The sequence below is a fragment of the Nocardia pneumoniae NBRC 100136 genome (assembly GCF_000308755.1).
In the GTDB taxonomy this organism is placed as follows: domain Bacteria; phylum Actinomycetota; class Actinomycetes; order Mycobacteriales; family Mycobacteriaceae; genus Nocardia; species Nocardia pneumoniae.
Window position 1 is genome coordinate 57,672 of record NZ_BAGF01000044.1, and the last position, 41,652, is coordinate 99,323.

Consider the following 41,652-nt stretch of genomic DNA (forward strand, 5'->3'; position numbering starts at 1 on the left):
GTTCAACGAGAGCCCGCTGGATCTGCTGCGGCGGGCGACCGAAGCGGGCGCCACCGAGATCACGCTGCCGCGCGAATGGAAGGACTGGTTCACCCGGACCGCCATGCCGCCCTTGCGGATTCCGGACTTCCACATGTCCTCGGTCAGCCAGGCGACCTGACACCGTCGCGTGGCGTCGACCGCCCGCGGCAGGTCAGGCGGCCGGGGTGATCTCGATGCCGATGGTGCCGGACTTGCCGCGGCGCAGATTGCTGCCGAGGATGATCAGCGGGCCGGTGAGCCAGTACTTGCGCCGCAAGAGTTTGCGCACCCGTTCGGTGCCTTCGGCGTCGAGGATCCGGGCGGTCCCTTCGATTACCTCACCGTGCGGTTTGCCCGTCGCGCTACAGGGTTGCAGGGTGACCGTGGGATTGCGGCGCAGCCGCTTGACCTTCCAGCTGTCGGTCACCGTCCAGACGTACAGTTTGCCGTTCTCGGACACCGCCCACACCGCGGTGCCGACAGGCGTGCCGTCCTTGCGGAAGGTGGTCAGCAGCACGTAGTCGGCCGCGGCGACGGCTCCCAGCGCATTCGTCATGCCAGGCAGCGTATCCGGCGATCGCGTCCTGCTGCGCGCCGCCGAGCAGCCGCTGTCTTCCGTCGCGCCCGTCAGCTCAGCTCGGATCGGCTTGTCGCGTGTCCGACATCCGGTACTCTCCCGCCTCCAGCCGCGCGAGCACCCCTTCGGTCCACCCCGACAGGTTCTCGAAGACGCCGCTCCACAGCTCCAGCAGATCCGTCGCGTGCGGCGCCTCGTACCGTCCGGGGAAGGCCGGGATCATGGCGAGCAGGCTGCTGCGCACTTCCTCACTGCGGCGGCGCTGCTCGCGCAATTTCTCGATCACGTGCGCCCTCGGCAGCGCGTCCATGAACGCGATGGCCGCGCCGAGTTCCTCCATGTCGACGCTGACCAGCGCCTCGTCCATGAGCCTGCGGAACTCGGCCTCGCCCGCCTCGGTCATCTGGAACAGCGTGCGGCCGGGACCTTGCTCGCTGTCCTCGGTGCCGAACGCGCTCAGCTTGCCCTCCTGGGTGAGCTGTTTGAGCGCGTGATAGATCGACCCGGGTTTGACGTTCGTCCAGGTCTCGGCGCGCCACGACAGCAACTCCCGCCGCACGGCATAGCCGTGGGTGGGCTGACGCAGGCGCATCACGCCCAGCACCAACAGGCGCACGGCCGACATGGCGAACTCCTTCCGGTCGGACCTCGCCATAGTAGTCAAGTTTGACTTCCCGTCCGGCGCACCCCTACGCTCGACTAGTCAAAATTGACTACCAAGGGTATTCGGGAGGGTTCATGTCCGACACGGCGGTACCGCAGCTCTGGACCGGCGACCTGGCGGGCACGCTGGATTTCTACGAAACGCTCGGCTACACGGTGACCCACGAGCAGACCCGCCCCTATGTCTACGGCGCCGTCGAAGATCACGGCTGCTCTCTGCATTTCGTCCCCGCGCCCAAGGGCGACGACCTACCCGCCGAGCGCGCCGCATGCCTGGTGATGGTCGACGACGTCGCCAGCAGGCACCAAACGTTCACCACGGCACTGCGTGCCCGGTACGGCAAGATTCCCGCGAAAGGTCTCCCGCGGATCACCCGGTTCCGGCCGGGGCAGAGCCGGTTCACAGTGGTCGACCCCGCGGGCAACCAGGTGATCTACATCCAGCGCGACGAACCCGCGAAGCTCGAGTACGGCGGGTCGAAAGCGTTGAACGGCTTGGCCAAGGTGCTCGACAACGCCCGCATCCTGCGCGATTTCAAGACCGATGACAAGGCGGCCTTCCGCGTGCTCGAGGTCGGTCTCGGCCGCTTCCGGCTCGAGGCGCCCCGGCTGGATGTGGCCCGGGCGCTGGCGGCGCTCACCGAACTGGCCGTCGCCACCGACGAACCCGACCGCGCCGCACAGTTCCGCGCCGAGCTACGCGCGATGGAATTGTCCGACGATGAACGCGCCACCGTCGCCGACGAGCTCCGCGCGTCCGACGACCTCGCCGCCTGGCTGTCCGGAACCTAGTCGGCGACAGCACGGCTTGCCGCGACGACTATGCGGTCACGCCGCGGCCGTCAGCACCTCAGGCCCCTCGGCCGTGATCGCGACAGTGTGCTCGGAGTGCGCGGTGCGCGAACCGTCCGCCGAGCGAATGGTCCAGCCGTCGGGATCGGTGACGATACGGTCGGTCGTGCGCGCGAACCAGGGTTCGATCGCGATGGTGAGTCCGGGCCGCAACCGGTAGCCACGTCCCGGGCGGCCCTGGTTGGGCACATGCGGGTCCTCGTGCATGGTGCGGCCCAGGCCGTGGCCGCCGAACTCGGTGTTCACCGGGTAGCCGTAGTCCCGCGCCACGGCGGCGACAGCGGCGGAGATGTCACCGATGCGGTTGCCCGGCACGGCGACCGCGATCGCCGCCGCGAGCGCCTCCTCGGTGGCGCGGACCAGCCGCACGTCCTCGGCAGCGGCGGTGCCGACCACGACGGTCGTCGCCGAATCGGCGACCCAGCCGTCGATCCCGACCGCGAGGTCCATGCTCAGCACGTCACCGTCACGCAGGACGTAGTCGAACGGAAGCCCGTGCAGCACGGCATCGTTCACCGACAGGCAGACGGTATTGCGGAACGGCCCGCGCCCGAACGACGGCGCGTAGTCCCAGTAGCAGGACTGCGCTCCCCGCTGGCGGATACGCTCCCGGACATAGGCTTCCAGCTCGAGCAGATTCACCCCGACCCGCGCGCGTTCGCGCAGTTCGGCCAGCACATCGGCGACGAAGCGCCCCGCCACTCGCATCCGCGCGATCTCCGCGGGACTCTTCAACTCGACCATCGATCCTCCAGTACTCCGGTATTTTAATACCACAGTAGCCGCATCGGTATTTAAATACCAGCGGTCGCTTGCGGTATTTAAATACCGTCCGTAACCTGGGCGCATGGTTCGTCTTCCGCTGACCCCCGCGCAGATCGACGCGGGCCGCCGCCTCGGCGCCGCTCTGCGCAACGCCCGGGCCGACCGTGATCTCGGCGAAGTGGCTCGGGCGGCAGGCATTTCACCGGAGACACTGCGCAAGATCGAAACCGGCCGGCTCCCCTCCCCCGCCTTCGGCACCGTCGTGTCGCTCAGCCAGGTGCTGGCGCTCCCGCTCGACGACCTGGCGGATATCTGGCGCTCGGCGGGACTGGCCGAGTCGGCCTAAGTCGAGGCTTTCCGGTCGATCGCGATGCCGACGGACGCGTCCGCGCCGCGCAGCAGCTTGTGTCCGCGAATGGCGAGCTTGCCGATGACTCCGTACTTGTCCGCGACCACATCGCGCACCCGCTGTGTGCCGTCCGGATCGAGAATCCGGGCGCTGCCCGCCAGGACCTCCTGCGACTTCGGGCGGCCGCGCCCATCGCAGACCTGGAGCGTGACGTCCGGATTGCGGCGGATCCGCTTGACCTTCCACGTCTTCGGATTGGTCCAGACGACGATCCGGTCGCCGTCCGGCGCCACCCAGACAGGCGTGCCGACCGGCGTTCCGTCCTTCTTGAACGTCGTCAGCAGGACGTATTTGCTCTGACTCATCTCGTTCCACGTCATATCGGCAACGGTAGGCGCGTCCGCCCGCAGGGACATCCGACCGCGGAACGGTTCGCCATTACGCGTCCCGACGTAGAACACTGCGCCATGCTCGTACGCCGCGGCGGCGGCGCTGCCGGGCCGTACCCCGCCCCGATTCGACCGACGAGCCCCGAACTGCCGAGCAGATGTGGATGAGCGGCACATTGTGTTGATGCGCATTTCTACATGTCCTCATGTCAGGCGTTTTCCACGACGGCCCAGTCGCGCATCCTCACGACAGACGACGCCGTGAGCGAATGTCCGGAATATCCGTCCGGTACTACGATCGCGGTGGCCCCCAACCCTTCCTACCCAGGCGAACCAGACGAACCCGTGTCGAACACCGCCCTCTGTCCGCCGATCGGCGGTGACCCGCGATGACCGCTGCGATCCCCCGGTGGCTCGGCGGCGTCGTGTTCACTCCCGGTCTGATGGCCTTCACCGGCGACATCGGTGACACTGCGGCGCATTCCCACGCCGCGGTACAGGTACTGCTGGTCACCCGCGGCGAACTCACCCTCACCGACGGCAGCGGAACTGTCAGCCGCGCCGACCTCGCGATCATCCCGCCGGGGGTCCGCCACGAAGTCCGTGCCACACCGGAGACCGCCGGATTCCTCGCCTACCTCGATCCTGCCAGTGCGGTTGGACGCGCTGCCGTCGCCCGCCTGGCCGACCGACCCGCCGATCAGGTGCGCAGCTGGATCGCCGCTGCCGTCCCGGCATCGCCCGGCCACCCGCCACGGCCCCCGGCGCTTCCGCTGCCTCGGCGGGCCACGCATCCGGTGGTGCTCGCAGCGATGGAACTGGCCGATGCCAGCCCGGTCGGACCACCCAGCCTGGGTGAGGTGGCTCGCCGGGTCGCGATGTCACCCAGTCGCCTGTCGCACTTGTTCGCCGCCGAGGTCGGGCTTCCGTATGCGGCGTGGCGGCGCTGGACGCGGCTGCACCGCGCCATCGATCAGGTCCGGGCGGGACGTTCGCTGACCGAGGCCGCCCACGCCGCCGGATTCGCCGACAGCGCCCACCTCACCCGCACCTGCCGTGACCTGTTCGGCATCACCCCCACCGACGCCCTGCTGGCCACCGGCTGGCGCGGCACACCGCCACGCGCCACGACGTGAACGTGGGGGCGATGGGGGACGAACGCTGGTAGAACCTGAGCATGGCTGATCAGACACGGTTTGCTCGGCTGGCGCTCGACCAAGTGGCGGCCGAGCTGGACCAGATCGCCCTTCGAGGTGGCTACCTCACTCCTGAGCGGATGCGTTTTCTCGCGACCAAAGTCCGCGACGCGGGCGTGGTGTACGAGAAAGCCGTGGGATCGGGATAACTGCGAGACCCCGCACCGAGCGATCGTCGGCGGACATGGCGTCGCGACGAGCACTGCCCACGTCCGCCCGAATACCGGCCTGCTCAGAGGAGGACGCCATCAGGCGGCGGGCGCCCCGCCCAGGATGGATCGGACGGCGGCGCGGGCTGCCGTGGGATCGGCGGCTTCGAGTGCCGCGGCCGCGGCGCGCTCGCAGCTTTCCCGGCTGACCTCCGCCAAACCCGCGCCCACCGCGGCGACGGCGCTGGCGGCAGCGGACAAGGAGGTGATGCCGAACCCGACCAGCACGCAAGCCAAGGCCGGATCGGCCGCCGCTTCACCGCACACTCCGACGGGCTTCCCGAGGCGCAGGCCCGCGGCCGCGGTGCGGGCCACGAGGGACAGCACTGCCGGTTGCCACGGGTCGGTGAGCGCGGCCAGTTCGGGGGACATGCGGTCGGCCGCCATCGTGTACTGCGCGAGGTCGTTGGTGCCGACGGAGAGGAAATCGACGTGCCGGAGAATCGCTTCCGCGGTCAGCGCGGCGGCGGGCACTTCGATCATCGCCCCGGGGATGAGCCCCCGCGCGCGGACCTTCGAGGCGAAGGATTCCGCTTCGGCCGCGGTGGAAATCATCGGCGCCATCACCCACGGCACGGGCTGGCGGCCCTCCGCGGCGCGCGCGATGGCGTCCAGTTGCCGGTCCAGGATGCCCTCGTCGCGCGCGGCGACGCGGATACCACGCACGCCGAGCGCGGGATTCGCCTCGTCGGGGTGGTCGGCGAACCGCAGCGGCTTGTCCGATCCAGCGTCCAGGGTCCGGATCACCACCTTCGCCCCCGCGTACGCGTCGAACACCTCCCGGTAGATGCGCTCCTGCTCGGCCACGCTCGGCTCGGATTCGCGGTCCAGGAAACACAATTCGGTGCGGAACAAACCCACCCCCTCGGCCGGTGTCCGACGCGCCGCCAGCGCACCGGCGCCGTCTTGGACGTTGACCAGCACTTCCACCCGGTGACCGTCCGCCGTGGCGCCCGGCCCCGTCCACGCCGCGTCGCGGGCGACCCGGGAGCGGAACTCCTCGATCGCCCGGGCCGCGACCGAGGGGTCGGGATCGACGACGATTCGCCCGGATGACCCATCCAGCAGGACGTCCGTCCCCGCCGCGACTCCGTCGAGCTCGGCCACCGCGACAACGCAGGGGATGCCGAGTTGGCGCGCGATGATCGCGGTATGGCTGGTCGGACCGCCGAATGACGTCGCCAAGCCGACGATGAGTGCCGGGTCGAGCCCGGCCGCGTCCGCGGGCGCCAAGTCGTCGGCGAGCAGGATCGAGGGCTGCGCAGGTACCGGGATACCCGGCTCGGGCGCACCCGCCAGTTCGGCGACGACTCGATCACAGATGTCCCGCAAATCCGTCACCCGCTCGGCCATCAGTCCGCCGAGTCTGGTGAACATCGAGGCGAACTGATCGGTGGCCGCGACCGCCGCCGCCCGAGCGGGTGTGCCCGCCGCGATCAGCTTCTCGGCGGCGCCGAGCCAGCCGCGGTCGGTGGCCATCGCGGCGTTGGCGGCGAGCACCTCCGCCGCGGCACCGCTGGCGCGCGCCGCCCGTTCCCGCAAACGGTCCGAGACGGTGGTCGCGGCCGTCAGTAGCGCCGCCTGCTCTGATGCCCGATCGGACTCGGATACCAGCTCCGTCGATTCCTCGACGCGCAGCCGGGCAACCGGCCGGACCGCAGGCGCGAACGCGACTCCGGACACCGCCGGTGTGCCGTTCAGCACCATAGTTCCCGCCTTTACCTGCAGCGACCTCGTCATCCGTCGTCTACCTCCGCGCCTGTGCCGAGCGAATGGGTGCCATGCCCATCCGGTTGCCAATGTGATCCAGACTACGCCAACCCATTGACAAAGCAACACATCCAGATATAAAACAACATAAACCAACATCAAGCCGGGAGGATCGGATGTACGCCGAGGAACGCCAGCAGGCCATCGCCACGCTGGTCGGGCAGCGGGGGCGCGTGTCGGTCACCGAGCTGTCCGATCAGTACGGCGTCACGACCGAAACGGTCCGCCGCGACCTGGCGGTGCTCGATCGGATGGGGCTGATCCGACGCGTACACGGCGGCGCGGTACCCGCCGCGGCGCTGACCGCGATCGAACTCGGCACCGGCGAACGCGAGCACAGCCGCGCGGCGGAAAAGGACCGCATCGCCAAGGCCGCCCTGGATTTCCTGCCGCCGACCGGCGGCAGCGTGCTGTTCGACGCGGGCACCACCACGGCGCGGATCGCCGCCCTCCTGCCGACGGATCGCGAACTGGTCGCGGTGACCAATTCAGTGCCGATCGCGGCCCGGCTCAGCGGACATGCCGCGGTGCGGTTGCATCTGCTCGGCGGGCGCGTCCGCGGCGTCACCCAGGCGGCCGTCGGGGCGGAGACCCAGCGCATGCTCGGTGAACTGCGTGTCGACGTCGTCTTCCTCGGAACCAACGCGCTGACTCCCGCGCACGGGCTGTCCACACCGGACTTCGACGAAGCCGCGGTCAAGCGGGCCATGGTCGCCAGCGCGCACCGCGTCGTCGTGGTGGCCGACTCCACCAAGGTGGGGCGCGAGGATCTCGTGCGATTCGCCGCCATCGATGAGATCGACGCGCTGGTCACCGACACCGACCTGCTGGCTTCGGTGCGCGCCGAGCTCACCGCGTCCGGACTGGAAGTGGTCACCGCATGATCGTCACGCTGACCGCCAATCCCAGCATCGATCGCACCGTCTCCCTGACCGAACCGCTGCACCGCGGGGCTGTGCACCGAGCCGCCACCGTGAGCTCGCATCCCGGCGGCAAGGGCGTCAACGTCTCGCGGGTAGTCGCCGCGGCAGGTCGCGCCACGATCGCCGTGCTGCCCGGCAACGCCGGGGACCCGCTGCTGCGGGAACTCGGCGACGCGGGCATCAGCTACCGCGCCGTCTCGACGCCGGGGATCGCGCGGACCAATCTCACGGTCGCGGAAGTCGACGGAACCACGACGAAGATCAACGAGCCCGGCCCCGCATTGCCTACCGCGTGTGCGGACTCCCTCGCCGGGGTGCTCGACGGTCTCGCCGACGCCGCGTCCTGGGTGGTGTTGTCGGGCTCCCTGCCGCCCGGAGTGCCCGCCGACTGGTATGTCACGTTGCTGCGCAGGCTGCGCGGAATCCCGGTCGCGGTCGACGCCTCCGATGCCCCACTTCGGGCGCTGGCCGCCGAATTCGACTCGGTCCCGCCGCGACTGCTGAAACCGAACATCGAGGAACTGGGACAGCTCACCGGCGACGACCCCGCCGACCTGGAAGATCCGCTGGCCGCGGCGCACGCCGCGGCGACCCTGGTCGGGTACGGGGTCGGCACGGTACTGGCGACGCTCGGCAAGGCCGGCGCGGTCCTGGTCACCTCGGAGGGCGCCTGGTACGCGGCCGCGCCGCCCGTCACACCGCGCAGCACCGTGGGCGCCGGTGACTCGGCCCTGGCCGGTTATCTGCTCGCCGACCTGGACGGCGCCGGGCCCGCGGAACGGTTGCGCCGCGCCGTCGCCTACGGCAGCGCCGCCGCCGCACTCCCCGGCACCGGCGTGCCCGGGCCGAACGACATCGATCTCGACGCCGTCTCCGTCACGGCGCTCAACGCTCTGCACAACCGCTGAAGGAGGCCGAGATGGCCGACTCGATCATCACCGAGTACCTCATCACCCTCGACACCGATCTGGGCGCCGCCAAGGAGTCCGTGATCGCCGCCCTCGCCGAACGCCTGGCCGGAACCGGCCGCGCGCAGGACGCGACAGCACTGACCAACGCCGCGCTGGCCCGGGAAGCCCAGTCCGCGACGGGGCTTCCCGGCGGCATCGCGATACCGCACTGCCGCGCCGCGACCGTCACCGAAGCCTCACTCGCGTTCGCCCGGCTCGCCCCGCCGGTCGATTTCGGCGCCCCGGACGGTCCCGCCGACCTCGTCTTCCTGATCGCGGCGCCGGAAGGCGCGGGCGCCGAGCACATGAAGCTGCTGTCGAGCCTGGCGCGTGCGCTGGTGAAACCCGAATTCGTCGCCGACCTGCGCGGCGCGGCGACGGCCTCGGAGGTCGTGGCCCTCGTCGAGGGCGTGCTCGACGCGCCGAGCCCGGCGAAGGAGGCTCAGGCCAGCACGGCCGACGCGACCACGGCAACCGCGAGCACCGCGGCCCCGGCGCCGAGCGCGACCGCACCATCCACGACGAGCACGACCACGCCACCCAGGCAGGAGGCACCGGTCGCCGAACGCACGATCGTCGCGGTCACCGCTTGCCCGACCGGAATAGCGCACACCTATATGGCCGCCGACTCCTTGGTCGCCGCGGGCAAACGCGCCGGTGTCACGGTGCACGTGGAAACGCAGGGGTCCAGCGGCAGCACTCCGCTCGGCGGCGAGACCATCGCGGCCGCGTCCGCGGTCATCTTCGCCACCGACGTCGGTGTGCGCGGACGCGACCGGTTCGCGGGCAAGCCCGTCGTGACCTCCGGGGTCAAGCGCGCGATCAACGAACCTGACGCGATGATCGCCGACGCGCTGCGCGCCGCGAACGATCCCGTCGCCACCACCGTCACCGGCCGCGCATCCGGCGAAGAACCCGCTCCCGCACCGGCAACCCTTGGCTGGGGCACGCGATTGCGCCAGATCTTGCTGACCGGCGTCAGTTACATGATCCCGTTCGTCGCGGCGGGTGGCCTGCTCATCGCGCTCGGCTTCCTGCTGGGCGGTTACGAGATCGCCGACAAGGCCAAGTCCATCGTGCTGGACAACTCGCTCAGCGCGCTGCCCGACGGCGGACTGGCCACCTACCTCGGCGCGGTGATGTTCCAGCTCGGCTCGCTCGCCTTCGGATTCCTGGTGCCTGCGCTGGCCGGCTACATCGCCTTCGCCATCGCCGACCGCCCCGGCCTCGCACCGGGTTTCACCGCGGGAGCCGTCGCGGTGTTCGTCGGCGCCGGATTCCTCGGCGGCCTGGCGGGCGGGCTGATCGCCGGGTTCGCGGCGCTGTGGATCGCGAAACTCGCCGTGCCCCAGTGGGCTCGAGGCCTGATGCCGGTGGTGGTGATCCCGCTGTTCGCCTCGCTGATCGTCGGCGCGGCCATGTTCATCGTGCTCGGCAAGCCACTTGCCGCGCTGACCAGCGGGCTCACCAACTGGCTCAACGGGCTGTCCGGCACGTCCGCGATCGCCCTCGGGGTCATCCTCGGCCTGATGATGTGCTTCGACCTCGGTGGGCCGGTGAACAAGGCCGCCTACTCGTTCGCCGTGGCCGGGCTCAGCGTCACCGACACCGCCTCACTGCGCATCATGGCCGCGGTCATGGCCGCGGGGATGGTGCCGCCCCTGGCCATGGCGGTCGCCACCACCATCAGGCCCCGCCTGTTCACCACCGCCGAACGCGAGAACGGCAAGGCGGCGTGGCTGCTCGGGGCCTCGTTCATCTCCGAGGGCGCCATTCCCTTCGCCGCCGCCGACCCGCTGCGAGTCATCCCGTCCATGATGGCCGGCGGCGCGGTCACCGGTGCGCTGATCATGACCACCGGAACCACACTCAGCGCACCGCATGGCGGCATCTTCGTCTTCTTCGCGGTCGGCCATATTCTCTGGTTCCTCGGCGCACTCGCCGCTGGCACACTCGTCGGCGCACTATGCGTCACGGTCGCCAAAGAACTCGTCCGCCCGCGCACCGCGGCGCACTCCCCCGCAACCGTCACCGTCGGATAACCCCCTTCCTGGAAAAGGAGTTCCCACCATGCCACAGACAGTCGTCGAAGTCGGCTCGTCCATCGGCCTGCACTCACGCCCGGCCAACATCATCGCCGAAGCCGTTCAGGCAGCGGGCGTTCCGGTCACCCTCTCGGTGGCCGGCGGCGATCCGGTCGACGCGGGCTCGGCACTGATGATCATGACTCTCGGAGCCACCCAGGGCACCGCGGTCGTGGTCGACAGCGCCGATCAGGCAGTTTTGGACAAGGTGGTCGCCCTGGTCGCCGCCGACCTGGACGCCTGAGCGGTCCGCACCCGTTCCTGTCACCGCCAGCCGGTGACGAATTGCAGTGCCAGACCGGACGAGCCGAGTGCGATGGCGAGGATGCCGCCGAACACCAGAAGGCGGTATCCGGAGCTGCGTAATCGTTGCCGTGCCAGCGTGGTTCCGATGGCGGCCAGGACCGCGGCGATCAGCCACGCCGCGAACTCGCCACCACGCCGTTGCTGTGGCGCGAGCCGGGCTCGGGAACCCGCGACACGGTGTGGGAGATCCTGGGTGCGGAATGCCAGCCTGCCCGGTTCGCCGCCCAGCTGGGCTCGGCCGCCGCGATCGTCGCCTCGGCCCGCGCAGGGGCCGCACCCGCGGTGCTGAGCCGGTTGATCGCGGCGCCGGAGCTGGCCAGCGGAGCCCTCGCGGAAGTGCGGATGGCGGACTCCGTCGTGCTGACGAGGCAATTCCGGGCGATTTGGCGCCGCCAGGCGCCGCCGTCGGGACCGGCGGAAATCCTGGCTCGTTCGCCGCCGGTGGCACGGGCAACCGGTGATGCTCCGGTGGGCACGACGTCGGGAACGGCCCAGAATGGGTGTCATGACGGCGTGGTACACAGGCATCGCCACCAGCTCCGCGGCACCAGGGGCGCACGCCGACCGGCGCGACCGGGACCCGGATCTGGTCTGGTACGCGGCCTACGGCTCCAACATGAGCCTGGCCAGGCTGCGCACCTACCTGTGTGGCGGCAGGCCCGATGGTGGAACGCTCACCCTGCCCGGCTGCCGCGACCCTGCCGATCCGCTTCGCTCGGTTCCCCTGCTGCTGCCCGGCCTGCTGTACTTCGCCACCGAATCGCTGACCTGGACCGGCGGCCGCGCTTTCTACGATCCGGGCTGCCCGGGTGAGATCGCCGTGCACGCCCACCTGCTCACCGCCACCCAGTTCTCCGACATCGTGGCCCAGGAGATGTACCGCGCTCCCGGCGCGGACCTCGATTTCAGCGAGGTGATCACCCGGGGCACGATCACTCTCGGTCCCGGCCGATACGAGACGCTGGTCTGCGCGGGCACCTACGACGGTCACCCCGTGCTGAGTTTTACCGCGCCCTGGCGCTACCGCGATGTTCCTGGGAACGCGCCCGCCGCCGCATACCTGCGGTACCTGGCCGCTGGCCTGCGCGCCGCCCATGGCTGGTCCATATGGACGACCGCGGGTTACCTCGCCACTCGCCCGGGCGCCGATCGCCGATGGACCCCGGACTCCGTCTACGCGCTGCTCCGGGCGGGCGCTCGGTAACGACGCCGCGCCGTAGGTCTACGAGGAGACGTCCGTCTCTCCAGGCCGGACGGGAGACTGGGCCTCGGAGTCCCGATAGCTGCGCGCGACGAGCGCCGCGCGCAGATACCACACCCCGGAGGCTTGGGCGGGGTCGAACCCGGTGAGCTGGCCGATGCGTTTGAGCCGGTAGTCGACGGTGTTGGTGTGGATGTGCAACGAGCGTGCGGTGCGCTGGCGGTTGAGGTTGGTGCCGATATGGCGCTTCAGGGTTTCCAGGAGTTCGGGGTGCTCGTCGAGGGGATCCAGGAGTGTCCGCAGCGTTTCCAGTCCGGGGCCGGGCCGGGTGAGCTGGTACTCCAGCGCCAGGTCGTCGAAGCGGAACAGTCCGCGCGTCCAGCGCAGCCGCTGCACCATGTCGAGCAGCTCGTGCGCGCGATCGGCGGCCGTGGGCACCTCGACCGGCGTCGCGGCGATCACCGTGGCGACGACCGGGACCTGTGCGGCGGCGCCGAGGCACTCCACCAGCTCGTCGAGGGCTTTGTCCTCCGGTGACGCGGACGGCAGCAGGATCGTGCCACCGTCGACGCTCAGCAGCGACAGCACCGTGTCGCCGCAGCGGGTCGCGAGCTCGGATTGCACGCGGCGCAGCTTTCGCCGCGCCACCACCGCGCCGTCGAGTCGCGGATTCCTCTCCTCGGGGTGTGCCGGGATGGCAACAGCGAGAACGGCATACGAGTCGGCGATCGGAATGCCGCATTCGCGCGCCATGGTGAACGTGGGGTGCCCGCCGAGCAGAGCGGAGGCGAGGGTGTGGGCGGCGGTGTGGTGTTCGCCGACCACGGCACGCAACTCGGTAACGTAGGCCCGCGAGACGGTCGAGGTGATGGTGTCCAGGATTTCCAGCAGACGGCGGCTGATGTCCTTGAGGCTGTCGAAATCCGCGGCGGTCGCGTTGGCGACGATCAGGTCGAAACCGAGTTTGAATCCCTCGTGCACGGCGTGATGGATGGTGTCGATCGGGATGCCCTCGCGCGCCCAGCCGGCCGCCGCGGTACGCAGCAGCATCGTCTTCTCCGGGATGTCGGTGCCGTCGAGCATGCTGACGGCCAGTTCCAGACACAGGCGGGTGATATTGGTGATGTCGCCGTTGAGCGCCTCGCCGGGTAGCGTCCGGCAGTGCGCGACGGTCTCGATGAAGTGGCCGACCATTTTGCGCGACAGATTCCGCACATCGCGCAGCGAAGAACTGGCCGGGCGGCCCGAGAGCGTCAAATCCGGACCTGCCGAATCGGTGATGGACATCATGACTCCTTCCCTCCCCGATCGCGGAAAGTACCCAACGGTAACTTGACCGGTTCGGCCTTCCGAGTGCCGCGCCCCTGGTTGGGGATACCGCCCGAAAACCACCCCCTCGCCCCTGTGAGGGCTCACAACACGCATTCGCGCGGTCGAATTCTCTCGGGCCCCACCGTAACGTCGGTGCCAGCAGGGTCGTCGCGCGGAGGGAGGGCCATGACCATCGGCCCGCACGAAGAAGATCGGCACACCGCCGAGGCGCCTGCGCGCTTCGATCCTGGGCAACCCCGGCGTGCCGGTGCCGACGCGCTGATCAAGATGGGGCTGGAACTGGCCCTCGTCCTGGTGGACGCGGCCGAGGCCGCGGGCAGCCTCGCCCTCGGCAGGTTCGAGCACGCCGCCAGCCGATGCGCCCAAGCCGGTATCCCGATCGAAGCGGTGCACGCCGTCCTGCGCGACGGGGTCGACGCGGGCCTCGCCCTGCCCGCGACCGAGTCGCCGGAACGCCGCACGCGGCGTGACCGGGTGGAGCCGGGCGCGATCAGCGAATTCCTGGAGGCGCTGAACTCGGTGGTGGCGCGCAGCTACGCCAACTGAACCGGACGGCGCTCAGAGCCCCGCCACGAGGGCGGCGGTTTCCAGCGCGCAGCCGTATCCGATGGTGATGCCGGAACCGCCGTGGCCGTAGTTGTGGACGACGGGAATGCCCGGCAAGGCGGCTGTGTCGAGTTCGAGGCGAACTTCGGCGCGGCCAGGGCGAAGTCCGACCAGGGTTTCCAACACCCGGCTCTCGGCGAGCGCGGGAGCCAGATCGCGGCAGCGCCGCAGGATCGACCGGGCAAGCTCAGGGTCCGGCGCGGTGTCCCACTCGCCCGGCTCCAGCGAACCGCCCAGAACGCAGTCGCCGGCCCGGGGGTGGACGTAGGCGCGGCCGAGTGGATGGGCCTCGTCCCGGATCGACACCGAAAGGCCCGGATTCGTCACCCGCACGATCTGACCGCGGATCGGATACACGTCCGGGTCGCCGACGAGTTCGGCGGCGCGCAGACCGGCACAGTTGACCACGACGTCGGGGGAGAGGTCGGTGAGGTCGTCGAGCCGATGGACGGTGCGCAGTACGCGTCGCGCGCCTGCCGCGTCCACCTGAGCGCTGAGAAACGGCAGGTAGGTCGGCATCTCCACCAGGGGGACCGCGAAACGGAAACCGAAGCCGTAGCCGGGGGGCAGTTCGCCGGGATCGGCGGACCGGAACGAGCGCACCGACCGTGACCAGGACGGAACCGCGGGCTCGTCCCGATACAGCGCCATCGATTCGCACATCCGCACGCCCGGCGCGCCCGCGGTGGCCAGCGCGGCCAAGTGCTCGAAGGTGGTGTCGCTCCACGCCCGCACCCGGTCGGCCGGGCCCGCCGCGGTGGGAAACCACACGGCGGCGGCGAGAAAGGACGTGGTCGCCGTGATCGGCGTGGCGCTGACGACGGTGACCTCGTGCCGGTCCCGGAGCAGTTCCGCCGCAGTGGAAAGACCCGCGATGCCCGAGCCGAGGACGACGATCCGCATGCGAGCGAGATTATCGAGCCCCGCCGCCGTGGGAGGTTTCTCCAGCACCGGCCGTGGGAGGCGGGCAGATGCGTGCCGGTGCGGTCAGTCCTCGTCGTCGAGTGAGGTGACTCCGGTGGTCAGGGCGACCATCGGCCACTGTGGTCCGACGCAGGCGGCGGTGACGGTGCTGCCCGCCGCGAATCCGCCGCGGCTCTCGCCGTTGCGCGCGACGTCCGCCCGCACACCGGCCTGTTCGGCGGAGCCCAGCAGCGCACAGGTCCAGCTCTCCGACGCCGGTTGGCTGTTCACCGCGATGGTGCCTTCTTCCTGGGTGTCGGCCGATAGCGTCGGCCCCGCGGCGGCGAGCCCGGCACCGGCCCCGGCGACCACCGCGGCGGAGCCGGTTGTCACGACGAGACGCAGAGCGATCCGAAACATGCGATATCTCCCTGATATTGATGCAGCCCCCTCTTCAGCAGTTTCCGCCTCGACGCCGTCCAAACCGCGCGCCGAGCCGCGCGTGACGAGCGACCGCGCGGCAACTTCTCGGCCGATCCACCGACTAGGCATCCTGCCCCGGGGTATGCCGATGACATGGACGATGGCCGCGCGACCGTCGGTGTGGAAGAAGAATTCTTGCTGGTCGATCCGCAGACCGGCGCGCCGCTGGCACGCAATGTCGAGGTGGCGCGTACGGCCGAGGACATCGGCATCGACCTGCAACTCGAGCTGACTCGCTGCCAGGTGGAGGCCAGCACCGCGGTCCACACCGATATCGCCGCGCTGCACCGGCAACTGCGGGAGTTGCGGCGCGGTGTCTCCTCCTGCGCCGAGCAGAACGACGCGCGTTTGCTGGCGGTGGGCATCCCGCCGACCGTGCCGCACGAGTTCCCGGTCACGCAGACGCCGCGCTACCAGCGCATCGAGGAGAATTTCGGGCTGCTCGCGCACGAGCAGGGACTGTCGGGATGCCACGTGCACGTCGGCATCCCCGATTGCGAGACCGCGATCCAGGTGGGCAACTATCTGCGGCCGTGGCTGCCGACACTGCTGGCGATGACGGCGAACTCGGCGATCTACCGCGGCACCGAGACCGGATTCGCCAGTTGGCGCAGCATCCTGTGGCGACGCTGGCCCAGCGCCGGACCGCCGCCGTACTTCGAGTCCGCGCGTGACTACGAGGCGATGGTCGCGATGATGCTCAACAGCGGCAGCATCCTGGACAAGCAGATGGTCTACTGGGACGTCCGCCCGTCGGTCTCCTTCCCCACCGTCGAGATCCGGGTGAGCGATATACCCGCCACCGTCGAGGAGACCGCGCTGTTGGCCGCGCTGGTGCGCGCGATCGTCGTCATGGCGCGAAAGTCCTTGGCCGACGGTCATGTCGCGCCGCCGGTGCCCGCCGAGGTCCTGCGAGCGGCGTACTGGAAGGCGGCGCGTTCGGGACTGGTCGGAGACGGTGTCGACCCGCACGACGGCCAGGTGGCGCCCATCCGCACGCTGCTGCGCCGCTTGATCGACTACGCCGCCCCGGCGCTCGAGGAGGCGGGCGACCGGGAGTTCGTCGAGGAGGCGTTCGCCCGCCTGCTCGCCCGCGGCAACGGTGCCTTCCGGCAACTGAGGGCCTTGCGGGCGCGTGGCGAGGTGGATGACGTCGTCGAAGAGGTGGCGCGCGCGACCCTCGAAGGGTGCGACCGACCATGAACTCACCGCGCGGGTCGTGCGGGGAGACCGAGGTGCCGCTCAGCCGAGGGCGACCTCCGCCAAGTGCGGTGACGTCGGGCGCGGCGAACCATTCGCGGGTTCGATCGTGACGACGAGGACGTCCGCCGGATCGAACCGGGTCGCCACCCCAGCCGCCGGCACCGTTGTCAGCACCCCCGCCGAGCGCACTGCGCCCGAGGGGGACACCACCCACAGCTGATAGGCCCGTCCGGCCGGCGGTGCGGGCACCGCGTCGAACGTCAGCGCGACGGCATGGAGCCGGTCCGATGTGCTCACCGTGACGGCGCCCCCGACCGTCAGCCCGACCACCCGGGACCGCGAATCCGATTGCTGGAGAACCTGTTCCGCGGTGACCGGCACGGTGGCATGCCCGGCTATCCGCTCGGCGACCACCACGGCGCCCGCACCGGCGCCGATGATCACGGCGACGGCGACGGCCAGACGTGCCGCCCGCGGCAGGCGACCGGGCACCGACCGCGCGCCGTGCCGCCCGGATCGCGCGCCCTGGCGCGAGTCGTCGATCGCTCGGAGGATCTTCGACTCGAGCGTCGGCGGCGGATTCACCGCGTCGACCGCGCTCAGTGCCGCCAATGTCTCCCGCACCCGGCGCACTGTGGCGGCGAATGCCGCGGCGGTACCGGAATCGGCCTTCGCCACCCGGTTTTCGATGTGCCTGCGCTCGATCTCGGCCACCGCGTCCATCGCGTAGGGGTAGGCCAGGTCGAGCAGGCCGGTGCGAGACTGCTCGGTGTCTGTCATGACCCGCCACCTTCGGACGAGGCGACCCGGGGCCGTTCGACCGCGGACCGGATACGCACCCGGACATGTGCCGCCACGACGACCGCGTCGACCACGACATCCGCGCCCGCCGGGCGAACCAGCGGCGGACGCGAACCCGATTCGGCGGTTCGGTGGCTGCTCCTCCGCACGGACCGGGCGGTCGCACCGTAGTCCTGCGCGGCGACCGTACCCGCCGGTCGCGCCTTCGCGGCTACCTCGCGAACCCGGTACACCGATGGCGAGGAACCGCGGGCATGGGGTCTCCCGCCATGGCGTCGGCTCTCGTGCTCAATGCCAACCCGCATGCCTTCACTTCGCGGCGCACCCTCGCATGGATTGGATTCCTCGCGATATTCGCCGCGATTGGGGTAGGCTCCTGCGCCGACCATGCGCCACTGTCGATGCGCCGACGTGCAGATGAGCGTCGCGGGGCTGCGCGGCCCGTACGTCCGATCACGAGATCGCCGCAAGACCAGGTCGCCATTGCAGAGGGGAACACGGATGTCCATGAGGCTGCGCGACGAGCGCGACACCCCGCTCGACCACGTCACGATTGCGCTCGGCTGGGACCCGGCAACGCCCTCGCGCTGGTTCAACCGCCGGAAGGACATCGATCTCAACGCGGCCGCGCTGCTGTTCGCCGCGGAACAGCTCGTGGACGTCGTCTATCACGAGCGACTCACCTCGACCGACGGCTCGGTGCGCCTGCACGGCGACAGCATCACCGGCGAGGGGGAAGGCGACGACGAGGTCATCACCGTCGACCTCACCCGGATTCCCTCCGAGGTCACGACGGTGCTGTTCCTCGTCACCTGCTACACCGGGCAGACCTTCGAGCAGATCGCCAACGCCTACTGCCGGGTGATCGACAGCGCGGCGGGGACGCAGATCGCCCGCTACGACCTGACCGGCGGCGGCGACCACACCGGCATGGTGCTGGGCAGAGTTCGGCGCACCGACGGTGTCTGGCATTTCGACTCCCTCGGCAAGGGTCTGCGAGCGCGGCATCCGGTCGAGGCGGTGCCGCTGCTCGCCGACTACGTCGGCTAGCGCGAACACGATTTCGCCTGCGGTCCAAGGCTTTTCGCCGCATGGCACTGCGTCGACCCAGCGCCGCCGGATGATCCGGCGGCGAGTCCGGTGTCCGGGGAGCCTTCGGGCGCGGCGTCGAAAACGCAGGCGCGGATGGCGTCCGATTGGAATGCCTGCGCGCGGGTAGTCGCCATGCAGGAGGTGTGACATGCCCAAAGAATGGACGGAGAAGGAAGAGCGGCAGTACGAGCACGTCAAGGACTCGGCGAAGAGCCGGGGCGCGAGCACGAAGCGTGCGAAGGAGATGGCCGCACGCACGGTGAACAAGAACCGTGCGCAGGAGGGGAAGACCAAGACCGCGAGCCGCACTTCGACCCGCGACAAGTCGCCGCAGCAGCGCGGCGGCCAGCGTTCCGGAAGCAGCGGGCCCAAGGGCCCGACCAGGGACCAGCTGTACAACGAAGCGAAGAAACGCAATATCAAAGGCCGCTCCACGATGACCAAGGGTCAGCTGGAGAAGGCGCTCGGCCGCGGTTGAGGCCGCCCGTGCGGCAGAGGAGGTCTCATGACGGAGACGGCACGGACCGGTCCGCCCGCGAATACGAGGTCGGTCACCGAGCTCATCGATGACGCCACCGCACAGATATCCACGCTGATCCGCTCCGAACTCGAGCTCGCGCGACTGGAGATGCGGCAGAAGGGCAAGCAATTCGGCCGCGGCGCGGGTTTGGCCGGTGTCGCCGCGCTCTTGGCGTTCTACGGCGGCGCTGCGGTGGTCGCCGCAGCCGTCCTCGGGCTTGCCGAGCTGTTGCCAGGGTGGGCCGCCGCGCTGATCGTGGCCGGCGCTCTCTTGACGGTCGCGGCGGTGCTCGGCGGGTTCGGCAAGAAGGAGGTGGAGCACGCCGCTCCGCCGATACCGCGGGAGGCGGTCGAGGGCGTCCAGCAGGACATCGAGGTGATCAAGGACAGGAGATGAGGATGAACGACAGCCAGTCGCCCGCCGATGCCGCCGCGGCGCTGCGACGCGCCCGCGACACCGCCAGGGCGGAACTCGGCAGGGCGATCGACGAACTGGGCCACAAGCTCGACGTGCCCGAGCGGAGCAAGGAGAAGGCGCACGACGCCGTCGCGACGACGAAGCACGCGGCGTCCGAAGCGGCGCACGCGGTCTCGGACAAAGCGGAGCAGGCGAAGACGAGCGCCGCGGATCTGGCCCACCGGGTCGCGGCGGCGACGCCCGCGCCGGTGCTGGCGCGCGGCAAGTACGCCGCCGGAACGTTGCGCACGCATCCGCTCCCGGCCGCCCTCACCGCGGCGGCAGCGGCAGTGCTCGTGTGGCGGATCATGCGGAGGCGGCGATGAAGACGCTGTACAAACCACTCGGCCTGCTGATCAGCGTCCTCGGCGGGCTCGTGGCGAACGCGGTGTTCACCCGGGTGTGGACTCGGGTCAGCGGCGAGGAGCAGGCCCCCTCCGCGACCGCACGGAATTACTCCTGGCGCGAAGTGCTGTTCGCCGCCGCACTGCAAGGCGCTGTCTTCGGGTTGGTGAAGGCGGCGATCGATCGCGCGGGCGCGGCGGGTTTCCGCTCGCTCACGGGTACTTGGCCCGAATAGCCCTGCCATACAGGGCTTTCTGGTGACGTACGTCCGAGCGCGAACTCCGGGTGTTGCGCCACCGCGAATCCATCCGCCACGCGTATCCCGCCGCGCCTGTCCCCCGCTGTGCCAGTGGCCGGTCGCCGAAAGCGCCGCGCACGAAGCGGGTCACACCGTCACCGAGTTACCGCCCTGGCGTCCTGAGGACGCACTCCAAGCGGTGTGACCGTCGCCCGCAGGATGTCCGCCAAGGGCACGGGCGGCCTGCCGAGCAGCCGCGCGAGGGTGCTGTCGGTCGACGCGAAATGACCCAGTCGGCTCGCGGCGAACAAACCGAGGAGCAGGTCGGCCGCCGACTCCGGCAGGCCGCGGGCGAGCAAGCTCGCGCGATACTCGGCCTCGGTCACGACGACCCGGCGAATGGGACGACCCGTGAGCCGCGCGGCGATCGCCGCGACGCCCGTCAGATCTATCGCCTCCGAACCGGTGAGCGCGGGAGTCATGCCGTCGAGCTCGTCCTCGGTGAGCGCAAGTGCCGCGGCTTCGGCGAGGTCGGCGTGCGCGGTCCACGCGACCGGCCCGTCCTCCGGCGCGGTCAGCTCCCCGGTGTGCAGGGCCGCGCCCAGCAACATCGCCGCCGACGCGGCGTAGAAGCCGTTGCGCAGCGCGGTGAAGGCAACGCCGCACTCCCGCAGCGCCGCCTCGGTGGCGGCATGATCCGGCATCGGCGCGAACGGCGAAGACGGGTTCGCGCCCATGTGGCTGGTGTAGACGACGCGTGCGGCTCCGGCGGCCACCGCTGCCTCGATGGCCACGCGGTGGTGGCGCACCGCCGTTTCACCTGTGCTGTCGGTCGACACCACGAGAACCTTCGACGCGCCCTCGAAGGCGTGCGCGAGACCGGCAGGGTCGGCGAAATCGCCACGGCGGACCCGCACACCCCGGTCTTCCAGATCGCGCGCCCCATCCGGGACGCGCACGCTGACGCCGATCCGCGCCGCGGGGACGCGCTCGAGCAGGCGCTCGGTGACTGCTCTGCCGAGCTTGCCGTTGGCTCCGGTGACGATGATCATGGGCGATCTCCTGACGTTTCCAGTGATAACAAATAGAGCGTATCATCGTAAACAACAGCGATAACAGTTCTCCGTTATCATCGAAATCATGGAGGGCGGCGAGAGTGCATCCGAAGGACACCGGGAACGCATCGTCGAGGCAGCGACCCGGCTGCTGAAGGAAGGCGGACCGGACGCGGTTTCGACGCGTGCCGTGAGCGCCGCGGCCGGTGTCCAGCCGCCCACCATCTATCGGCTCTTCGGCGACAAACAGGGCCTGCTCGACGCCGTCGTCACACACGGCTTCACCACCTACCTGACCAGCAAGTCCACCCTCGAACCCGCCGAGGATCCGGTCGATGATCTCCGCGCCGGGTGGGATCAGCACGTCGGACTCGGCCTGGCCAACCCGGCGCTGTACGCGCTGATGTACAGCGGGCCCCGCCCGGAAGGAGCCGCACCGGCCGCCCGTGCCGCGTACCAGGTACTCGCCGAGCGCATCCGGCGGATCGCCGCCGCAGGCCGGTTACGCGTTCCGGAGGATCGTGCCGTGGCCCTGGTCCACGCGGCCGGTTCCGGCACGACGCTCACGTTGATCGCCACCCCCGAGCAGGACCGTGACCCGGAACTGTCCCGCACCGCCCGCGAGGCGATCATCGCCGCGATCACCACGGACACTCCCGCCGCCACGGCTCCCGGCCCCGTCGCCGCCGCCGTCACGCTCCGCGCGGTGCTGCCGCAGACCGACGCCTTGACCGAGCCCGAGCGCGGCCTCATGCGGGAATGGCTGGACCGAATCGCCAACCCGGGCAGCTGATCGGTGTGATCCGCCAGACCGCGCAACAGGACTACCTGACGACGCGATGCGGTAAGTTGACCGGCGGAATGCTCGCTCTGCGCCGTGCCCTTGTGCTGGAGGCACGAACCGCGGCGGAGGCCGACTGGCGTACTGCCGAGCACACCGCAGGCACGGGAGGTGGATGGTGAGTTCCGAAAGCGCACCCCGGGCGCTGGAGGTCCAGGTGCGATCCGCGGACGACGCGGTGATCGTCACCGTGCACGGCGAAATCGACATGGCGTCCGCTCCGCGCCTGCAATCGGCGCTCGACGAGGCGTTGCGCAACGCGCCTCCCGCCGTCGTGGTGGATATGTCGAACGTCGGGTTCCTCGGCTCCGCGGGCCTGAGCGTCCTGGTGGCGGCCTCGGAAGCCGCCGGTTCCGGCGCGTTGCGCGTGGTCCCCAGCGACGCGGCGCGCAGGCCGATCGAGCTGACCGCGCTGGACCGGCTGCTGACGGTGTTCGACACCGTCGAGGACGCGCTGGCGGTCGACGAGACCGAGCCCCCGAACTGAGCTTCGCGACGCCGTGCCGGTGCCGCATACACGCCCCCGCGGTTTCAGCCACGCATTCTCGGGTACCTGACCGGAGGTCGGCACCGTGTCGACTCGAGCATGCCGGGAGGAGGCCGGATGGCAGACAACCGCGAACACCGACTGGTGGGGGTGCCCGCGGTAGCGGCATTGGCGGATCTCGGATTCGCCTCGGTGGCATCCGGAGTGATTGCTCGACGACGACCCGTGCTGGGCTTGCTGGAACGCACCGGCGCCGATGCGCGGGCGATCGAGCGCGTGCGGCAGCTGCGTCGCGAATTCGGCTCCGGCCCTGCCGAACTGGTGGTACCGGGACGGCGGATCGTGGTGATTCTCGACCCGGCCGACGTCGGCCGGGTACTCGCCGACGCACCGACCCCCTTTCACCCCGCCAATCGGGAGAAGCGCGCGGCACTGCGGCAGTTCCAGCCGCACGGCGTTCTGCTGTCCGACGGTCCGATCCGGGCGCAGCGCCGAGCGTTGAACGAGGCCGCGCTCGACAGCGCCGAGCCGCTGCATCGCCTCGCCGGGCCCTTCGCGGCGGCGATCGCGGACGAGGCGCAGCAGATGATCGTGTCGGCGCTGCATCGCGGGCACATGGACGCGCGGCACTTCACCATTCAGTGGTGGCGCCTGGTCCGGCGGATCGTGCTCGGCGAACGGGGACGCGACGACACCGTGCTCACCGACGAACTGGCCCGACTGCGCTCGGCGGGCAACTGGTCGTTCCTGGCCCCGGCCCATCGCAGGCAGCGTGACCAGTTCACCAATCGCCTCTACCGGCATGTGGAGTCCGCCCCGCCCGACAGTCTCGCCGGCGCGCTGGCCGCGGTCCCCGCGGGCGGCGCGGTCGATCCGGTCGGGCAAATTCCGCACTGGTTGTTCGCCTTCGACGCCGCGGGTATCGCGCTCAGCCGCGCGCTGGCGGTGCTCAGCACCCATCCGGAGCACCATGCCCGCGCGCTCGCCGACGCCGTCGATCCCGAACGCGTCGACGTGCGCGCCTACTTGCGTGCCTGCGTGCTCGAGTCGGTGCGGTTGTGGCCGACGACCCCCATGTTGCTGCGGGACATCACCGCCGACACGCAGTGGCGGGACGGCGACGAACGTTTCACCATCGCGGCGGGCGCCGCGCTGATGATCGCGGTCCCGGCCTTCCACCGGGACTCCGAGCTGCTGCCCTTCGCCGACACCTTCGTCCCGGACATCTGGCTCGACGGCCGTGCCGAGCAGTACCCGCAGCTGGTGCCGTTCAGCGCTGGCCCGGCCGACTGCCCGGGCCGCAACCTGGTCCTGTTCGTCACGAGCACGCTGCTCGCGCACCTGCTGACCGCGGCGGACTTCCGGCTGCGCTCTACTCCGCGGCCGAGCCCGGACGCGCCGCTGCCGGTGACCTTGAACAACTTCGGGCTCGACTTCTCCGTCGAGCCGTGCATGACGCAGACCAGCTAGCTCCCGGCACCACCGCGGAAGCATCGATCCGCTGCGCCGACCGGAATTCGGATGGCCGCGCCCGGCAACCAGACGCCGAGCGCGGCCGATGCGTCAGCTCGGCTACCGGCTCGCGCCCGCGGCCGCGCCGATGAGACCGCCGACCACGCAGCCGGGGAAGACTCCGACGATGAAGAAGATGAGACCGACCGCCGCCCCGATGGCACAGCCGATCGCCAAGCCCCCCAGCGTGGTCTGCGGGTCACCGATGAACCGCGGCGCGCCAGGCGCCGGGATGGCGGCTCCGACCGGCGTCAGCGTCAAGGTCGTGGCGGCCGCGTCGATTTCCGGTGACACCTGGACGTGCTGACCCAGCGCGGTCGGCACGGTCGTCGGCACCGAGGCGACCACCTCGCCGTCCGGCGCCAGCACCGTAATCGCGTCCGGCGTCAGGGCGAACGTGCCGGAAGCGAGCGTGACCGTCGCAGTGGACCGGTCCGGCGCGACCGTCGCGGTGTAGGCGACACCGTGGTCGACGCCGCTGATCGCGGGGTCGGAGAACTCGCCCTGGCCGTACGCGGTCGCCGCCGTGACGCCGGTGGCGGCAATGGTCAGCAGCGTGGTCGCAACCACTTTTCTGAGCTTCATGAGCCATCCCATCCTCAGCAGATTCGATCTGTCGTTACCTGGGTACAGCCGTGAAATGCTATCAATTATAGACATTACGCATGACAATTTCCGAAACACGTTCGATGCCCGAAATGTCTTGCTGGGTAGGGTATTTCGCGGCGCACCCGACCGATCGGAAGATGGAAATGCCCGCTACTCCAGTTCTCCTTCTGTCTCCAGGTAAACCTGGCGCAACCGCTCCAGCGTGTCCTGTTCGGGATGTTCCCACAGTTTCCGTTCGGCCGCCTCCAGCAGCCGCTCGGCAATGCCGTGCAGGGCCCACGGGTTGGACTGCTCCATGAACTTGCGGTTCACGTCGTCGAAGACATAGCTCTCCGTAAGCTTCTCGTACATCCAGTCGGCCACGACATTGGTCGTGGCGTCGTAGCCGAACAAGTAGTCGACGGTCGCCGCCATCTCGAACGCGCCCTTGTACCCGTGCCTGCGCATGGCCTCCAACCACCGCGGATTCACCACGCGGGCCCGGAACACCCGCGCGGTCTCCTCCGACAGCGTCCTGGTGCGCACCGCGTCGGGCCGGGTGCTGTCGCCGATGTAAGCCTCCGGGTTCGTGCCGGTCAGCGCGCGGACGGTGGCGACCATGCCGCCGTGGAACTGGAAATAGTCGTCGGAGTCGGCGATATCGTGCTCGCGGGTGTCGGTGTTCTTCGCGGCCACCGCGATTCGACGGTACGCGCCGCGCATGTCCGCCGCGGCGGGCACGCCGTCCAGATCGCGGCCGTAGGCGTAGCCGCCCCAGGTGGTGTACACCTCGGCGAGGTCGTCGTCGGTGCGCCAGCTCTTCGAGTCGATCAGCTGCAGCAGACCGGCGCCGTAGGTGCCCGGCTTGGAGCCGAAGATGCGGGTGGTGGCGCGCCGCTGGTCGCCGTGCTCGGCCAGATCCGCTTCGGCATGCGCGCGCACGTAGTTCGCTTCGCCCGGTTCGTCCAGGCCCGCGACCAGGCGGACCGCGTCGTCCAGCAAGGCCAGTACGTGCGGGAAGGCGTCGCGGAAGAAGCCGCTGATGCGCACGGTCACATCGATGCGGGGGCGGCCGAGTTCCTCGGGCGAGATCACCTCGAGCGTGCTGACCCGCCGGCTCGCCTCATCCCAGACCGGCCGGACACCCAGCAGCGCAAGAACTTCGGCGATGTCGTCGCCCGAGGTGCGCATGGCGGAGGTGCCCCAGACCGAGAGGCCGACCGACCGCGGGTAGGCGCCGTGGTCGGCCCGGTACCGCTCCAGCAGCGATTCCGCCATGGCCTGACCGGTCTCCCAGGCCAGCCGCGACGGTACGGCCTTGGGGTCGACCGAGTAGAAGTTGCGTCCGGTCGGCAAGACGTTGATCAGGCCGCGCAACGGCGAGCCGCTCGGGCCCGCCGGGATGAATCCGCCGTCGAGCGCGTGCAGCACCCGGTCGAGCTCGACGCCGGTCTGCCGCAGGCGCGGCACCACCCCGGTGGCCGCGAACCGCAGCACCCGGCGGACGTCGGGATTATCGGTGATGCCGTCGACCGCGTCCGGCGACCAGTCCGCCGCCTGCAACGCCGCGACGAGCGCGCGGGCCCTGCCCTCCACGGCGTCGACGCGCTCGCGTGCCTCGCCGCCCGACTCGTCGAGACCGAGCGCTTCGCGCAGGCCGGGCACGGTGCGCTCACCGCCCCACAGCTGGCGCGCGCGAAGCATGGCCAGCACCAGGTCGAGTTCTCCCTCCCCCGCGGGCGCCTGGCCGAGAATGTGCAGGCCGTCGCGGATCTGGACGTCCTTGATCTCGCACAGCCAGCCGTCGACGTGCAGCAGCATGTCGTCGAAGGAGTCCTCGTCCGGGCGCTCGGTGAGGCCGAGATCGTGGTCCATCTTGGCGGCGCGCATCAGCGTCCAGATCTGCTGGCGGATGGCGGGCAGCTTGGCCGGGTCGAGCGCGGAGATGTTGGCGTGCTCATCGAGCAGCTGCTCCAGCCGCGAGATGTCGCCGTAGCTTTCCGCGCGGGCCATCGGGGGGATCAGGTGATCGACCAGGGTGGCGTGCGCGCGCCGCTTGGCCTGGGTGCCCTCGCCCGGGTCGTTCACCAGGAACGGATAGATCAGCGGGAGGTCGCCGAGCGCCGCGTCGGTGCCGCAGGAGGCCGACATGCCGAGCGTCTTGCCCGGCAGCCATTCCAGGTTTCCGTGCTTGCCCAGGTGCACCATCGCGTCGGCGCCGAACCCCTCGGCGGTGCAGAGCCACCGGTACGCGGCCAGGTAGTGATGGCTGGGTGGCAGGTCGGGATCGTGGTAGATCGCGACGGGGTTCTCGCCGAAACCGCGCGGCGGCTGCACCATGAGCACCACATTCCCGAAACGCAATGCGGCGATGACGATCTCGCCGTCCGGATCGGACGAGCGGTCGACGTAGAGTTCGCCCGGCGGCGGCCCCCACGCCTCCACGACGGCGCCACGCAGGTCGGCGGGCAGGGTGTCGAACCAGGCGGCGTAGGTCGCGGCGCTGATGCGGATCGGGTTCCCCTCCAGCTGCTCGGCGGTCAGCCAGTCCGGATCCTGGCCGCCCGCCGCGATCAGTGCGTGGATGAGGGCGTCGCCATCGCGCTCGTCCAGGCCGGGGACCTCGCCGGGTGCGCCGAGATCGTATCCGGCGGCACGCATTTCGGTGAGCAGGCGGATCGCGCTGGCCGGGGTGTCCAGACCGACGGCATTTCCGATGCGGGCATGCTTGGTCGGGTAGGCCGACAGCATGATCGCGACGCGTTTGCGCGCGGCGGGGATGTGGCGCAGCCGGGCGTAACGGGTCGCGATGCCCGCGACGCGGGCCGCGCGCTCGGCGTCGGGGACGTAGGTGGACAGCCCGTCGGCGTCGAATTCCTTGAACGAGAACGGGACCGTGATGATCCGTCCGTCGAACTCCGGCACCGCGACCTGGGTCGCGACGTCCAGCGGCGACAGGCCGTCGTCGTTGGCCTCCCACTGGGCGCGGCCGGTGGTCAGGCACAGGCCCTGCAGGATGGGTACGTCCAGGTCGGCGAGCGCGCCGACGTCCCACGCCTCGTCCTCGCCGCCCGCGGAAGCGGTGGCCGGTTTGGTGCCGCCCGCGGCCAGCACCGTCACCACCAGCGCGTCGGCCCGGCGCAGAGTCGCGAGCAGCTCGGGTTCGGCGGTGCGCAGCGACGCGCAGAACAGCGGCAGCGGACGCGCGCCCGCCTGCTCGATCGCGGTGCACAGGGCGTCGACGTAGGCGGTGTTGCCCGCGAGATGCTGGGCACGGTAGTAGATCACCGCGACGGTCGGGCCGTCGACCGGCGCCGCCGCGACCCGCTCCAGCTCGCCCCAGCTGGGCAGCTGGATCGGCGGCTCGAAGCCGTGCCCGGTGAGCAGCACGGTGTCGGACAGGAAATTGTGCAGCTGGCGCAGGTTCTCCGGGCCACCGGCGGCGAGGTAGTTGTGCGCGTCGGCCGCGACGCCGCCCGGCACGGTGGAGCATTCCATCAGCTCGGCATCCGGTGCGAGCTCGCCACCGAGCGCGACCAGCGGAACGCCGCTCGCTTGCAGCGCCTCCAGCCCGTCCTCCCACGCCCGCTTGCCGCCGAGGATGCGCACGACCACCAGATCGGCGCCGTCGAGCAGACCGGGTAGGTCGTCGACCAGCAGGCGGGCCGGATTGCCCCACCGGTAGTCGGCGCCGCTGGCGCGGGCACTCAGCAGATCGGTGTCGGACGTGGACAACAGCACAATCACGGTGGCAGCCTTCCTCGGGTGACGCGCCCATCGGGGGTTCGCTGCTCGCCGGAGAGGGTCTGGCTTTCTACAGTGGCGCGACCGCACCGGATTTCCACCGGTTTCCTCGTCGTCCGCCGAGCATGCCGATGCTACCTGCTCACCGGGGCCGTGCCCGTCGGCGTGTCCGGCCAGGTCGCACCACCCGGTGGGGCGACCGCCGCTCGATGGCCGGGAAGTGCGCCTAGGTCAGGTCGGCGTTTCCGTCGATCACCTTCAGGTGGTAGTGGAACCGGTTGATCCGCCATCCTTCCGCCGTGCGCTCGGCGCCGATCGAGTAGCTGCCGACGAACGTGCGCGTCTTGCCGTTGACCGCGGTGTTCTTCACGTGCACGGCGATCGCGTCGGCGTGCACGGTGGCCGTGTCCCCGTGCAGGTCGATCAGATGGTTGCCGGACTGGTGGTGGACGCCGTCCAGGTCGGCGAGTCCGGTGCGCCAATCCTCGATGATGTCGGCCGCGGCCCGCTCGCCGACCGGCCCGCCGAATCCTCCGTCGAAATCGACCTTCGGCGTGAACACCTCCGCCGACAGGGCTTCCCACCGTCCCTGATCGGTGTAGACGAACATCTTGGTGACCACATCGACGATGGCGAGCCGGTCGGCGAGAGAGGAGATTTCGGACATACGGCGACCTTAGCCGTCGGACGCACGTCACGCTGTGCGGGCCACCCCGCCCAGCAGTACCAGTCGGGTGGCGGGCAGGTCGTCGCCGAGCCACTGCTGCAAGGGAACCACGCCGGGATCGAGCAGGTCGAAGCCGCCGAAGAACGAGGCGACCCGCTCCGCGGACCGATACTTCACCTGGGCCGAGGACTTGGCGGTGTCCGCCGAGGACTGACTGATGAAATCGGGATCGCTGCTGTCGGAGCCGTGCGTGAACGCGAGATAGCTTCCGGGGGCCATCGCGTCGCGGAGCCGGGCGACGATCTCGGCGGGGTGCTCGTCGTCCATCACGAAGTGCAGAACGCCGACCAGCGTGATCGCGACCGGCTCGTCGAAGTCGATCAGCTTTCCGGATGCCAGCCGGTCGAGGATGTCGTCCGGACGGCGGACATCACCCAGCAGCGCCGCCACACCGTCCGAAGCGGCCAGCAGAGCGTTGCAGTGCGCGTACACGACCGGGTCGAAGTCGACGTACACCACCCGCGCCGACGGCTCGGTCTTGCGCGCGATCTCGTGGACATTGGGCGAGGTCGGAATACCCGCGCCGAGATCGATGAACTGCCGAACGCCCGCCTCGGCCGCCAATTGGACCGCGTGCACCAGGAATTGGCGACTGAACCAGGCCAAGGTCTTGGTGTCGGGCGCGATCGAGAGCATGCGACGGGCGACCGCCCGGTCCACCTCGTAGTTGTCCTTGCCGCCGAGCAGATAGTCGTACACCCGAGCGGAGTTCGGCGTGGTCGGATCGACGCCACGCGGTGCTCGCTCCATGCTCGACACCGTACCTCCCCGATATCCTCGACAAAATCGTAACAAGTGTCACCCGCAGGTGACGCGCTCTGTTCGGGGAAGTCGATACCAGCAAGAGCGGGCTCAGTCCTTCGGTGCTCGCGCCAGCGCGTCGGCTCGCGCCGTGAGCACATCGGCGACGGGGCGGGGACGGCGGCCGAGTCCGCATGCGCTGGCGACCCCGTCGACGGGACGCCCGAGCGCCTCCTCGATAGCCGCCAAGGTCTCCAATTGTTCTGCCTCGCTGGGTATGTCGTGCACCAACCCGGCATAGAAATCAGTGCCTTCGCGCAGGGACAGCTCGGCGAGGGGCGCATAGAAGTCGGCCTTCGCCGAGGGCGGTCTGTCTCCCGCCGCGAAGGGTCCGTGCACGTATTCCAGGACGCGCCCCTGCGGCCAATGCCGGACGACGGAATTGGCCAGATCCACGAACGGCCGCGCGTCACGCAGCCTCCCGCGAGCTTTGTTGCGCAGACTGCCCAGGCACAGGTGTACCCCGAATCGAGTCCCCGCAGGGGCTGCCGCGGCCAGCGCGGCGATACCACGGCCCAGTCCCAGCATCCGGTCCACCAGACGGTGGAACGGCTGCGCCTTGGCCAGCAGCACCAATTCCGCTGTGGCCTCGAGTTGCAGGACGACGTCGTCACCGGCCAACTCGCGAATAGCGGTGATGTCGCGCACGGTGGCGTCGATGAACGCTTGCCGGTAGCGCCGTATCCCGGACGCCCCCATGGCGATGAACGTCAGCGTGAAATCGGTCGGCATGCCGATCTGCAAGGCGAGATCGGGCAACCGGCGCTCCTCGCGGAACTTTCGGAAGATCGGCCACGCCTCCTGGGCCTCTCGGAAGTACCCGAGATCCATGACGTCACCGCTCAATTCGGTTTCCCGCGCGACGCGATGGATCGTGCGGTCCCTGCTCGACTGCCACGCGCCGGGCTTCTTCACCTCCAAGACGCCTTGGGACACCAAATCCTCGATGATCGGCTGGATGTAGAACTCGTACCGCCGAGTCTCACCCGTCGGCAGGGAACGCAACCGCGGACCCGCGCCATCGAGCATCGCCCGCATCGCGATCTCCGTGCTCTCGGCGGGAAAACTTCCGACGAAGTGCACCGCCCGCGTGCCCGTCCCATGCACTATCGAACCCACGTTCCCGCGCTCCTCAGTTCACCGGGTCGTCCCGGGCATCCAGCCGACGCGGTGACGCAGGCGGCCGGGTGGCACTCATACGGCCCTACTCCGTGATAGCCACGGATCATTATGTGCGGTAGCGGCGTTCGCCGGGTACCTCGACACACGACTGGCAGCTCATTCGACGGCCGCGATGAATCCAGCCGGACCGCGCTCTGCGGGCGGCGGCTGACGTGCCGGTTGCGGCGTCGTCACGCGGCGAGTTGAAAGCCATTGGCGCAGTGAGTGTTAGGCGCAAGCGCGACAGATGCCCAACCGGAGCGTTCGGTATTGCGCGTGACATACTTCGCGCATAGCCTGCGTCGCGTGCGAACCTCGGTACGGTCGATCCTCGCGTCCGCTGCGGCAATAGTCCTCTGCCTCACGCCAGGCGTTGCCCACGCGCAGGAGACGCCGCCGGATCGCTGCGAATCGGTGTCCATCCCGGTGCCGCTCGGGACGATGGCGGGCACCTTATGCGTTCCCGCGGCGCAGCCGACCGACACCGTCATGGTGCTGATCGCGGGTTCGAACTACAACCACACATACTGGGATTTCCCTTACGCCCCGGAGACTTACAACTTCCGGCGCGCGATGAACGCCGCGGGTTACGCGACACTCGTCGTCGATCGTCTCGGTAACGGCGCGAGCACCAGGCCGCCGAGCACACAGGTGACGGCGTCGGTCTCCGCGCGCGCCTTGCACGACATCGTCCAGTCGCTGCGCCGGGGACTGGCGGGCGCGCCCCCCTTCGCCAAGGTCGTCACCGGGGGCCATTCGCTCAGTTCCGGTATCGACGTCCTGGAGGCGAGTACCTACCAGGATGTCGACGGCGTCTTGCTCACCGGGTTCTCCCACGCCCTCAACGTCTCCGAAGTCCTCGGCGTGATCGCGACCTACCATCAAGCCGCCGAGGATCCCCGGTTCGCCGGGCGCGGATACGATCCCGGCTACCTCGCCACGCGGCCCGGAACCCGCGCAGGCAACTTCTTCGCGCCCGAGACCGCGGATCCCGAGGTTCTCGCCGTGGACGAAGCGACCAAGGAAGTCTTCTCCCCGGCCGAATATCCCGACGGGCTGACCTCCACCCTCCCGCCGATGACGAACTTCATCAGCGCCCCGGTCCTGATCGTCAACGGCAGCCTGGACCGGTTGTCCTGCGGGCCTGGCTACGCGGTCTGCGCGAACGCCGAGACGCTGCATGCCACCGAAGCGCCGTTCTTCGGTCCGGACGCCCGATTGCGGACCTTCGTGCTGCCCGGTAGCGGCCACTCGGTCAATCTCGCACGCAACACCGCGGAGTACCGGTCCGCCGTGATCGACTGGCTGGATTCCATCGTCGCGTGACCGGTCTCCCCGGCCCGCCGGGTACCCCGGCGCTGCTCATGCGAACGCGCGATGGGTGCCGTGTGGGCGGGTCCGTAGGCTGGACTCGCTATGACACGAGGTGTTCCCGATTCCTGTCCAGGCGTGCTGCGGCTGCACGAGGCGGCCGATGGGCCGTTGGCGCGCATCCGGGTGCCCGGAGGGCGGCTGGACCCCGCTCAGCTGCAGGCACTGGCGGAATCCGCCCGTGACCTGGCGGACGGAGACATCGAACTCACCTCTCGCGGCAACGTCCAATTGCGGCAGGTACGCGACGCGCAGGCGTTGACAGACCGGCTCGCCGCCGTGGGGCTTCTGCCGAGCCACACGCACGAGCGGGTGCGCAATATCATCGCCTCGCCGCTGTCCGGACGGGTCGGCGGCCTGGCGGACGTGCGCGCACTGGTTCCCGCCCTGGACGCCGGTCTGCTCGCCGCGCCACGGCTGGCCGACCTGCCCGGCCGGGTGCTGTTCACCCTCGATGACGGTCGCGGCGACGTCAGCGGGCTCGGCGCCGACATCGGTGTGCACGCGATCGGCGCGCAGGAGTTCGCGTTGCTGCTGGCGGGCCGCGACAGCGGCGTCCGTCTCGACGCCGCCGACGCGGTCGATGTCATGCTCGCCGCGGCGCACGGATTCCTGGAGCTGCGCGGCGCGGACGCGGGCCGGTGGCGGTTGCACGAGATCGAACAGGGCGCTGATCGGGTGGTCGATCTCCTCGGGCTCTCGCCCGTCGCCGATCGGCTCGAACTACCTGTGGCGCAGCATCTTCCGATCGGCTGGCTGGAGCAGGACGACGCGTTGGTCAGCCTGGGCGCCGGTGTGCGCCTCGGCTGCCTGCCCGCCCGCACCGCCGAATTCCTTGCCGCGGTGGAGCGGACGATCGTCGTCACGCCGTGGCGCGGCCTGGTGGTCACCGACCTGGAGGCGTGGGCCGCCGAACAGGTCGTGCGCGTGCTGGCCCCGATGGGTTTGATCTTCGATGCCGACTCGCCGTGGCTTCTGGTCAGCGCCTGCGCCGGGCAGCCCGGGTGCGCGAAGTCGCATACCGACGTCCGGGCCGATGTGTCCGACGCGGTCAACACGGGTCGTGTACTGCCCGCGGCAAATCCCCTCGGGCATGGGTCAGAGCCTGCGCGCCAGCAGGTTTCAGAGCGGCCGACGATCGCCGCCACGGACGTTTCCGTGGCCGGGCGTCAGCATTGGTCCGGCTGCGACCGCCGCTGCGGCCGCCCCCGCGGCGAGGTCACCGATATCGTCGCGACCGACAAGGGTTACCGCATCGACTGATCGTCACCTTCCGTGGATCTCCAGCGTGCAGCACTTGACGGCTCCGCCCGCCTTGAGCAGTTCGGACATCTCGATCCCGACCGGGTGATAGCCGCGGTCGCGCAGGGCTTCGCTCAGATCGGTGGCGCGGCTGCTGAGAAAGACGTTGACGCCGTCGCAGACGCCGTTCAATCCGAGCACCGCCGCGTCCGCGTCGGTGGCCACGAGAGCGTCGGGGTAGAGCTCGGCGAGAACCGCGCGGGCCGCCGGGCTGAAGGCGGGCGGGTAGTAGGCGACGGTGCGGGCGTCCAGCGGAAGCAGCACCGTATCCAGGTGATAGAAGCGCGGATCGACCAATTCCAGGGACACCACGGGCAGACCGAAGTGGCGCGATACCTCCTCGTGCGCAGCACGCGAGCTGCGGAAACCCATACCCGCCAAGAGCCGTTCACCCACCAGGAGGAAATCGCCTTCCCCTTCGTTCAATTCCTCGGCGGCCACCAGGTTCGGCAGCCCGGCCCGGGCGAACCAGTGGTGGTAGGCGGGGCCTTCGGCAGCGCGTTCCGGATGGGTGAAGCGGGCCGACATCGCCCGGTCGCCGACGATCAGACCGCCGTTGGCGGCGAACACCATGTCGGGCAGGCCCGGGATGCCGGGCACCACCTCGACCGTGTGCCCATATTCCTCGTAGGTGGCGCGCAGCGTCTCCCACTGTTCGATGGCGAGCGCGCGGTCGACGGGTTCGGCGGGATTCATCCAGGGGTTGATCGAATAGGTGACGTCGAAGTAGTCGGGTCGGCACATGACGAACCGGCGTGGCGACCAACGGCGTGCGGCGGTCTCGACTTGGAGGGTGGCTACAGACGTCAACGGGACTCCCGGAGGTCAGCGGGGACTTTCGGCTGAGACGAAGGTAAGTCGACTAGCATTGCGCCAGAAACAACGATTTGTTGCTTATCTCGACCGGAAATCGACAGATCATTGCGTGAAGCGCGAGGAGTGTGACGTGGACGACCTCGATCGGCGGATTCTGGAACATCTGCTGAAGCACGCGCGCGCCTCGTTCCAGGAGATCGGCAGCGCGGTCGGGCTGTCCGCCCCCGCGGTGAAACGGCGGGTCGACCGATTGGTCGCGAACAAGCAGATCACCGGATTCACCGCCCTGGTCAACCCGGCCGCGCTGGGCTGGAAGACGGAGGCATACGTCGAGGTCTACTACCGCGACAACATCTCCCCCGCCGAATTGAAACGCAGCTTGGAACCGATTCCACAGGTGGTCGGCGTGTGGACCATCGCGGGCGAGGCCGACGCGCTGGTGCATGTCATGGCCACCGACATGGCCGAGATCGAGGTGACCGTGGAGCGGATCCGGGAGAACGCGCGCGTCGGACGCACCCGGAGTTCGATCGTCATGTCCCGGATCCTCGAGCGTCCCCGAACCTGAGCGGGCACCGCCCTCCTGGCGTGACATCGTGCCGCTGTGCGCCCCACAACCCGGACCGCGCGGTCCGGACCCGCCCCCATAGGGTGGACCGCATGTCCGACGTACGTGCCAGCTACCTGACCGACGGGGCCGAGATCTACCGTCGCTCGTTCGCGACGATCCGCGCCGAGGCCGATCTGAGCGGATTCCCGCCGGACGTGGCACACGTGGTGGTGCGGATGATCCACGGCTGTGGACAGGTCGATCTCGCCGAGGACATCGCCTTCTCGCCCGGCGTCGTTGCGGCGGCGCGGGCGGCGCTGCGTGCGGGCGCGCCGATTCTGTGCGACGCGACCATGGTCGCCTCCGGCGTGACCAGGAAACGACTGCCCGCCGACAACGAGGTGGTGTGCACCCTCGCCGATCCGCGCGTACCGGAATTGGCCTCGGCTCTGGGTACTACCCGTTCCGCCGCCGCGCTGGAACTGTGGCGCGACCGCCTCGAGGGCGCTGTCGTCGCGATCGGCAACGCGCCTACGGCGCTGTTTCATCTGCTCGATCTGCTGGATGAGGGCGCACCCCGGCCCGCCGCCGTCCTCGGCATTCCCGTCGGATTCATCGGCGCCGCCGAATCCAAGGACGCGCTGATCGCGACCGGAGGCATCGAGTACCTCACGGTTCGCGGCAGGCGTGGCGGCAGCGCGATCGCCGCGTCCGCGCTGAATGCGATCGCGAGCGAACAGGAATGAGCGCGCCGGGCAAACTGTGGGGTGTCGGCCTCGGCCCCGGCGATCCCGAGCTGGTGACGGTCAAGGCGGCCAAGGTGATCGGGACGGCCGACGTCATCGCTTTCCACAGTGCGCGCCACGGTCGCAGCATCTCCCGCCGCATCGCCGCGCCGTACATGCGCCAGGGCCAGCTCGAGGAGCACCTCGTCTACCCGGTGACCACCGAGACCACCGACCATCCCGGCGGCTACCAGGGCGCCATCGACGAGTTCTACGAACAGGCCGCCGAGCGGCTGGCCACACACCTGGCCGCGGGCCGCTCGGTCGCGTTGCTCGCCGCGGGCGACCCGCTGTTCTACAGCTCCTACATGCACATGCACCGCCGCCTGGCCGATCGATTCGAGACCGAGATCATCCCCGGCATCACCTCGGTGAGCGCGGCGTCGGCCGCGTTGGGCACGCCGCTGGTCGAGGGCGAGCAGGTGCTCACGGTGCTGCCCGGCACCATGCCGGTGGACGAACTCACCCGGCGACTGCGCGCGACCGACGCAGCCGCGATCATGAAACTCGGCCGCACCTATCCCGGTGTGCGCCAGGCTCTTTCGGATTCGGGACGGCTCTCCGGCGCGTACTACGTCGAGCGCGCGAGCACCAGCGAGCAGCGCGTCCTGCACGCCGACGCGGTGGACCACGCGGAAGTCCCCTACTTCTCCATCACCCTCGTTCCCGGCCCGGAGCCGACCACGCCGCTGCCCCCCGCCGAGACGAATCCGGCTGCGGTTCAGCGGATAGCCGACGCGGGAACGACCGGGCGGGTCGGCGAGGTCGTCGTCGTGGGACTGGGGCCCGGCGCGCCGGAATGGACCACCGACGAGGTGCGCGCGGCGCTGGCGGACGCCACCGATCTGGTCGGCTACACCACCTACCTGAACCGGGTGCCGCACCGACCTGGCCAGCGCCGCCATGCCAGCGACAACCGGGTGGAGTCCGAGCGCGCGGCCATGGCTTTGGATCTGGCCAAGCGGGGCGCACGCGTGGCGGTGGTCTCCTCGGGTGATCCGGGGGTCTTCGCGATGGCGGCGGCCGTGCTGGAGGAAGCGGCGGACCCGCAGTGGCATGAGGTGCCGGTCCGCGTGCTTCCCGGACTCACCGCGGCCAACGCGGTGGCGAGCCGGGTCGGCGCGCCGCTCGGGCACGACTACGCGATGATCTCGCTCTCCGATCGGCTCAAGCCATGGGAGGTCGTGGCACAACGCCTTTCGGCCGTCGCGGCGGCCGACATGGCCATCGCCGTCTACAACCCGGCGTCCTCGCAGCGCACCTGGCAGGTGGGCGCGATGCGGGACCTGCTGCTGGAGCACCGCAAGCCCGATACGCCCGTCGTCGTCGGACGTGACGTCGGCGGGCCGACCGAATCGGTCCGGGTGGTGGCGCTCGGCGATCTCGACCCCGCCGAGGTGGACATGCGCACGCTGCTGATCATCGGCGCGTCGACCACGACCGCGTTCGCGAGCGGCCACGGGACCCGCGTCTACACCTCCCGGCGCTATGAGACGGTACGCGACGCGGCGGGCGACAGCGCGTAGGATCGCCTGACGCACCGGAGATTGGGAGGGAACTTGGCCGCGACACTGGCGGAGTTGACGCTGCGCACCCGAGCCTTGGAGGCGCGGGCGACCGCGACCGAGCAAGCGCTCGACGAGCAGGGCGTGGTCTTGGGCGAGGTCGCGGGACTCACCAGGAAAGCTCTCGACGGCATCGATCGGCTCGATCAGCGAGTCGAGAAGCTCGGGAACGCTGTCACGGAGCTTCGTGAGGACGTCGGCGAGCTCCGCGAAAACGTCGGCGGACTGCACGAGAGCGTCGGCGAACTCCGCGAGAATGTCGGCGGACTACACCAGAGTGTCGACGAGCTCAACCGGCGAGTCACGGTCCTCGAAAAGGGGCAGATCCGGTTGGAACAAGGGCAGGCCCGGTTGGAACAGGCGCAGACGCGACTGGAACAGGGACAGGCGCGATTGGAGGAGGGCATGACCGAGGTGCTCGCCCGGCTCGAGCGGTTGGCCGGAAGCGCCTAGCCGCCCGTTCCGGTAATATTCCACTATGGAATGTTGCGGAGAAGGGAGCAGTCGTTGACCAACGCTACGACCACGCGCAAGTCGCTGAACTCCACGGCGGCGTCATTGCTCGGATTTCTGCACGAAGGTCCCATGTCGGGGTGGGATCTGGTTTCCACGGCACAAGACCGCATCGGCGACTTCTGGACGATCACGCAGAGCCAGGTGTATCGGGAGCTCGCCGCGATGGACGCCGCGGGATTGGTCGAGAAAGGCGAGACCGGCGCGCGCGAACGGACGCCCTATCACATCACCGACGCGGGGCGGGAGGCGTTCCTGGAATGGGTGGCCCGCGATCCCGGCGGCGAGACCATCCGAGTCCCGCTGCTGCTCACGCTGTCCTTCGGCGAGCACCTGGACCGCGATCGGCTCGACGGCATCGTCGCGGCCAATCGGGAGATCCATCAGGCGCGGCTGGCGCGGTATCTCGCCGAGGATCCGGAGACGATGTCGGCCTTCGCCCGCGCCACATTGGATTTCGGGATCCGCTACGAGCGGGCGGTGCTGGACTGGTTCGACCACCTGCCCGAGCTTCTCGGCCGTTGATCGTCACGACGGCGTGCTTCCGCAACCAGCACGCCAGGGATCAACCGCGCCCGCGATCGATGCGCTTCTCGTGTAGCCAATCCATCACCTGCGCAATGGTTTCCACGAATTCCACGCCCTCGGGTAGTGGCGGCCGGTCGATTACGACGACCGGAATTCCGGCTTCCCGCGCGGCGGTCAGCTTGGCTTCGGTCTGATCGCCGCCGCTGTCCTTGGTGACCAGCACGTCGATCCGGTACTCGGCGAGCAGCCGCGATTCGTCCTCGAGCGCGAAAGGTCCTCGGACGAGGATGATTTCGTGTCGAGGCGGCAAGGGGCCCGCTGGCGGGTCGATGGCCCGGATCAGGAACCACTGCCGCTGCTGCCCCGCGAACACGTCCACGCCTTGACGGCCGATGGTCAGGAACACGCGCTCGCCGAGCGTCGCGGTCGCCTTCGCCGCGGCGGCGAGATCGGGCACCCGCACCCACCGATCCCCCGGCCGCTGCGGCCAGTTCGGCCGTCGCAGGCGCACCAGCGGCACGCCCGAATCACGCGCGGCAGCGGCGGCGTTGGCACTGATCGCCGCCGCGAACGGATGGGTGGCGTCCACTACAGCGGCCACGTCGTTGTCCGCGATCCAGGCCCGCAGTCCCTCGGCGCCACCGAAGCCACCGACCCGGACCGCGCCCTCGGGTAACAAGGGCGCACGCACACGACCGGCGAGCGAGGACACGATCTCGAATCCTCGCTCGCCGGAAGCGATGTGGGCCAGGTCCCGGGCTTCCCGGGTGCCGCCCAGAATCAGAATTCTCAGGGCTGGCCGCTGAAGTAGGCGATACCCGCGTTCAGCAGCGACGGCCCGCCCGCGACGGCCAGACCGATCAGCGCGCCGAGCACGGCGCCGGGCAGGATGCCGACGCCGAAGAAGACGATGCCGATCGCGGCGCCGATCAGGCCGCCGACCAGGGCGCCGAGCGAGGCGCGCTGCAATTCGGCGAAGAACCACTCCTGTGCGCCGATGAATTCGGCGGCGACCGGCGCGTTCGCGGTCGGAGCGACCTGCGGGGTCAGCGTGAGCTGCCTGCCCTCCTCGGCGACGTTCGCAGCGATCTGGACCTCCTGGCCCTTGGCCGTCGCGGTGAGCGGAATCGTGGTGACGGTCTCGCCCGCGGAATTCTTCAGGGTGACCGACTGCTGGTCGGCGTCGACGCTGAACGCGCCGCCGGTCACGCTGGTGACCACCGACTTACCCGCCTCGGCCAGCCGCAGCGTGTAGCCGACGCCCTGGTCGGCGCCGGTGACCGTGGGCTCGGCGGCCGGCTGGTCCTGTACCGCGGGCGGCACGGGCGCGGCATAGGCGGTACCGGCGGTGACTCCGGTGGCGGCGACAGCCAACAATGCGGTAGCGGCGAACTTCTTGTATTTCATCTATCTCCCCAACAGGAACCGGATTTCCGATCATGATCGGAACTCGGCCCCGACCCTACCCCGTGACCGATAACGTGTTCACCCATCGGTGGGAGTTCCGACTCGATATCGCGCTTTTTCGTCACCGACCACTGCGCCACCGGCAGCTGGGGCCGCCACGCGGTGAACGATCCCAGCGGTTCGCCGCGGTAGATCTGGAACTTCCGCAACGCGCCGCCCTGGGCGGTCGCCCAGCTGAGCAGCAGTGATTCCGATTCGGCGGTCACCGCGTTCGCGACGAGCCTGCCGCCCTGGCGCAGCTGCGCCCAACATGTCTCTAGCAGGCCATCCTGGGTGAGGCCGCCGCCGACGAAAATCGCGTCGGGCGAGGCGATTTCGGCGTCGGCGGCGAGCTCGGCGCGCAGCTCGCCGCGAATCAGGATGTGCGGGACCCCCAGTGCGGCGGCGTTGTCGGCGATGTGCAGCCTCCGGCGCTCCAGCCGCTCGAACGTGACGGCGCGGTTGGCCGGATGCGCGCGGCACCATTCGATCGCGATGCTGCCGGACCCGCCGCCGACGTCCCACAGCAGCTCACCCGGGGCGGGTGCCAGCGCCGCGAGTGTCAGCGCACGGACCTCGTGCTTGGTGAGTTGTCCGTCGCCGACGAACAACTCGTCCGGCAGGCCGGGCAGCCGCGTGGCCCGGGGCTGGTCAGGGTCGGCCACGCAGCTGATGGCGACGATGTTCAGCGGATCGCCGGGTGGGCGGTCCCACTGCTTCGCGACGCCGGTGTCCAGACGTTCGGCCGGGCCGCCCAGTTGCTCGAGGACGGTCAGCTGGGAGGCGCCGAAACCGTGGCGCCCCAGCAAACGCGCAAGCACCCGCGGCGTGTGCTCGTCGGCGCTGAGCACCAGCAGCCGCCTGCGGTCGGCCAGTTCGGGCAGCAGGGTCACCAGCGGCCGCCCCACCACGCTCACCACCGGCGTTTCGGCCAGCGGCCACCCCAGGCGGGCGCAGGCCAACGACGCCGACGACGGCTGCGGCAAGACGCGCAGCGCCCGCGCTCCGAGCAGCCTGGCCAGGGTCACGCCGATGCCGTGGAACATCGGATCGCCGCTGGCCAGGACGCACAGCCGAGCCCCGCTGTGCCGTTCGAGCAGCTCGGGTAGCGCGGGCAGCAAGGGCGAAGGCCAGCTCACCCGCGTCGCCGACGGCGGCGCGGGTACGAGCCCGAGCTGGCGCGTGGAACCGACCAGGATCTCCGCGTCGCCGACGGCGGCGCGGGCGGCGCGACCGAGACCGTCCCAGCCATCGGCGCCGATCCCGACCACCGCGATCGGCGGCCCGCTCCACGACAGGGACGCTGCGGCGCTCACCGGGGCATCCGGCGCCAGATCGGTTGGGGCAGCAGGCGCATCACGAAGAACACCGGCTGCAGGATCCGCGGCACCCAGACTCGGCTCGCGCCTCGCCGCAGGCCCTTGACCACGGCGTCGGCGACCTGGCCGGGGGTGCTGGAGAACGGGGCCGCGGACATGCCCTCGGTCATCCGCCCGATGACGAAGCCGGGACGGACCAGCAGCAGGTGAACACCGCTGCCGTGCAACGCGTCCGCCAGGCCGCTGGCGAATCCGTCGAGTCCGGCCTTGGCCGATCCGTAGACGTAGTTGGCGCGCCGGACCCGGA

General features: G+C 69.8%; 47 protein-coding genes and 1 pseudogene (1 of these 48 cut by a window edge). 28 read left to right on the forward strand and 20 right to left on the reverse strand.

Going from position 1 to position 41,652, the window contains the following annotated elements; all coding sequences use genetic code 11:
- Positions 1–160: the 3' end of a metallopeptidase TldD-related protein gene (locus ON34_RS13880; protein ID WP_051022558.1), read on the forward strand. Its footprint begins 1,157 nt before the window's first position; only the last 160 of its 1,317 coding nucleotides appear in the window; its start codon lies off the left edge, out of view; its stop codon occupies positions 158–160.
- A gap of 33 nt (positions 161–193) precedes the next feature.
- Here ON34_RS13880 and ON34_RS13885 read toward each other — a convergent pair whose 3' ends face one another.
- Together ON34_RS13885 and ON34_RS13890 are read right to left on the reverse strand one after the other, a co-directional pair.
- Positions 194–577, reverse strand: coding sequence for a PPOX class F420-dependent oxidoreductase (locus tag ON34_RS13885; protein WP_040779441.1), 384 nt, complete (start codon positions 575–577; stop codon positions 194–196).
- Positions 578–653: 76 nt separating this feature from the next.
- Positions 654–1,223 carry a PadR family transcriptional regulator gene (locus ON34_RS13890; RefSeq protein ID WP_040779519.1) on the reverse strand — a complete coding sequence of 190 codons (570 nt, stop codon included), beginning with the start codon at positions 1,221–1,223 and terminating at the stop codon, positions 654–656.
- A 113-nt stretch (positions 1,224–1,336) separates the two neighbouring features.
- On the opposite strand from ON34_RS13890, the gene ON34_RS13895 reads away from it, so the two are divergent.
- The gene (locus ON34_RS13895; RefSeq protein ID WP_040779442.1) at positions 1,337–2,053 is read left to right on the forward strand and encodes a DUF8817 family protein; all 717 of its coding nucleotides are present in this window, start codon (positions 1,337–1,339) and stop codon (positions 2,051–2,053) included.
- A gap of 36 nt (positions 2,054–2,089) precedes the next feature.
- On the opposite strand, the gene map is transcribed toward ON34_RS13895, so the two are convergent.
- A complete protein-coding gene (map, locus tag ON34_RS13900) occupies positions 2,090–2,857 on the reverse strand; it encodes a type I methionyl aminopeptidase (RefSeq protein WP_040779443.1) in 768 nt (255 codons plus the stop codon).
- A gap of 103 nt (positions 2,858–2,960) precedes the next feature.
- Between map and ON34_RS13905 the strand changes: the two genes are divergently transcribed.
- Positions 2,961–3,224 carry a helix-turn-helix transcriptional regulator gene (locus tag ON34_RS13905; protein WP_040779444.1) on the forward strand — a complete coding sequence of 88 codons (264 nt, stop codon included), beginning with the start codon at positions 2,961–2,963 and terminating at the stop codon, positions 3,222–3,224.
- Here ON34_RS13905 and ON34_RS13910 read toward each other — a convergent pair.
- The gene (locus tag ON34_RS13910; RefSeq protein WP_040779446.1) at positions 3,221–3,607 is read right to left on the reverse strand and encodes a PPOX class F420-dependent oxidoreductase; all 387 of its coding nucleotides are present in this window, start codon (positions 3,605–3,607) and stop codon (positions 3,221–3,223) included. The genes ON34_RS13905 and ON34_RS13910 overlap by 4 nt on opposite strands.
- A 398-nt stretch (positions 3,608–4,005) precedes the next feature.
- On the opposite strand from ON34_RS13910, the gene ON34_RS13915 reads away from it, so the two are divergent.
- The gene (locus ON34_RS13915; RefSeq protein ID WP_051022536.1) at positions 4,006–4,752 is read left to right on the forward strand and encodes a helix-turn-helix transcriptional regulator; all 747 of its coding nucleotides are present in this window, start codon (positions 4,006–4,008) and stop codon (positions 4,750–4,752) included.
- A gap of 41 nt (positions 4,753–4,793) precedes the next feature.
- Positions 4,794–4,961 carry a hypothetical protein gene (locus ON34_RS36050; RefSeq protein ID WP_157172298.1) on the forward strand — a complete coding sequence of 56 codons (168 nt, stop codon included), beginning with the start codon at positions 4,794–4,796 and terminating at the stop codon, positions 4,959–4,961.
- 99 nt (positions 4,962–5,060) lie between these two features.
- On the opposite strand, the gene ON34_RS13920 is transcribed toward ON34_RS36050, so the two are convergent.
- A complete protein-coding gene (locus ON34_RS13920) occupies positions 5,061–6,761 on the reverse strand; it encodes a putative PEP-binding protein (RefSeq protein WP_040779448.1) in 1,701 nt (566 codons plus the stop codon).
- 146 nt (positions 6,762–6,907) lie between these two features.
- Between ON34_RS13920 and ON34_RS13925 the strand changes: the two genes are divergently transcribed.
- The 6 genes and pseudogenes from ON34_RS13925 to ON34_RS13950 all read left to right on the forward strand — a co-directional run bounded on the left by ON34_RS13925 (position 6,908) and on the right by ON34_RS13950 (position 12,258).
- Positions 6,908–7,675 carry a DeoR/GlpR family DNA-binding transcription regulator gene (locus ON34_RS13925; protein WP_040779449.1) on the forward strand — a complete coding sequence of 256 codons (768 nt, stop codon included), beginning with the start codon at positions 6,908–6,910 and terminating at the stop codon, positions 7,673–7,675.
- Positions 7,672–8,622: a 1-phosphofructokinase family hexose kinase gene (locus ON34_RS13930; protein ID WP_040779451.1), complete on the forward strand. Its 951-nt coding sequence runs from the start codon at positions 7,672–7,674 to the stop codon at positions 8,620–8,622. The genes ON34_RS13925 and ON34_RS13930 overlap by 4 nt, the downstream gene beginning before the upstream one ends.
- A gap of 11 nt (positions 8,623–8,633) precedes the next feature.
- Positions 8,634–10,706 (forward strand): PTS fructose transporter subunit IIABC, encoded by a 2,073-nt coding sequence (locus tag ON34_RS13935; RefSeq protein ID WP_040779453.1) that lies wholly within the window; start codon positions 8,634–8,636, stop codon positions 10,704–10,706.
- Between the two features lie 28 nt (positions 10,707–10,734).
- Positions 10,735–10,992, forward strand: a complete 258-nt coding sequence (locus tag ON34_RS13940; protein WP_040779455.1) for an HPr family phosphocarrier protein — start codon at positions 10,735–10,737, stop codon at positions 10,990–10,992.
- A 179-nt stretch (positions 10,993–11,171) separates the two neighbouring features.
- Positions 11,172–11,480, forward strand: a pseudogene (locus ON34_RS34585) (LysR substrate-binding domain-containing protein); the annotation flags it as partial.
- Between the two features lie 79 nt (positions 11,481–11,559).
- Positions 11,560–12,258, forward strand: a complete 699-nt coding sequence (locus ON34_RS13950) for a histone deacetylase (RefSeq protein WP_306303644.1) — start codon at positions 11,560–11,562, stop codon at positions 12,256–12,258.
- An 18-nt stretch (positions 12,259–12,276) separates the two neighbouring features.
- Here the strand turns inward: ON34_RS13950 and ON34_RS13955 are convergent, their stop codons facing one another.
- On the reverse strand, positions 12,277–13,542 hold the full coding sequence (locus tag ON34_RS13955; RefSeq protein WP_051022563.1) for a PucR family transcriptional regulator: 1,266 nt from the start codon (positions 13,540–13,542) through the stop codon (positions 12,277–12,279).
- A 210-nt stretch (positions 13,543–13,752) separates the two neighbouring features.
- Here ON34_RS13955 and ON34_RS13960 point away from each other — a divergent pair, with 210 nt between their 5' ends.
- Positions 13,753–14,133, forward strand: a complete 381-nt coding sequence (locus ON34_RS13960; RefSeq protein ID WP_040779458.1) for a hypothetical protein — start codon at positions 13,753–13,755, stop codon at positions 14,131–14,133.
- 12 nt (positions 14,134–14,145) lie between these two features.
- Here ON34_RS13960 and ON34_RS13965 read toward each other — a convergent pair whose 3' ends face one another.
- Together ON34_RS13965 and ON34_RS13970 are read right to left on the reverse strand one after the other, a co-directional pair.
- The gene (locus tag ON34_RS13965) at positions 14,146–15,096 is read right to left on the reverse strand and encodes an FAD-dependent oxidoreductase (RefSeq protein WP_040779459.1); all 951 of its coding nucleotides are present in this window, start codon (positions 15,094–15,096) and stop codon (positions 14,146–14,148) included.
- 84 nt (positions 15,097–15,180) lie between these two features.
- Entirely contained in the window at positions 15,181–15,516 is a 336-nt protein-coding gene (locus ON34_RS13970) for a hypothetical protein (RefSeq protein ID WP_040779460.1), read from the reverse strand.
- Between the two features lie 156 nt (positions 15,517–15,672).
- Between ON34_RS13970 and ON34_RS13975 the strand changes: the two genes are divergently transcribed.
- Complete coding sequence (locus ON34_RS13975) at positions 15,673–16,782, forward strand: carboxylate-amine ligase (RefSeq protein WP_040779461.1); 1,110 nt, start codon at positions 15,673–15,675, stop codon at positions 16,780–16,782.
- 39 nt (positions 16,783–16,821) lie between these two features.
- Here ON34_RS13975 and ON34_RS13980 read toward each other — a convergent pair whose 3' ends face one another.
- Positions 16,822–17,562, reverse strand: a complete 741-nt coding sequence (locus ON34_RS13980) for an anti-sigma factor (RefSeq protein WP_040779462.1) — start codon at positions 17,560–17,562, stop codon at positions 16,822–16,824.
- 438 nt (positions 17,563–18,000) lie between these two features.
- Between ON34_RS13980 and ON34_RS13990 the strand changes: the two genes are divergently transcribed.
- From ON34_RS13990 to ON34_RS14010, 5 genes are all read left to right on the forward strand, one after another.
- Positions 18,001–18,633 carry a TerD family protein gene (locus tag ON34_RS13990; protein WP_083889413.1) on the forward strand — a complete coding sequence of 211 codons (633 nt, stop codon included), beginning with the start codon at positions 18,001–18,003 and terminating at the stop codon, positions 18,631–18,633.
- Between the two features lie 190 nt (positions 18,634–18,823).
- Positions 18,824–19,153 carry a hypothetical protein gene (locus ON34_RS13995; protein ID WP_040779467.1) on the forward strand — a complete coding sequence of 110 codons (330 nt, stop codon included), beginning with the start codon at positions 18,824–18,826 and terminating at the stop codon, positions 19,151–19,153.
- 27 nt (positions 19,154–19,180) lie between these two features.
- Positions 19,181–19,591, forward strand: coding sequence for a phage holin family protein (locus ON34_RS14000; RefSeq protein WP_040779469.1), 411 nt, complete (start codon positions 19,181–19,183; stop codon positions 19,589–19,591).
- Between the two features lie 2 nt (positions 19,592–19,593).
- On the forward strand, positions 19,594–19,977 hold the full coding sequence (locus ON34_RS14005; RefSeq protein WP_040779471.1) for a DUF3618 domain-containing protein: 384 nt from the start codon (positions 19,594–19,596) through the stop codon (positions 19,975–19,977).
- Positions 19,974–20,231 carry a DUF4235 domain-containing protein gene (locus ON34_RS14010; RefSeq protein WP_040779524.1) on the forward strand — a complete coding sequence of 86 codons (258 nt, stop codon included), beginning with the start codon at positions 19,974–19,976 and terminating at the stop codon, positions 20,229–20,231. The genes ON34_RS14005 and ON34_RS14010 overlap by 4 nt, the downstream gene beginning before the upstream one ends.
- A gap of 158 nt (positions 20,232–20,389) precedes the next feature.
- Here the strand turns inward: ON34_RS14010 and ON34_RS14015 are convergent, their stop codons facing one another.
- The gene (locus tag ON34_RS14015) at positions 20,390–21,286 is read right to left on the reverse strand and encodes an NAD(P)H-binding protein (RefSeq protein WP_051022543.1); all 897 of its coding nucleotides are present in this window, start codon (positions 21,284–21,286) and stop codon (positions 20,390–20,392) included.
- 88 nt (positions 21,287–21,374) lie between these two features.
- Between ON34_RS14015 and ON34_RS14020 the strand changes: the two genes are divergently transcribed.
- The 3 genes from ON34_RS14020 (at position 21,375) to ON34_RS14030 (ending at position 24,087) form a co-directional block, all read left to right on the forward strand.
- A complete protein-coding gene (locus ON34_RS14020) occupies positions 21,375–22,082 on the forward strand; it encodes a TetR/AcrR family transcriptional regulator (protein WP_040779472.1) in 708 nt (235 codons plus the stop codon).
- 166 nt (positions 22,083–22,248) lie between these two features.
- Positions 22,249–22,617: an STAS domain-containing protein gene (locus ON34_RS14025; RefSeq protein WP_051022565.1), complete on the forward strand. Its 369-nt coding sequence runs from the start codon at positions 22,249–22,251 to the stop codon at positions 22,615–22,617.
- Between the two features lie 117 nt (positions 22,618–22,734).
- Positions 22,735–24,087, forward strand: coding sequence for a cytochrome P450 (locus ON34_RS14030; protein ID WP_040779475.1), 1,353 nt, complete (start codon positions 22,735–22,737; stop codon positions 24,085–24,087).
- A 102-nt stretch (positions 24,088–24,189) separates the two neighbouring features.
- Here the strand turns inward: ON34_RS14030 and ON34_RS14035 are convergent, their stop codons facing one another.
- The 5 genes from ON34_RS14035 to ON34_RS14055 form a co-directional block, all read right to left on the reverse strand.
- A complete protein-coding gene (locus ON34_RS14035) occupies positions 24,190–24,714 on the reverse strand; it encodes a DUF8020 domain-containing protein (RefSeq protein WP_040779526.1) in 525 nt (174 codons plus the stop codon).
- A gap of 174 nt (positions 24,715–24,888) precedes the next feature.
- Positions 24,889–28,464 carry a cobaltochelatase subunit CobN gene (cobN, locus tag ON34_RS14040; protein WP_040779476.1) on the reverse strand — a complete coding sequence of 1,192 codons (3,576 nt, stop codon included), beginning with the start codon at positions 28,462–28,464 and terminating at the stop codon, positions 24,889–24,891.
- Positions 28,465–28,687: 223 nt separating this feature from the next.
- Positions 28,688–29,128, reverse strand: coding sequence for a nuclear transport factor 2 family protein (locus tag ON34_RS14045; protein ID WP_040779477.1), 441 nt, complete (start codon positions 29,126–29,128; stop codon positions 28,688–28,690).
- 27 nt (positions 29,129–29,155) lie between these two features.
- Positions 29,156–29,938 (reverse strand): SAM-dependent methyltransferase, encoded by a 783-nt coding sequence (locus ON34_RS14050; RefSeq protein WP_040779478.1) that lies wholly within the window; start codon positions 29,936–29,938, stop codon positions 29,156–29,158.
- Positions 29,939–30,040: 102 nt separating this feature from the next.
- Positions 30,041–31,108 carry a hypothetical protein gene (locus ON34_RS14055; protein WP_245548023.1) on the reverse strand — a complete coding sequence of 356 codons (1,068 nt, stop codon included), beginning with the start codon at positions 31,106–31,108 and terminating at the stop codon, positions 30,041–30,043.
- Positions 31,109–31,456: 348 nt separating this feature from the next.
- Here ON34_RS14055 and ON34_RS14060 point away from each other — a divergent pair, with 348 nt between their 5' ends.
- Both ON34_RS14060 and cobG read left to right on the forward strand, forming a co-directional pair.
- The gene (locus ON34_RS14060) at positions 31,457–32,476 is read left to right on the forward strand and encodes an alpha/beta hydrolase (RefSeq protein ID WP_040779527.1); all 1,020 of its coding nucleotides are present in this window, start codon (positions 31,457–31,459) and stop codon (positions 32,474–32,476) included.
- 90 nt (positions 32,477–32,566) lie between these two features.
- Positions 32,567–33,784 carry a precorrin-3B synthase gene (gene cobG, locus ON34_RS14065; protein ID WP_040779481.1) on the forward strand — a complete coding sequence of 406 codons (1,218 nt, stop codon included), beginning with the start codon at positions 32,567–32,569 and terminating at the stop codon, positions 33,782–33,784.
- Positions 33,785–33,787: 3 nt separating this feature from the next.
- On the opposite strand, the gene ddaH is transcribed toward cobG, so the two are convergent.
- Entirely contained in the window at positions 33,788–34,633 is an 846-nt protein-coding gene (ddaH, locus tag ON34_RS14070; RefSeq protein ID WP_245548024.1) for a dimethylargininase, read from the reverse strand.
- A 136-nt stretch (positions 34,634–34,769) separates the two neighbouring features.
- On the opposite strand from ddaH, the gene ON34_RS14075 reads away from it, so the two are divergent.
- The 5 genes from ON34_RS14075 (at position 34,770) to ON34_RS14095 (ending at position 38,577) form a co-directional block, all read left to right on the forward strand.
- Positions 34,770–35,207: an Lrp/AsnC family transcriptional regulator gene (locus ON34_RS14075; protein ID WP_040779484.1), complete on the forward strand. Its 438-nt coding sequence runs from the start codon at positions 34,770–34,772 to the stop codon at positions 35,205–35,207.
- A gap of 92 nt (positions 35,208–35,299) precedes the next feature.
- On the forward strand, positions 35,300–35,935 hold the full coding sequence (locus tag ON34_RS14080) for a precorrin-8X methylmutase (protein ID WP_040779486.1): 636 nt from the start codon (positions 35,300–35,302) through the stop codon (positions 35,933–35,935).
- Positions 35,932–37,500 carry a precorrin-3B C(17)-methyltransferase gene (cobJ, locus tag ON34_RS14085; protein WP_040779488.1) on the forward strand — a complete coding sequence of 523 codons (1,569 nt, stop codon included), beginning with the start codon at positions 35,932–35,934 and terminating at the stop codon, positions 37,498–37,500. The genes ON34_RS14080 and cobJ overlap by 4 nt, the downstream gene beginning before the upstream one ends.
- Before the next feature lie 33 nt (positions 37,501–37,533).
- Positions 37,534–37,992, forward strand: coding sequence for a hypothetical protein (locus tag ON34_RS33550; protein WP_051022548.1), 459 nt, complete (start codon positions 37,534–37,536; stop codon positions 37,990–37,992).
- A 30-nt stretch (positions 37,993–38,022) separates the two neighbouring features.
- Entirely contained in the window at positions 38,023–38,577 is a 555-nt protein-coding gene (locus tag ON34_RS14095) for a PadR family transcriptional regulator (RefSeq protein WP_051022550.1), read from the forward strand.
- A 40-nt stretch (positions 38,578–38,617) separates the two neighbouring features.
- Here ON34_RS14095 and ON34_RS14100 read toward each other — a convergent pair whose 3' ends face one another.
- The 4 genes from ON34_RS14100 to ON34_RS14115 all read right to left on the reverse strand — a co-directional run.
- On the reverse strand, positions 38,618–39,373 hold the full coding sequence (locus ON34_RS14100) for a cobalt-precorrin-6A reductase (protein WP_040779530.1): 756 nt from the start codon (positions 39,371–39,373) through the stop codon (positions 38,618–38,620).
- On the reverse strand, positions 39,370–39,987 hold the full coding sequence (locus ON34_RS38095) for a DUF8020 domain-containing protein (RefSeq protein WP_040779490.1): 618 nt from the start codon (positions 39,985–39,987) through the stop codon (positions 39,370–39,372). Before ON34_RS38095 ends, ON34_RS14100 begins: the two co-directional genes overlap by 4 nt.
- Positions 39,984–41,360 (reverse strand): precorrin-6y C5,15-methyltransferase (decarboxylating) subunit CbiE, encoded by a 1,377-nt coding sequence (gene cbiE, locus ON34_RS14110; protein WP_083889415.1) that lies wholly within the window; start codon positions 41,358–41,360, stop codon positions 39,984–39,986. Before cbiE ends, ON34_RS38095 begins: the two co-directional genes overlap by 4 nt.
- The coding region (locus tag ON34_RS14115) for an oxidoreductase (RefSeq protein ID WP_040779492.1) at positions 41,339–41,652 on the reverse strand (314 nt) is incomplete at its 5' end. The genes cbiE and ON34_RS14115, both read right to left, overlap by 22 nt.

Coding starts and splice junctions, on each gene's coding strand:
- ON34_RS13920 (WP_040779448.1), bottom strand. CDS start 6,761: ATGACGAGGTCGCTGCAGGTAAAGGCGGGAACTATGGTGCTGAACGGC.
- ON34_RS13990 (WP_083889413.1), top strand. CDS start 18,001: ATGAGCGTCGCGGGGCTGCGCGGCCCGTACGTCCGATCACGAGATCGC.
- ON34_RS13965 (WP_040779459.1), bottom strand. CDS start 15,096: ATGCGGATCGTCGTCCTCGGCTCGGGCATCGCGGGTCTTTCCACTGCG.
- ON34_RS38095 (WP_040779490.1), bottom strand. CDS start 39,987: ATGAAATACAAGAAGTTCGCCGCTACCGCATTGTTGGCTGTCGCCGCC.
- ON34_RS36050 (WP_157172298.1), top strand. CDS start 4,794: ATGGCTGATCAGACACGGTTTGCTCGGCTGGCGCTCGACCAAGTGGCG.
- ON34_RS13975 (WP_040779461.1), top strand. CDS start 15,673: ATGGACGATGGCCGCGCGACCGTCGGTGTGGAAGAAGAATTCTTGCTG.
- ON34_RS13940 (WP_040779455.1), top strand. CDS start 10,735: ATGCCACAGACAGTCGTCGAAGTCGGCTCGTCCATCGGCCTGCACTCA.
- ON34_RS14050 (WP_040779478.1), bottom strand. CDS start 29,938: ATGGAGCGAGCACCGCGTGGCGTCGATCCGACCACGCCGAACTCCGCT.
- ON34_RS13935 (WP_040779453.1), top strand. CDS start 8,634: ATGGCCGACTCGATCATCACCGAGTACCTCATCACCCTCGACACCGAT.
- ON34_RS13930 (WP_040779451.1), top strand. CDS start 7,672: ATGATCGTCACGCTGACCGCCAATCCCAGCATCGATCGCACCGTCTCC.
- ON34_RS13995 (WP_040779467.1), top strand. CDS start 18,824: ATGCCCAAAGAATGGACGGAGAAGGAAGAGCGGCAGTACGAGCACGTC.
- ON34_RS13950 (WP_306303644.1), top strand. CDS start 11,560: ATGACGGCGTGGTACACAGGCATCGCCACCAGCTCCGCGGCACCAGGG.
- cobJ (WP_040779488.1), top strand. CDS start 35,932: ATGAGCGCGCCGGGCAAACTGTGGGGTGTCGGCCTCGGCCCCGGCGAT.
- ON34_RS13915 (WP_051022536.1), top strand. CDS start 4,006: ATGACCGCTGCGATCCCCCGGTGGCTCGGCGGCGTCGTGTTCACTCCC.
- ON34_RS13895 (WP_040779442.1), top strand. CDS start 1,337: ATGTCCGACACGGCGGTACCGCAGCTCTGGACCGGCGACCTGGCGGGC.
- cobG (WP_040779481.1), top strand. CDS start 32,567: ATGACACGAGGTGTTCCCGATTCCTGTCCAGGCGTGCTGCGGCTGCAC.
- ON34_RS14045 (WP_040779477.1), bottom strand. CDS start 29,128: ATGTCCGAAATCTCCTCTCTCGCCGACCGGCTCGCCATCGTCGATGTG.
- ON34_RS14010 (WP_040779524.1), top strand. CDS start 19,974: ATGAAGACGCTGTACAAACCACTCGGCCTGCTGATCAGCGTCCTCGGC.
- map (WP_040779443.1), bottom strand. CDS start 2,857: ATGGTCGAGTTGAAGAGTCCCGCGGAGATCGCGCGGATGCGAGTGGCG.
- ON34_RS13955 (WP_051022563.1), bottom strand. CDS start 13,542: ATGTCCATCACCGATTCGGCAGGTCCGGATTTGACGCTCTCGGGCCGC.
- ON34_RS14000 (WP_040779469.1), top strand. CDS start 19,181: ATGACGGAGACGGCACGGACCGGTCCGCCCGCGAATACGAGGTCGGTC.
- ON34_RS14020 (WP_040779472.1), top strand. CDS start 21,375: ATGGAGGGCGGCGAGAGTGCATCCGAAGGACACCGGGAACGCATCGTC.
- ON34_RS13960 (WP_040779458.1), top strand. CDS start 13,753: ATGACCATCGGCCCGCACGAAGAAGATCGGCACACCGCCGAGGCGCCT.
- ON34_RS13910 (WP_040779446.1), bottom strand. CDS start 3,607: ATGACGTGGAACGAGATGAGTCAGAGCAAATACGTCCTGCTGACGACG.
- ON34_RS13885 (WP_040779441.1), bottom strand. CDS start 577: ATGACGAATGCGCTGGGAGCCGTCGCCGCGGCCGACTACGTGCTGCTG.
- ON34_RS13905 (WP_040779444.1), top strand. CDS start 2,961: ATGGTTCGTCTTCCGCTGACCCCCGCGCAGATCGACGCGGGCCGCCGC.
- ON34_RS14080 (WP_040779486.1), top strand. CDS start 35,300: ATGTCCGACGTACGTGCCAGCTACCTGACCGACGGGGCCGAGATCTAC.
- ON34_RS14015 (WP_051022543.1), bottom strand. CDS start 21,286: ATGATCATCGTCACCGGAGCCAACGGCAAGCTCGGCAGAGCAGTCACC.
- ON34_RS14005 (WP_040779471.1), top strand. CDS start 19,594: ATGAACGACAGCCAGTCGCCCGCCGATGCCGCCGCGGCGCTGCGACGC.
- ON34_RS13890 (WP_040779519.1), bottom strand. CDS start 1,223: ATGTCGGCCGTGCGCCTGTTGGTGCTGGGCGTGATGCGCCTGCGTCAG.
- ON34_RS13970 (WP_040779460.1), bottom strand. CDS start 15,516: ATGTTTCGGATCGCTCTGCGTCTCGTCGTGACAACCGGCTCCGCCGCG.
- ON34_RS14095 (WP_051022550.1), top strand. CDS start 38,023: ATGTTGCGGAGAAGGGAGCAGTCGTTGACCAACGCTACGACCACGCGC.
- ON34_RS14030 (WP_040779475.1), top strand. CDS start 22,735: ATGGCAGACAACCGCGAACACCGACTGGTGGGGGTGCCCGCGGTAGCG.
- ON34_RS13925 (WP_040779449.1), top strand. CDS start 6,908: ATGTACGCCGAGGAACGCCAGCAGGCCATCGCCACGCTGGTCGGGCAG.
- ON34_RS13980 (WP_040779462.1), bottom strand. CDS start 17,562: ATGACAGACACCGAGCAGTCTCGCACCGGCCTGCTCGACCTGGCCTAC.
- ON34_RS14035 (WP_040779526.1), bottom strand. CDS start 24,714: ATGAAGCTCAGAAAAGTGGTTGCGACCACGCTGCTGACCATTGCCGCC.